The 57,671-nt window shown below is 59.7% G+C and carries 51 protein-coding genes and 1 tRNA gene (2 of these 52 running past the window's edge); 28 read left to right on the plus strand and 24 right to left on the minus strand.

Annotation, left to right across the window (positions count from 1 at the left end; translation table 11 throughout):
• A protein-coding gene (locus ACN5AZ_RS09435) for an ATP-binding cassette domain-containing protein (protein WP_419428623.1) crosses the window boundary here: on the minus strand, positions 1-803 show its 5' portion. 598 nt of this gene lie to the left of the window's left edge; 803 of the gene's 1,401 nt are visible here — the first part of the coding sequence; it begins with the start codon at positions 801-803; the stop codon falls past the left edge of the window.
• A gap of 211 nt (positions 804-1,014) precedes the next feature.
• Between ACN5AZ_RS09435 and ACN5AZ_RS09440 the strand changes: the two genes are divergently transcribed.
• The gene (locus ACN5AZ_RS09440) at positions 1,015-2,619 is read left to right on the plus strand and encodes a BCCT family transporter (RefSeq protein ID WP_419428624.1); all 1,605 of its coding nucleotides are present in this window, start codon (positions 1,015-1,017) and stop codon (positions 2,617-2,619) included.
• 103 nt (positions 2,620-2,722) lie between these two features.
• Here ACN5AZ_RS09440 and ACN5AZ_RS09445 read toward each other — a convergent pair whose 3' ends face one another.
• Positions 2,723-3,175, minus strand: a complete 453-nt coding sequence (locus ACN5AZ_RS09445; RefSeq protein ID WP_419428625.1) for a hypothetical protein — start codon at positions 3,173-3,175, stop codon at positions 2,723-2,725.
• Between the two features lie 223 nt (positions 3,176-3,398).
• Entirely contained in the window at positions 3,399-3,815 is a 417-nt protein-coding gene (locus ACN5AZ_RS09450; RefSeq protein ID WP_419428626.1) for a hypothetical protein, read from the minus strand.
• A gap of 348 nt (positions 3,816-4,163) precedes the next feature.
• Between ACN5AZ_RS09450 and secE the strand changes: the two genes are divergently transcribed.
• From secE to rpoC, 9 genes are all read left to right on the plus strand, one after another.
• On the plus strand, positions 4,164-4,367 hold the full coding sequence (gene secE, locus ACN5AZ_RS09455; RefSeq protein WP_419428627.1) for a preprotein translocase subunit SecE: 204 nt from the start codon (positions 4,164-4,166) through the stop codon (positions 4,365-4,367).
• 188 nt (positions 4,368-4,555) lie between these two features.
• Positions 4,556-5,089: a transcription termination/antitermination protein NusG gene (nusG, locus tag ACN5AZ_RS09460; RefSeq protein ID WP_419428628.1), complete on the plus strand. Its 534-nt coding sequence runs from the start codon at positions 4,556-4,558 to the stop codon at positions 5,087-5,089.
• Positions 5,090-5,203: 114 nt separating this feature from the next.
• Complete coding sequence (locus tag ACN5AZ_RS09465) at positions 5,204-6,343, plus strand: winged helix-turn-helix domain-containing protein (RefSeq protein ID WP_419428629.1); 1,140 nt, start codon at positions 5,204-5,206, stop codon at positions 6,341-6,343.
• A gap of 168 nt (positions 6,344-6,511) precedes the next feature.
• Positions 6,512-6,964 (plus strand): 50S ribosomal protein L11, encoded by a 453-nt coding sequence (gene rplK / locus ACN5AZ_RS09470; protein ID WP_419428630.1) that lies wholly within the window; start codon positions 6,512-6,514, stop codon positions 6,962-6,964.
• Positions 6,965-6,969: 5 nt separating this feature from the next.
• On the plus strand, positions 6,970-7,668 hold the full coding sequence (gene rplA / locus ACN5AZ_RS09475; RefSeq protein ID WP_419428631.1) for a 50S ribosomal protein L1: 699 nt from the start codon (positions 6,970-6,972) through the stop codon (positions 7,666-7,668).
• A 365-nt stretch (positions 7,669-8,033) separates the two neighbouring features.
• Positions 8,034-8,552 carry a 50S ribosomal protein L10 gene (rplJ, locus tag ACN5AZ_RS09480; RefSeq protein ID WP_419428632.1) on the plus strand — a complete coding sequence of 173 codons (519 nt, stop codon included), beginning with the start codon at positions 8,034-8,036 and terminating at the stop codon, positions 8,550-8,552.
• A 72-nt stretch (positions 8,553-8,624) separates the two neighbouring features.
• Complete coding sequence (rplL, locus tag ACN5AZ_RS09485; protein ID WP_058247707.1) at positions 8,625-9,005, plus strand: 50S ribosomal protein L7/L12; 381 nt, start codon at positions 8,625-8,627, stop codon at positions 9,003-9,005.
• Between the two features lie 542 nt (positions 9,006-9,547).
• Entirely contained in the window at positions 9,548-13,690 is a 4,143-nt protein-coding gene (rpoB, locus tag ACN5AZ_RS09490; RefSeq protein ID WP_419428633.1) for a DNA-directed RNA polymerase subunit beta, read from the plus strand.
• 78 nt (positions 13,691-13,768) lie between these two features.
• Entirely contained in the window at positions 13,769-18,016 is a 4,248-nt protein-coding gene (gene rpoC, locus ACN5AZ_RS09495) for a DNA-directed RNA polymerase subunit beta' (RefSeq protein ID WP_419428634.1), read from the plus strand.
• 72 nt (positions 18,017-18,088) lie between these two features.
• On the opposite strand, the gene ACN5AZ_RS09500 is transcribed toward rpoC, so the two are convergent.
• A complete protein-coding gene (locus tag ACN5AZ_RS09500; RefSeq protein ID WP_419428635.1) occupies positions 18,089-18,895 on the minus strand; it encodes a putative rhamnosyl transferase in 807 nt (268 codons plus the stop codon).
• Positions 18,896-19,281: 386 nt separating this feature from the next.
• Here ACN5AZ_RS09500 and rpsL point away from each other — a divergent pair, with 386 nt between their 5' ends.
• From rpsL to tuf, 4 genes are all read left to right on the plus strand, one after another.
• Positions 19,282-19,653: a 30S ribosomal protein S12 gene (rpsL, locus tag ACN5AZ_RS09505; protein ID WP_008883423.1), complete on the plus strand. Its 372-nt coding sequence runs from the start codon at positions 19,282-19,284 to the stop codon at positions 19,651-19,653.
• A gap of 24 nt (positions 19,654-19,677) precedes the next feature.
• On the plus strand, positions 19,678-20,148 hold the full coding sequence (gene rpsG / locus ACN5AZ_RS09510) for a 30S ribosomal protein S7 (protein ID WP_419428636.1): 471 nt from the start codon (positions 19,678-19,680) through the stop codon (positions 20,146-20,148).
• A gap of 161 nt (positions 20,149-20,309) precedes the next feature.
• Complete coding sequence (gene fusA, locus ACN5AZ_RS09515) at positions 20,310-22,427, plus strand: elongation factor G (protein WP_419428637.1); 2,118 nt, start codon at positions 20,310-20,312, stop codon at positions 22,425-22,427.
• Between the two features lie 57 nt (positions 22,428-22,484).
• Positions 22,485-23,660: an elongation factor Tu gene (tuf, locus tag ACN5AZ_RS09520; RefSeq protein ID WP_419428638.1), complete on the plus strand. Its 1,176-nt coding sequence runs from the start codon at positions 22,485-22,487 to the stop codon at positions 23,658-23,660.
• Between the two features lie 293 nt (positions 23,661-23,953).
• Here the strand turns inward: tuf and ACN5AZ_RS09525 are convergent, their stop codons facing one another.
• From ACN5AZ_RS09525 to ACN5AZ_RS09535, 3 genes are all read right to left on the minus strand, one after another.
• On the minus strand, positions 23,954-24,166 hold the full coding sequence (locus tag ACN5AZ_RS09525) for a hypothetical protein (protein ID WP_419428639.1): 213 nt from the start codon (positions 24,164-24,166) through the stop codon (positions 23,954-23,956).
• A 77-nt stretch (positions 24,167-24,243) separates the two neighbouring features.
• Positions 24,244-24,456 carry a hypothetical protein gene (locus ACN5AZ_RS09530; RefSeq protein ID WP_419428639.1) on the minus strand — a complete coding sequence of 71 codons (213 nt, stop codon included), beginning with the start codon at positions 24,454-24,456 and terminating at the stop codon, positions 24,244-24,246.
• A 77-nt stretch (positions 24,457-24,533) separates the two neighbouring features.
• On the minus strand, positions 24,534-24,746 hold the full coding sequence (locus ACN5AZ_RS09535; RefSeq protein ID WP_419428639.1) for a hypothetical protein: 213 nt from the start codon (positions 24,744-24,746) through the stop codon (positions 24,534-24,536).
• 440 nt (positions 24,747-25,186) lie between these two features.
• On the opposite strand from ACN5AZ_RS09535, the gene ACN5AZ_RS09540 reads away from it, so the two are divergent.
• Positions 25,187-25,262, plus strand: a tRNA-Trp gene (locus tag ACN5AZ_RS09540).
• 122 nt (positions 25,263-25,384) lie between these two features.
• Here the strand turns inward: ACN5AZ_RS09540 and ACN5AZ_RS09545 are convergent.
• The gene (locus ACN5AZ_RS09545) at positions 25,385-26,074 is read right to left on the minus strand and encodes a sugar transferase (protein ID WP_419428640.1); all 690 of its coding nucleotides are present in this window, start codon (positions 26,072-26,074) and stop codon (positions 25,385-25,387) included.
• 505 nt (positions 26,075-26,579) lie between these two features.
• Entirely contained in the window at positions 26,580-26,909 is a 330-nt protein-coding gene (locus ACN5AZ_RS09550) for a hypothetical protein (protein ID WP_419428641.1), read from the minus strand.
• Between ACN5AZ_RS09550 and ACN5AZ_RS09555 the strand changes: the two genes are divergently transcribed.
• The 6 genes from ACN5AZ_RS09555 to ptsN all read left to right on the plus strand — a co-directional run bounded on the left by ACN5AZ_RS09555 (position 26,908) and on the right by ptsN (position 30,787).
• The gene (locus ACN5AZ_RS09555) at positions 26,908-27,522 is read left to right on the plus strand and encodes a ribonuclease D (RefSeq protein WP_419428642.1); all 615 of its coding nucleotides are present in this window, start codon (positions 26,908-26,910) and stop codon (positions 27,520-27,522) included. The two genes, ACN5AZ_RS09550 and ACN5AZ_RS09555, sit on opposite strands and share 2 nt — an antisense overlap.
• A 10-nt stretch (positions 27,523-27,532) precedes the next feature.
• On the plus strand, positions 27,533-28,147 hold the full coding sequence (locus tag ACN5AZ_RS09560) for a hypothetical protein (protein WP_419428643.1): 615 nt from the start codon (positions 27,533-27,535) through the stop codon (positions 28,145-28,147).
• Entirely contained in the window at positions 28,144-28,656 is a 513-nt protein-coding gene (locus tag ACN5AZ_RS09565; protein WP_419428644.1) for an LptA/OstA family protein, read from the plus strand. Before ACN5AZ_RS09560 ends, ACN5AZ_RS09565 begins: the two co-directional genes overlap by 4 nt.
• Positions 28,656-29,414: an LPS export ABC transporter ATP-binding protein gene (gene lptB / locus ACN5AZ_RS09570; RefSeq protein WP_419428645.1), complete on the plus strand. Its 759-nt coding sequence runs from the start codon at positions 28,656-28,658 to the stop codon at positions 29,412-29,414. Before ACN5AZ_RS09565 ends, lptB begins: the two co-directional genes overlap by 1 nt.
• 287 nt (positions 29,415-29,701) lie before the next feature.
• Positions 29,702-30,268 (plus strand): ribosome hibernation-promoting factor, HPF/YfiA family, encoded by a 567-nt coding sequence (gene hpf / locus ACN5AZ_RS09575; protein WP_419428646.1) that lies wholly within the window; start codon positions 29,702-29,704, stop codon positions 30,266-30,268.
• Positions 30,269-30,322: 54 nt separating this feature from the next.
• Positions 30,323-30,787: a PTS IIA-like nitrogen regulatory protein PtsN gene (gene ptsN, locus ACN5AZ_RS09580; protein WP_419428647.1), complete on the plus strand. Its 465-nt coding sequence runs from the start codon at positions 30,323-30,325 to the stop codon at positions 30,785-30,787.
• A gap of 47 nt (positions 30,788-30,834) precedes the next feature.
• Here ptsN and ACN5AZ_RS09585 read toward each other — a convergent pair whose 3' ends face one another.
• From ACN5AZ_RS09585 to cysQ, 7 genes are all read right to left on the minus strand, one after another.
• A complete protein-coding gene (locus tag ACN5AZ_RS09585; RefSeq protein ID WP_419428648.1) occupies positions 30,835-32,262 on the minus strand; it encodes a sulfotransferase family 2 domain-containing protein in 1,428 nt (475 codons plus the stop codon).
• Positions 32,263-32,266: 4 nt separating this feature from the next.
• Positions 32,267-33,967: a beta-1,6-N-acetylglucosaminyltransferase gene (locus ACN5AZ_RS09590; protein WP_419428649.1), complete on the minus strand. Its 1,701-nt coding sequence runs from the start codon at positions 33,965-33,967 to the stop codon at positions 32,267-32,269.
• The gene (locus ACN5AZ_RS09595; RefSeq protein WP_419428650.1) at positions 33,964-34,974 is read right to left on the minus strand and encodes a glycosyltransferase family 2 protein; all 1,011 of its coding nucleotides are present in this window, start codon (positions 34,972-34,974) and stop codon (positions 33,964-33,966) included. Before ACN5AZ_RS09595 ends, ACN5AZ_RS09590 begins: the two co-directional genes overlap by 4 nt.
• 48 nt (positions 34,975-35,022) lie before the next feature.
• Positions 35,023-36,186, minus strand: a complete 1,164-nt coding sequence (locus ACN5AZ_RS09600; RefSeq protein ID WP_419428651.1) for a glycosyltransferase family 4 protein — start codon at positions 36,184-36,186, stop codon at positions 35,023-35,025.
• A 91-nt stretch (positions 36,187-36,277) separates the two neighbouring features.
• A complete protein-coding gene (galU, locus tag ACN5AZ_RS09605) occupies positions 36,278-37,174 on the minus strand; it encodes a UTP--glucose-1-phosphate uridylyltransferase GalU (protein WP_419428652.1) in 897 nt (298 codons plus the stop codon).
• Positions 37,175-37,335: 161 nt separating this feature from the next.
• Positions 37,336-38,580, minus strand: coding sequence for a glycosyltransferase family 2 protein (locus ACN5AZ_RS09610; protein WP_419428653.1), 1,245 nt, complete (start codon positions 38,578-38,580; stop codon positions 37,336-37,338).
• Positions 38,580-39,377: a 3'(2'),5'-bisphosphate nucleotidase CysQ gene (cysQ, locus tag ACN5AZ_RS09615; RefSeq protein WP_419428654.1), complete on the minus strand. Its 798-nt coding sequence runs from the start codon at positions 39,375-39,377 to the stop codon at positions 38,580-38,582. The genes ACN5AZ_RS09610 and cysQ overlap by 1 nt, the downstream gene beginning before the upstream one ends.
• 147 nt (positions 39,378-39,524) lie before the next feature.
• Here cysQ and ACN5AZ_RS09620 point away from each other — a divergent pair, with 147 nt between their 5' ends.
• Together ACN5AZ_RS09620 and ACN5AZ_RS09625 are read left to right on the plus strand one after the other, a co-directional pair.
• A complete protein-coding gene (locus tag ACN5AZ_RS09620) occupies positions 39,525-40,355 on the plus strand; it encodes an ABC transporter permease (RefSeq protein WP_419428655.1) in 831 nt (276 codons plus the stop codon).
• 33 nt (positions 40,356-40,388) lie between these two features.
• Positions 40,389-40,994 carry an SH3 domain-containing protein gene (locus ACN5AZ_RS09625; protein ID WP_419428656.1) on the plus strand — a complete coding sequence of 202 codons (606 nt, stop codon included), beginning with the start codon at positions 40,389-40,391 and terminating at the stop codon, positions 40,992-40,994.
• Here ACN5AZ_RS09625 and ACN5AZ_RS09630 read toward each other — a convergent pair.
• Positions 40,991-41,590, minus strand: coding sequence for an alpha-ketoglutarate-dependent dioxygenase AlkB family protein (locus ACN5AZ_RS09630; protein WP_419428657.1), 600 nt, complete (start codon positions 41,588-41,590; stop codon positions 40,991-40,993). The genes ACN5AZ_RS09625 and ACN5AZ_RS09630 overlap by 4 nt on opposite strands.
• A gap of 288 nt (positions 41,591-41,878) precedes the next feature.
• On the opposite strand from ACN5AZ_RS09630, the gene dnaK reads away from it, so the two are divergent.
• The 4 genes from dnaK to radC all read left to right on the plus strand — a co-directional run bounded on the left by dnaK (position 41,879) and on the right by radC (position 46,578).
• Positions 41,879-43,804 carry a molecular chaperone DnaK gene (gene dnaK, locus ACN5AZ_RS09635; protein WP_419428658.1) on the plus strand — a complete coding sequence of 642 codons (1,926 nt, stop codon included), beginning with the start codon at positions 41,879-41,881 and terminating at the stop codon, positions 43,802-43,804.
• Between the two features lie 102 nt (positions 43,805-43,906).
• Positions 43,907-45,052, plus strand: coding sequence for a molecular chaperone DnaJ (gene dnaJ / locus ACN5AZ_RS09640; RefSeq protein ID WP_419428659.1), 1,146 nt, complete (start codon positions 43,907-43,909; stop codon positions 45,050-45,052).
• 120 nt (positions 45,053-45,172) lie between these two features.
• On the plus strand, positions 45,173-45,778 hold the full coding sequence (locus ACN5AZ_RS09645) for a DedA family protein (protein ID WP_419428660.1): 606 nt from the start codon (positions 45,173-45,175) through the stop codon (positions 45,776-45,778).
• Positions 45,779-45,813: 35 nt separating this feature from the next.
• Positions 45,814-46,578 carry a RadC family protein gene (gene radC, locus ACN5AZ_RS09650; RefSeq protein ID WP_419428661.1) on the plus strand — a complete coding sequence of 255 codons (765 nt, stop codon included), beginning with the start codon at positions 45,814-45,816 and terminating at the stop codon, positions 46,576-46,578.
• Here the strand turns inward: radC and ACN5AZ_RS09655 are convergent.
• From ACN5AZ_RS09655 to ACN5AZ_RS09675, 5 genes are all read right to left on the minus strand, one after another.
• Positions 46,575-48,140 carry a substrate-binding domain-containing protein gene (locus tag ACN5AZ_RS09655; protein WP_419428662.1) on the minus strand — a complete coding sequence of 522 codons (1,566 nt, stop codon included), beginning with the start codon at positions 48,138-48,140 and terminating at the stop codon, positions 46,575-46,577. The genes radC and ACN5AZ_RS09655 overlap by 4 nt on opposite strands.
• Before the next feature lie 24 nt (positions 48,141-48,164).
• Complete coding sequence (locus ACN5AZ_RS09660; RefSeq protein WP_419428663.1) at positions 48,165-49,127, minus strand: translocase; 963 nt, start codon at positions 49,125-49,127, stop codon at positions 48,165-48,167.
• A 123-nt stretch (positions 49,128-49,250) separates the two neighbouring features.
• On the minus strand, positions 49,251-49,649 hold the full coding sequence (gene mutT, locus ACN5AZ_RS09665) for an 8-oxo-dGTP diphosphatase MutT (protein WP_419428664.1): 399 nt from the start codon (positions 49,647-49,649) through the stop codon (positions 49,251-49,253).
• 88 nt (positions 49,650-49,737) lie between these two features.
• On the minus strand, positions 49,738-50,952 hold the full coding sequence (argJ, locus tag ACN5AZ_RS09670; RefSeq protein ID WP_419428665.1) for a bifunctional glutamate N-acetyltransferase/amino-acid acetyltransferase ArgJ: 1,215 nt from the start codon (positions 50,950-50,952) through the stop codon (positions 49,738-49,740).
• A 3-nt stretch (positions 50,953-50,955) separates the two neighbouring features.
• On the minus strand, positions 50,956-51,837 hold the full coding sequence (locus ACN5AZ_RS09675; protein WP_419428666.1) for a peptidylprolyl isomerase: 882 nt from the start codon (positions 51,835-51,837) through the stop codon (positions 50,956-50,958).
• A gap of 171 nt (positions 51,838-52,008) precedes the next feature.
• Here ACN5AZ_RS09675 and secA point away from each other — a divergent pair, with 171 nt between their 5' ends.
• Positions 52,009-54,768: a preprotein translocase subunit SecA gene (gene secA / locus ACN5AZ_RS09680; RefSeq protein ID WP_419428667.1), complete on the plus strand. Its 2,760-nt coding sequence runs from the start codon at positions 52,009-52,011 to the stop codon at positions 54,766-54,768.
• 724 nt (positions 54,769-55,492) lie between these two features.
• On the opposite strand, the gene ACN5AZ_RS09685 is transcribed toward secA, so the two are convergent.
• Together ACN5AZ_RS09685 and ACN5AZ_RS09690 are read right to left on the minus strand one after the other, a co-directional pair.
• Positions 55,493-55,789 carry a hypothetical protein gene (locus ACN5AZ_RS09685; protein WP_419428668.1) on the minus strand — a complete coding sequence of 99 codons (297 nt, stop codon included), beginning with the start codon at positions 55,787-55,789 and terminating at the stop codon, positions 55,493-55,495.
• Positions 55,770-57,671, minus strand: partial view of a PHP domain-containing protein gene (locus ACN5AZ_RS09690; protein WP_419428669.1) — the 3' portion only. The gene runs 132 nt beyond the window's last position; 1,902 of the gene's 2,034 nt are visible here — the last part of the coding sequence; its start codon lies beyond the right edge, outside the window — the gene reads right to left on this strand; its stop codon occupies positions 55,770-55,772. Before ACN5AZ_RS09690 ends, ACN5AZ_RS09685 begins: the two co-directional genes overlap by 20 nt.

Consider the following 57,671-nt stretch of genomic DNA (forward strand, 5'->3'; position numbering starts at 1 on the left):
AGCGCGGGCACCGATGTTTCGCGCAGCTGCGCCGTGCCGCGGAACAGGTTCACGTCCCCGATGAAGTCCGCCACATAGACACTGTTGGGCGCTTCGTAGATGCGGTCTGGCGTGTCGACCTGCATGATCTTGCCGTTGTCCATGACCGCCACGCGGGAGGCCACGGTCATGGCTTCCTCTTGGTCGTGGGTCACGATGATAAAGGTGGTCCCGGTCTTTTCCTGAATATCCATCAGCTCGAACTGGGTTTCCTCGCGCAGCTTCTTGTCTAGCGCGCCCAAGGGTTCGTCCAGCAGCAACAGTTTCGGCGCCCGCGCCAGGGAACGGGCCAGCGCCACACGCTGCCGTTGCCCGCCAGAGATCTGGTGCGGTTTGCGCTGGGCGAATTTTTCCAGACGGGTCAGGCGCAGCATTTCCCGCACGCGCTGTTCGATCTCGTCCTTGGGCTTTTTCGCGCGGCGCAGACCAAAGGCGATGTTTTCCCAGACCGACAGATGCGGGAACAGCGCGTAGCTTTGGAACATCATGTTGACGCTGCGCTGGTTGGCGGGAATGTCGGTCAGGTCATAGCCGCCCAACAGGATCTGCCCCGAGGTGGGTTGTTCAAACCCCGCAAGCATCCGCATCAGGGTGGTCTTGCCACAGCCGGACGGGCCGAGCAGGGCAAAGAATTCCCGCGCGTAGATGTCTTGGGTCAGGTCGTCGATGGCGACAAAATCGCCAAAGCGTTTGGTCACGCCCTTGAACTGGATCAGGGGCTTTTCGGCGGGATCATCCCAGGGGGCGAATACGGTCTGGCTCATGCGGCCCATCGTCAACAGCGCGCGGCAAAAGGCAAGACGCCCCGCGCGCGGAATGCCGGATTTTTTGCCCCGTCGCGCTGTCTTTTTGGTTGTGGGTTCGGTTTGGGGCGGATGGGTGCGACAAATTTGACCACCGCAGGAATGAGCCTAATTTCAGCACATTAGATGCAGGTTCCCCTGACCGGCATGCCATCCATAGGAGAGTTTTCGCATGGCTTCCAGCGATACAGAGGATTCGGATGACGCCAATCCCAACGTGCTTGATTTCGATACAGAGTATGAGATCGGACAGGACAACATCCAGCCGATGGGGCTGGACATCCACAACCCAGTCTTTGTGATATCCGGCGCGCTTGTCGTGGCCTTTGTGGCGGCGTCGCTGTTCAACCAAGAGGCCTCTGCCGCTTTTTTCGGCTGGCTGCGGCCCTTTCTGACGTCAAAGTTTGACTGGTTCCTGATGCTGTCGGTCAATCTGATGGTGGTGTTCTGTCTGGCGCTGGTGTTTTTGCCGGTGGGCAAGGTGCGGCTGGGCGGCGCGGACGCCAAACCGGAATACAGCTACGCCGGTTGGATCGCGATGCTGTTCTCCGCCGGCATCGGGATTGGTCTGCTGTTCTTCTCGGTGCTTGAGCCGATGTATTACACGCTGCCGGAGCTGGACTCCTGGCCTTTGGGACGCGATCCGTCGCTGCCGGGGAACGAGAACCTCGCCCTTGTCGGCACCTTCTTTCACTGGGGGATCAGCGGGTGGGCGATCTATGTGCTGGTTGCGTTGTCCTTGGCGGTGTTCAGCTTTAACCTTGGTCTGCCGCTGACATTGCGCAGCGCCTTTTATCCGCTGCTGGGCGAGCGGGTCTGGGGGTGGTGGGGCCATGTCATTGACATCCTCGCGGTCTTTGCCACGCTGTTTGGCCTGACGACCTCGCTGGGTCTTGGGGCGCAACAGGTGGCGGCCGGGCTGAACGATGTCTTTGGCATTCCGCTGTCGGACATGCTGACCGTCGGTCTGATCCTCGGGATCACGGCAATTGCGCTGGTATCGGTGCTGTTGGGCATGGATGCGGGGGTGAAACGGCTTTCCGAGATCAACATGCTGATGGCGCTGGGGCTGTTCATCTTCGTCCTGATCGTGGGGCCGACGCTGGGTCTGCTGGAACGCTTTGGCGCGGCGATGGCGGATTACGTGGTGAATTTTGCCGCACTGTCCAATCCCTTTGGCCGCGAGGACACTGGCTATATGCACGGTTGGACGACATTCTACTGGGCGTGGTGGATCGCATGGTCGCCGTTTGTGGGCATGTTCATCGCGCGCATCTCATATGGTCGTACCGTGCGCGAGTTTATCATTTGTGTGCTGATTGCGCCGACCTTGGTGTGCTGCCTGTGGATGTCGGTCTTTGGCACGATGGCGTTGGATCAACTGGCCGCCGGGTATGAGGGGGCAAAGGATGTGGTCATCGCCTACCAGCCCGAGCTGTCGTTTTTCCGCATGATCGACCAGTTGCCGCTGTACAATCTTATCGCGCCGATCTGTCTGGTTTTGATCGTGGTCTTCTTTGTCACATCGTCTGACAGCGGCTCGCTTGTGATCGATACCATCACGGCGGGTGGCAAGCTGGATGCGCCGGTGGCGCAGCGCGTGTTCTGGTGCACATTCGAGGGGCTTGTTGCCATTGCGCTGCTTTTGGGTGGCGGGCTGAACGCGCTGCAAGGCGCCGCGGTCAGCATGGGCATTCCCTTCACGGTGGTTTTGCTGGGAATGATGTATTGCCTGTGGGTGGCCCTACGGTCCGAGCGGGCAAAGCTGCTGGGTTAGACAAACATATGCCCCCGCCCCTGATGTGGGCGGGGCATAACGCAGGCGCAAAATAAAAGGGCCGCCCGAAGGCGACCCCTTAAAGTCCAGACCTAAGCCTGAATTAGTTCATCAGGTAAGCGCGCATTTCACGCTCTTTGTCGTTTTCCGAAGCGGATTCGGTCGCGATGGAGATCAGGGCGGCCTTCTGCTGGTCGGACAGGCTGTCCACGTCAACGTTCGGCAGGTAGGACGCGATCACGTTGTCGTAGTATTCGCCCTGCTCGGTTTCGACCTTCTCGACGACAACAACTTCGTCAGCCGGAACAACGGTGACCGACTTGGTCACAGCGGGCGAACGGTAGGTGTCAATGTAGGCGCGCATCTCACGCTCTTTGTCTGCTTCGTCTTCCGACGTTGCGATGCTCACCAGTGCGGCAACCTGCTGGTCGGACAGAGTGGAGACGTCAACCTCGGGGATGTACTGGTGGATGGTGTTGGTGTCGAACTGGTTGGCAGCAAATGCGCCGGTTGCGATCACGGTGGTCAGAGCGGTAGCAGTAATAAAGCGTTTCATCGTGTATCTCCTCAGAGAATTTCGTATCATCGACGAGAGCGTGTCCCCCGTCCTTCTGAGTGCTCAACACCCGCTTGACCCAGTTCGTTCCCTGTGATTTACTTTTTATCTTCAAGTAATTGTGAGGTCTTGGGTATCTTTGATCACGGGTGCGTGATCGGTGATCCGGACAATAAAAAAGGCCGCCCGAAGGCGACCTTTTGTCCGTGAGTGTGCGGCGATTTTAGTTCTTCAGATAGGCGCGCATGCGCTGCTCTTTGTCGGCGTCATCGCCCGAGCTTGCCATGCCGACCAGCGCGGCTTTCTGCTCGTCCGACAGGGTCGCGGGGTCAACGTCCGGCAGGTATTCGGTGATCACGCTGTCGTAGTTCGACATGTCGCTCATGTGGGTCGGGGTCTCGCCAGTGGTGGTCATGGTCGAGGACTCGGCACCGATATAGGCGCGCATTTCCTGTTCCTTGTCCGCTTCGTCTGCGGAGGTGGCGATGCCCACCAGTGCGGCAACCTGTTGGTCGCTCAGAGTCGAGACGTCGACGTCCGGCAGGTACTGGTTGATGGTGGAAGTTTCGTAATCAGTTGCGGCCAGTGCGCCAGTCGTCAGTGCGGCGGTCAGTGCGGCGGCAGAAATAATGCGGTTCATGATGTGTCTCCTAAGATCCAATCTGGCAGGCGTTTGAACCTGCCTGCTGGGTGAACAACACGCCCCCGCCGAGTTCGTTCCGGGATATTTTATATTTATCATATGGTTAGGCGTATATGCGCAGCGCAAAAGCCGCCTTGCAGAGCGAAAACTGCAAAACGGCCCGACCGGTTCGGGGATAGCTGGTAGGTCGCGACCCGTCTGGATTGCCTGATCAACCGTCACGGCGGCAATTGGTTCCACATGTGCCTGATGACCTGCGGGACCTTGCGTTTTGGGCGCGGCTTGCGTACATGCCCTTGACCGCAGACCCGTGCTGCGCCCAGCACAGCAAACAGGAATTTCGACATGGCGACGACGAACCCGCTTCAGTTTATCCAGCAGGTCCGCGCAGAAGCGTCCAAAATCGTATGGCCGACCCGCCGCGAAGTGACCCTGACCACGATAATGGTCTTTATCATGGCGTCGCTGGTCGCGATCTTCTTTTCGATTGTCGATATCGCGATCCGGTCCGGCATGACCGGCATCCTGACGTATTTCGGCACCAACTGACCGACAGCGCGTGTGACGGGGCTGGGGCCTTGTCAATCGTGACGCTGTGGTATATCGGACAGGCTCAGAATTCCGGCGCGCGGCTGTAACAGGCTCGCGCGCCGATTTATTTCCAGAGGGCGCCTCGGACGTTTCGGGGCATTTCGCGAAAGGCCCGTCTGACGGGCAAGCATGAACAGAGGTCGGACATGGCAAAGCGGTGGTATTCGGTGAGCGTTCTCTCGAACTTCGAGAAGAAAATTGCCGAGCAGATCCGGACAGCGGTCGAAGAGCAGGGGCTCGAGGACCAAATCGACGAGGTTCTGGTGCCGACCGAAGAGGTCATCGAAGTGCGCCGTGGCAAGAAGGTGACGACAGAACGTCGCTTTATGCCGGGGTATGTGCTGGTTCACATGGAAATGTCGGACCGGGGCTTTCACCTTGTGAACAACATCAACCGCGTCACCGGCTTCCTTGGCCCGCAGGGGCGTCCGATGCCCATGCGCGACGCCGAGGTTGAGGCGATCCTTGGTCGCGTTCAGGAGGGCGAGGAGACCCCGCGTCTCGAGATCCGCTTCGAGATCGGTGAAAAGGTCAAGGTCAACGACGGCCCGTTCGAGGGTTTCGACGGCATGGTCGAAGGTGTCGACGACGAAAACCAGCGCCTGCGTGTGGCCGTGTCCATCTTTGGCCGCGAAACACCGGTCGAGCTGGAATTCGGTCAGGTGACCAAGCAGGGCTAAGCCCGGCTTTCACGAGATTATAAAGGGCGCGCCGCTTTCTGCGGGGCGCCTTTTTTCTTTCCGGCTTTCCCTTTTGGCTGATCGCTGGTTCTCTGGGGGAAACGGGGGGCGGCTTTGGCGGAACTGACACTGACAAATCGGCAGGCGCGCGGGCTGTGGTTGCAGACGCATGGCTTGGCGGGGCAGGGGCGTGCCCCCGACGCGATGGGGGTGATCTGCGATCTGGGCTTTGTGCAGCTTGATACCATTCAGGTGATCAGCCGCGCCCATCACCATATTCTGTGGTCCCGCCAGCAGCGCTACCGCGAACCCGTGCTGGACAAGCTGCTGCGCCAGCGGGCGGTGTTTGAGCATTTCACCCATGACGCCTCTGTTTTGCCGATGGAGATGCTGCCGCTGTGGCAGCGCCAGTTCCGGCGCATGCAGCACAAGGTCGGGCGGTCGTGGTATGTTGGCACCGCCGCAGAAGAACTGGCCGCCGAGATCCTCAATCGTATCCGTGACGAGGGGCCGCTGTGCACCCGCGATTTCGACACCGTGCGCGAAAGCGATGCTATGTGGCAGCGGCCTCCGCATAAGAAGGCGCTGGATTATCTGTGGTACGCGGGCCGTCTGGGCACTTGCCATCGTGACGGGGTGATCAAATACTATGATCTGGCAGAGCGTATCTTTCCCGAGGTTGCGCCCCTGTCGGATCAGGAGCAGATCGATGGCCTGTCACAGGCCGCCCTGTCGCGGATCGGCTTTGGCAACCTGACCGAGATCCGCAAGTTCTGGGACGCGACCGAGGCCGCCGAGACTGCCGAATGGGCCGAGCGTACCAAGCCGCGCCAGATCCGGGTCGAGGCGGCGGATGGCACCGTGATGCCCATGTATGCCGCCGAGGATATCGAGGCGCGGCTTGATGCCCTGCCCACACCGGGGCAGCGGTTGCGTATCCTGAACCCGTTTGATCCGGCGATCCGGGACCGGGTACGGCTCAAGCGGTTGTTCGGTTTCGACTACACGGTCGAGATGTTCGTACCAGCGGCGAAGCGGCAGTGGGGCTATTACGTCTACCCCCTGCTGGAAGGTGACCGATTCGTCGGGCGGCTGGATGCCAAGGGGGATCGCCGCACCGGCACCCTGACCGTCAGCCAGCTTTGGTGGGAACCGGGCGTTCGGAAATCTGCGGCGCGGGACAACAGGTTACAGGCGGAACTGACGCGGCTGGCACGTCTGGCGGGGCTGCAGCAGGTTGTCCGCGCCGACTGACCCCTTGTCAAACCGGATGGCGCGGGGTACACGGCGCGCTCATGCCGCAGGGGATCCCCCGTGCGGTGTGCTTTTCGTGGGAGGCGAGGGTCACGCGTGATCCGGACCAGACCACGCCACTTAGAGTTCCGGCGACGCGTCGTCGGACATGGAACAGGAGATTAGCCGATGGCAAAGAAGCTCGCCGGCACGATGAAGCTGCAGATCCCTGCAGGCAAAGCCAACCCCTCCCCGCCCGTTGGTCCGGCGCTGGGTCAGCGCGGCATCAACATCATGGAATTCTGCAAGGCGTTCAACGCCAAGACGCAGGAAATGGAGCCCGGCGCGCCGTGCCCGACCGTGATCACCTACTATCAGGACAAGTCCTTCACCATGGACATCAAGACGCCGCCCGCGTCTTACTACCTGAAGAAAGCTGCTGGCCTGAAGCCCGTCGGCAAGCGTAACCGCCCCCGTGGTGCCGAAGCACCCGGCCGCGAGACCGTCGCATCCGTGACCGTCAAGCAGGTTCGCGAGATCGCCGAAGCCAAGATGAAAGACCTCTCGGCAAACGACGTCGAAGCGGCAATGAAGATCATCGTTGGCTCCGCCAACTCGATGGGTATCGAGGTGAAGGGGTAATCGTTATGGCAAAACTCGGTAAACGTACCCGCGCAGCGCGCGAAGCATTCGCTGGCAAGGAAAACCTGTCGGTCGAAGAAGCGGTTTCCCTGATCAAGGGCAACTCCAACACCAAGTTCGACGAGACGGTGGAAATCGCTCTGAACCTTGGCGTTGACCCGCGTCACGCAGACCAGATGGTCCGCGGCGTTGTCGGCCTGCCCAACGGCACCGGCAAAACCGTGCGCGTTGCTGTCTTTGCCCGCGGCCCCAAGGCTGATGAAGCAAAAGAAGCTGGCGCAGACATCGTTGGCGCAGAAGACCTGATGGAAACCATTCAGGGCGGCACCATTGATTTCGACCGTTGCATCGCAACCCCGGACATGATGCCGATCGTCGGCCGTCTGGGTAAGGTGCTTGGCCCGCGCAACCTGATGCCGAACCCCAAAGTCGGCACCGTGACCATGGATGTCGCTCAGGCTGTCAAGGACGCGAAGGGCGGTCAGGTCCAGTTCAAGGCCGAGAAGGCCGGTGTTGTGCACGCAGGCGTGGGCAAGGTGTCCTTCGACGAAGCCAAGCTGGTCGAAAACATCCGTGCTTTCGTGAACGCGGTTTCCGCAGCGAAGCCCACAGGCGCCAAGGGTGCCTACATGAAGAAGATCTCGCTGTCTTCCTCCATGGGCCCGGGCGTTTCCGTGTCGGTTGACGACGCGAACGCACAGTAAATTCCGTTTCGTTCGAAACGATGGGGCGCCTTTCGGGGCGCCCTTTTTCATTGGGGGCTGTCGTTTTCCGGGGTGGGGCAGAAAATTGCCGCAACCCGTGACAAAGGGGCTTCCCAAACTAAGGCCGAGGATGTAAACGGCCAACTCCGGCGGGGAACATGTTCTTCGTCGATTCGTCCGAGACGGTGGGTTGGTCGCCCGAGGCTGCCAATAATTCCTGCCTGAGACGGGAAGAGACATTCTTTTCTCCTCGATGTTCGCATCGGGAAGCACAGGATGCGTCGACCCTTATCGGACTTTGTCGTTCGGGCTCGCCCGAACAAAGAGAGCCGGAGGGTCCGCCCTCCAACAATTGGAGTGAAACTGTGGATAGAGCCCAGAAAGAAAAATTGGTCGAGGAACTCGGCCAGATCTTCGAAAGCTCTGGCGTCGTAGTGGTTGCCCGCTACGAGGGACTCACGGTTGCAGAGATGACGGACCTGCGTAACCGCGCTCGCGGTGCAGAAGCGACGGTCCGTGTCGCCAAGAACAAGCTCGCCAAGATTGCTGTCCAAGGGACGCCCGCTGAGGGCATCACCGACTATCTGGACGGCATGACGGTACTGACCTTCTCCGAGGACCCCGTGGCTGCGGCCAAGGTCGTCGAAGACTTCGCCAAGGACAACAAGAAGATTGAAATCCTTGGTGGTGCGATGGGTGGTACCACATTGGACCGTGCCGGTGTCGAGGCCGTGTCGAAAATGCCGTCGCGCGAGGAGCTTATCGCTTCCATCGTGGGCTGCATCGGCGCACCCGCTTCGAACATCGCTGGTGCAATCGGCGCGCCTGCTTCGAACATCGCGTCTATCCTTTCCACGATCGAGGAAAAGGCAGAGGCGGCGTAAGCAACCTTTTGACCCGCGTAGGGAATACCCCCTGACGTTGGAACACATATCTAAATCGGAAAGAGTCTCAAAATGGCAGATCTCAAAGCACTGGCCGAACAAATCGTTGGCCTGACCCTCCTGGAAGCCCAGGAACTGAAAACCATCCTCAAGGATGAGTACGGCATCGAGCCCGCAGCTGGCGGCGCAGTCATGATGGCTGGCCCCGCAGGCGACGCTGGCGGCGCAGCCGAAGAAGAAAAGTCCGAGTTCGACGTGATCCTGAAGTCCGCTGGCGACAAAAAGATCAACGTGATCAAAGAAGTTCGCGGCATCACCGGTCTTGGCCTGAAAGAAGCCAAAGAGCTGGTCGAAGCTGGCGGCAAAGCGGTCAAAGAAGGCGTGTCCAAGGACGAAGCCGAAGAAATCAAGAAAAAGCTCGAAGAAGCAGGCGCGGAAATCGAGCTCAAGTAATTCGGTCTTACGACTGTTTTACAGCAAGGCGCTCCTTTCGGGGCGCCTTGTTTTTTGCGCTTTAGCATTGCGGGCTAACGGGCCTCGGTTGCGTTAGGGAAATGTTAACCAAGACCCCCTCTCAACTTGACCACCTGTCATGTTTTTGTCATTGTGACCCAAGGCCGGTCTTTGCAAAGCACCCGATATGGGGGCTTGCGTTCGGCGCGTTCACCGAATATTCGGAAGTCTCTTGCGGGGTCGAGCGATTCGAGCCCGCGATTTTACGTTCCGGAAAAGAGGTGGCCACCCAGCACATATCCCAACACCAGCCCCTGCATCCGGTTCCAGACAAACGCACCGGACATTGGCAATTCCCAACCCCGTCTTGGTAAGCCCCGCAGTCGCGGAGTTTTCCAAGGCAGGAAACACAGGTCGAGTGGCATGCGGTGGGACGCATGCCGAGAATGGACCAGTTTCATGCCGTCACTGACGTGAACCAGCGCTGTGCCCCCGGCAGCGTTCAGGTTCGGGCAGAGAAAAATCGAAAGGGTGCTCCCCTCATGGCGCAAAGTTTCCTCGGTCAGAAACGCCTCCGCCGCTATTACGGCAAAATCCGCGAAGTCCTAGAGATGCCGAACCTCATCGAGGTTCAGAAATCTAGCTACAAGCTGTTCCTTGACAGTGGCGACCAGCCGCAGCCGCTCGACGGCGAAGGCATCAAGGGTGTTTTCCAGTCGGTCTTCCCGATCAAGGATTTCAACGAAACCGCGATCCTCGAATTCGTCGACTACGAGCTGGAGAAGCCGAAGTACGACGTCGAGGAATGTATGCAGCGCGACATGACCTACAGCGCTCCGCTGAAGGTCACTCTGCGTCTGATCGTGTTCGATATCGACGAAGACACCGGCGCCAAGTCCGTGAAGGACATCAAGGAACAGGACGTTTTCATGGGCGACATGCCCCTGATGACGCACAACGGCACCTTTATCGTGAACGGCACCGAGCGGGTCATCGTTTCCCAGATGCACCGCTCGCCGGGTGTGTTCTTTGACCACGACAAGGGCAAGACGCACAGCTCGGGTAAGCTGCTGTTCGCCTGCCGTATCATTCCCTACCGTGGCTCGTGGCTCGACTTTGAATTCGACGCCAAGGACATCGTGTTTGCGCGCATCGACCGTCGCCGCAAGCTGCCGGTGACCACGCTGCTTTACGCGCTGGGTCTGGATCAGGAATCCATCTGTGACGCCTATTACGACACGGTTGATTTCGAATTCCGCCGTGGCGAAGGCTGGGCGACCAAGTTCTTCCCCGAGCGTGTGCGCGGCACCCGCCCGACCTATGACCTTGTGGATGCGGACTCGGGCGAGATCATCGCCGAAGCCGGCAAGAAGGTCACGCCCCGCGCGGTCAAGAAGCTGATCGACGAAGGCGAAGTCAGCAAGCTGCTGGTGCCGTTCGAGCACATCATCGGCAAGTTTGTCGCCAAGGACATCATCAACGAAGACACCGGCGCGATCTATGTCGAAGCCGGTGACGAGCTGACCTGGACCGTCGACAAAGACGGTGAAGTGTCCGGCGGTACGTTGAAAGAGCTACTGGACGCGGGCATCACCGAGATCCCCGTTCTGGACATCGACAACATCAACGTCGGCCCCTACATCCGCAACACCATGGCGCAGGACAAGAACATGTCCCGCGAGACCGCGTTGCTGGACATCTACCGCGTCATGCGTCCGGGCGAGCCGCCCACCGTCGAAGCGGCTTCGGCTCTGTTCGACACGCTGTTCTTCGACAGCGAGCGCTATGACCTGTCCGCCGTTGGCCGCGTGAAGATGAACATGCGTCTGGCACTGGACAAAGAAGACACCCAGCGCACGTTGGACCGTGACGATATCGTCAAGTGCATCAAGGCGCTGGTCGATCTGCGTGACGGCAAGGGCGACATCGACGACATCGACCACCTCGGCAACCGTCGTGTGCGTTCTGTCGGCGAGCTGATGGAAAACCAGTACCGCGTCGGCCTGCTCCGCATGGAGCGCGCGATCAAGGAACGCATGTCGTCGGTCGAAATCGACACGGTGATGCCGCAGGATCTGATCAACGCGAAACCGGCGGCTGCGGCTGTTCGCGAATTCTTCGGCTCCTCGCAGCTGTCGCAGTTCATGGACCAGACCAACCCGCTGTCTGAAGTGACGCACAAGCGTCGTCTTTCGGCGCTTGGCCCGGGCGGTCTGACGCGCGAGCGTGCAGGCTTTGAGGTGCGCGACGTGCACCCGACGCACTACGGCCGTATGTGTCCGATTGAAACGCCGGAAGGTCCGAACATCGGTCTGATCAACTCGCTGGCCACCTTTGCCCGCGTGAACAAATACGGCTTCATCGAGACCCCGTATCGCGTGGTCAAAGAGGGTCAGGTCACGGACGAAGTGCACTACATGTCCGCGACCGAGGAAATGCGTCACACCGTTGCGCAGGCGAACGCCTCGCTGGACGAGGATGGCCGTTTCACGATGGACCTCGTGTCGACCCGGAAATCCGGTGACTACACGCTGGCCCCGTCCGAGACTGTGGACCTGATCGACGTCTCGCCCAAGCAGTTGGTGTCGGTTGCGGCCTCGCTGATCCCCTTCCTTGAAAACGACGACGCCAACCGCGCTCTGATGGGCTCGAACATGCAACGTCAGGCGGTTCCGACCCTGCGCGCCGAGGCGCCGCTGATCGGTACCGGCATCGAAGAGGTTGTGGCCCGTGACTCCGGTGCGGCGGTCATGGCGAAACGTGCCGGTGTGATCGACCAGGTCGACGCCGAACGTATCGTTATCCGCGCCACCGAAGATCTGGAGCTGGGTGACGCGGGTGTGGACATCTACCGCATGCGCAAGTTCCAGCGGTCCAACCAGAACACCTGTATCAACCAGAAGCCTCTGGTGAAGGTGGGTGACACCGTCCGCAAGGGCGAGGTTATCGCGGATGGTCCGTCGACCGACATGGGGGAACTGGCGCTCGGCAAGAACGTCATCGTCGCCTTCATGCCGTGGAACGGTTACAACTACGAAGACTCGATCCTGATCTCCGAGCGGATCGCCAAGGATGACGTGTTCACCTCTGTCCACATCGAGGAATTCGAAGTGGCGGCGCGTGACACCAAGCTTGGGCCTGAGGAAATCACCCGCGACATCCCCAACGTCGGTGAAGAAGCGCTGCGCAACCTCGATGAGGCTGGCATCGTCTACATCGGTGCGGACGTGGAACCGGGCGATATTCTCGTCGGTAAGATCACGCCCAAGGGCGAAAGCCCGATGACCCCGGAAGAAAAGCTGCTGCGCGCCATCTTTGGTGAAAAAGCATCTGACGTGCGCGACACCTCGCTGCGCGTGAAGCCGGGCGATTACGGGACCGTGGTCGAGGTGCGCGTGTTCAACCGTCACGGCGTCGAAAAGGACGAACGCGCGCTGCAGATCGAGCGTGAGGAAATCGAGGCGTTGGCGCGTGACCGCGACGACGAACTTGCGATCCTTGACCGCAACATCTACGCACGTCTGCGCACGATGGTCGAAGGCAAAACTGCCGTCAAAGGCCCGCGTGGCGTAAAGCCCAACTCCGAGGTCAACGCAGAGCTTCTCGAAAGCCTGCCGCGCAGCCAGTGGTGGCAGCTTGCCTTGGCCGAGGAAGACGACGCCAAGCACGTCGAAGCCCTGCACGAGCAGTACGAGATCCAGAAGCGTACGCTTGACGCCCGCTTCGAGGACAAGGTCGAGAAGGTCCGCCGCGGCGACGATCTGCCCCCGGGCGTGATGAAGATGGTCAAGGTGTTCATCGCGGTGAAGCGCAAGCTGCAGCCGGGTGACAAAATGGCCGGTCGTCACGGCAACAAAGGTGTTGTGTCTCGCGTGGTCCCCGAAGAGGACATGCCGTTCCTTGCGGATGGTACGCCGGTCGACTTCTGTCTGAACCCGCTGGGTGTTCCGTCGCGCATGAACGTCGGTCAGATCCTTGAAACCCACATGGGCTGGGCGTCGCGTGCGCTGGGTATCCAGGTGGACGAGGCTCTGCGCGAATACAAACGTTCGGGTGACATGACTCCGGTGCGTGACGCGCTCAAGATCGTCTACGGTGACGAGGTCTACAACGAAGGCTTTGCCGACGCAGAGCAGGACGAGCTGTTGGAAATGGCGGGCAACGTGACCCGTGGTGTTCCGATCGCAACGCCTGTTTTCGACGGCGCGAAAGAAGCCGACGTGAACGACGCACTGACCCGTGCGGGCTTTGACACAAGCGGCCAGTCCCGCCTGTTCGATGGCCGCACCGGCGAAGAGTTCTCGCGTCAGGTGACGGTGGGTGTGAAATACCTGCTGAAACTGCACCACCTTGTTGACGACAAGATCCACGCCCGTTCGACCGGCCCGTACTCGCTTGTCACGCAGCAGCCGCTGGGTGGTAAGGCGCAGTTCGGTGGTCAGCGCTTCGGTGAGATGGAAGTCTGGGCTCTCGAAGCTTACGGCGCCGCCTACACCCTGCAGGAAATGCTGACGGTGAAATCGGATGACGTGGCAGGCCGGACCAAGGTCTACGAGTCGATCGTCAAGGGCGAGGACAACTTCGAGGCCGGCGTGCCGGAATCGTTCAACGTTCTCGTCAAGGAAGTGCGCGGCCTCGGCCTCAACATGGAACTCCTGGATGCGGAGGAGGAAGACGCAGAGTGACACCGGTCACTGCCGTTTTCAGCGGGGCGCGTTCTGCGCCCCCTCCCAACCGCTTCCCTCTGAATTTGTGAGGAACACATGAACCAGGAACTGACCAACAACCCGTTCAACCCGCTGACGCCGCCCAAGGTCTTTGACGAGATCAAGGTCTCGCTGGCGTCGCCGGAACGGATCCTTTCGTGGTCCTTCGGTGAAATCAAAAAGCCGGAAACCATCAACTACCGCACGTTCAAGCCCGAGCGTGACGGCCTGTTCTGCGCGCGTATCTTTGGCCCGATCAAAGACTACGAATGCCTGTGCGGCAAATATAAGCGTATGAAATATCGCGGCGTTGTCTGCGAAAAATGCGGTGTCGAAGTCACGCTGCAAAAGGTCCGCCGCGAGCGTATGGGCCATATCGAGCTGGCCGCACCCTGCGCGCACATCTGGTTCCTCAAGTCGCTGCCTTCGCGCATCGGCCTGATGCTGGACATGACGCTGCGCGATCTCGAGCGCGTTTTGTACTTTGAAAACTACGTCGTGATCGAACCCGGTCTGACCGATCTGACCTATGGCCAGATGCTGACCGAAGAGGAATACCTCGACGCGCAGGACCAATACGGCATGGACGCCTTCACCGCCAACATCGGTGCCGAAGCGATCCGCGAAATGCTGGCGGCGATCGATCTGGAATCCGAGGCCGAGAACCTGCGTGCCGACCTCAAAGAGGCGACCGGCGAGCTCAAGCCCAAGAAGATCATCAAGCGCCTCAAGGTGGTTGAATCCTTCCTGGAATCCGGCAACCGCCCGGAGTGGATGGTTCTGACCGTGATCCCCGTGATCCCGCCGGAACTGCGTCCGCTGGTGCCGCTGGACGGTGGCCGCTTTGCGACCTCCGATCTCAACGACCTGTACCGCCGCGTGATCAACCGGAACAACCGTCTGAAGCGTCTGATCGAACTGCGCGCGCCTGACATCATCGTCCGCAACGAAAAGCGGATGCTGCAGGAATCCGTTGACGCTCTGTTCGACAACGGCCGCCGTGGCCGCGTCATCACCGGTGCCAACAAGCGCCCGCTGAAGTCGCTGTCCGACATGCTGAAAGGCAAGCAGGGTCGCTTCCGTCAGAACCTTTTGGGGAAACGGGTCGACTTCTCGGGTCGTTCGGTCATTGTGACCGGCCCCGAGCTGAAGCTGCACCAGTGTGGTCTGCCCAAGAAGATGGCGCTCGAACTGTTCAAGCCCTTCATCTACTCGCGGCTGGAGGCCAAGGGCCTGTCCAGCACCGTGAAGCAGGCGAAGAAGCTGGTCGAAAAAGAGCGTCCCGAAGTCTGGGATATCCTCGACGAGGTGATCCGCGAGCACCCGGTTCTGCTGAACCGTGCGCCGACGTTGCACCGTCTGGGCATTCAGGCGTTCGAACCCACGCTGATCGAAGGGAAGGCCATCCAGCTGCACCCGCTGGTCTGCTCGGCGTTTAACGCTGACTTCGACGGCGACCAGATGGCTGTGCACGTTCCGCTGTCCCTCGAGGCACAGCTGGAAGCGCGCGTGCTGATGATGTCGACGAACAACGTTCTGTCGCCCGCCAACGGCGCGCCGATCATCGTTCCGTCGCAGGATATGATCCTTGGCCTCTACTACACCTCCATTGCCCGCGAAGGCATGAAGGGTGAGGGCATGGTCTTTGCCTCGCCGGAAGAGGTGGAACACGCGCTGACCGCTGGCGAAGTGCACCTGCACGCCAACATCCAGTGCCGTGTGAAGCAGATCGACGACGAGGGCCAAGAGGTTTGGAAACGGTTTGAAACCACCCCCGGTCGCGTGCGTCTGGGCCAGCTTCTGCCGTTGAATGCCAAGGCACCGTTCGATCTGGTGAACCGTCTCCTGCGTAAGGGCGACGTGCAGACCGTCATCGACACCGTCTACCGTTATTGCGGTCAGAAAGAGTCGGTTATCTTCTGTGACCAGATCATGCGCATGGGCTTTGTCGAAGCGTTCAAGGCCGGTATCTCCTTTGGTAAGGATGACATGGTCATCCCCGACAACAAATGGGATCTGGTCGAAGAAACACGCGATCAGGTGAAAGACTTTGAACAGCAGTACATGGACGGCCTGATCACTCAGGGCGAAAAGTACAACAAAGTTGTCGATGCATGGTCGAAGTGTAACGACAAGGTCACCGAGGCGATGATGAACACCATCTCCGCCAAGCGTGTTGACGACGAAGGCCGCGAACTGGAACCGAACTCGGTTTACATGATGGCCCACTCCAAGGCCCGTGGCTCGGTCACGCAGATGAAACAGCTGGGCGCGATGCGCGGCCTGATGGCGAAGCCGAACGGCGACATCATCGAAACGCCGATCATCTCGAACTTTAAAGAAGGCCTGACCGTTCTGGAGTACTTCAACTCCACCCACGGTGCTCGTAAGGGTCTGTCGGATACGGCTCTGAAGACGGCGAACTCGGGTTACCTGACCCGTCGTCTGGTCGACGTGGCGCAGGACTGCATCATCCGTATGGATGACTGTGGCACCGACATGGCGATCACCGCAGAGGCCGCTGTCAACGACGGTGAAGTTGTCGCAACGCTGGGCGAGCGCATTCTGGGCCGTACCGCGGCAGAGGATCTCAAGCACCCGGTCACCGGTGACTTGATCGTCCGCCACGGCGAGCTGATCGACGAACGTATGGCCGATGCGGTCGAGGAGTCCGGTCTGCAGACTGCGCGTATCCGCAGCCCGCTGACCTGTGAGGCCGAAGAGGGCGTTTGTGCCACTTGCTATGGTCGTGACCTCGCACGCGGCACCAAGGTGAACACCGGTGAAGCGGTCGGCATCATCGCCGCGCAGTCGATCGGTGAACCGGGCACGCAGCTGACCATGCGGACCTTCCACATGGGCGGTGTTGCTCAGGGTTCCTCGCGTTCGTTCCTTGAGGCATCGCAGAACGGTAAGATCCAGTTCGTGACCCCCAGCGTTCTGGAGAACGCGGCGGGTGAATCGATTGTCATGAACCGCAACATGCAGATCATGATCGTCAACGACCAAGGTGAAGAGATCGCATCCCACAAGGTGGGCTACGGCTCCAAGCTGTTCGTCAAGGACGGTCAGGACATCGGTCGCGGTGACAAGCTGTTCGAATGGGACCCCTACACCCTGCCGATCATCGCCGAGAAAGACGGTGTGGCCAAGCATCTCGACCTCGTGAACGGCCTTGCCGTACGTGAGGAAACCGACGATGCGACCGGCATGACGCAGAAGATCGTGGTCGACTGGCGCGCTGCGCCGAAAGGCAATGATCTGAAGCCGGAAATCGTCCTTCTGGACGAGAACGGCGAACCGCTGCGCAACGATCAGGGCAACCCGATCACCTACCCGATGTCCGTTGACGCGATCCTGTCGTGTGAAGACGGCCAAAAGGTGCAGGCCGGTGACGTTGTGGCGCGTATTCCGCGCGAAGGCGCAAAGACGAAGGACATTACCGGTGGTCTGCCGCGTGTGGCCGAACTCTTTGAAGCACGCCGCCCGAAAGATCACGCGATCATCGCGGAGATCGACGGCTACGTGCGCTTTGGCAAGGACTACAAGAACAAGCGCCGCATCTCGATCGAACCGACGGACGAGAGCCTCGAGCCGCGGGAATACATGGTCCCGAAAGGCAAGCACATCCCTGTGGTCGAAGGCGACTTCGTCCAGAAGGGTGACTACATCATGGACGGTAACCCCGCGCCGCACGACATCCTCTCCATCATGGGGATCGAGGCGCTGGCAAACTACATGATTGACGAGGTGCAGGACGTCTACCGACTGCAGGGCGTGAAGATCAACGACAAGCACGTCGAGGTCATCGTTCGCCAGATGCTGCAGAAGTGGGAGATCCTCGAAAGCGGCGACACCACGCTGCTGAAGGGCGAGCACGTCGACAAGATGGAGTTCGACGAAGCCAACGCGAAGGCCGAGAAAAAGGGCGGTCGTCCCGCAAAGGGCGAGCCGATCCTGCTGGGCATCACGAAGGCGTCGTTGCAGACCCGTTCGTTCATCTCTGCCGCGTCGTTCCAGGAAACGACACGCGTGCTGACCGAAGCCTCGGTTCAGGGCAAGAAGGACACGCTGATCGGTCTCAAAGAGAACGTGATCGTGGGTCGTCTGATCCCCGCCGGGACCGGTGGTGCGACACAGAAGATGCGCAAGATCGCTCAGGACCGCGACAACGTGGTCGTCGAAGCACGCCGCGACGAAGCCGAAGCGGCTGCTGCTCTGGCGGCACCCTCTGCCTCGGCCGAGGACGCCACCGGCGGCGAGTTCGACACGCTGATCGTGGACACTCCGGAGAGCCGCGAATAATCGCGCCTCTTCACGGCACAAGACACGAAAGGCCCCCGCGTGAAGCGGGGGCCTTTTGCGTTTGGGGCGCGGTCAGTGATGGACGAACACCCGCCGCACGTGATCCGTATCAATCCCGAACAGGTCTTTGACTTCGGTTTCCTGTTCGGCCGTCAGGCGGGGTAGGGGCTGCGGTTTGATATGCTTCTTTTGGCGGGAATCGTTGAAATCATTATGCCCGCGCAGGTACATCACCTCGTCTGTGAAGGTGAGGCAGGGCATGAAGTTCATCAGCTTCTGGTGGCCGAAATTCATGATGGACTGCCGTGTGCCGGCCCGAACATACATGGCCTGTGCCACGCCCCAAAACGGGGTAACCTGCACCTCGCCATAAAGGCCATCGGCGTCGGCGCGGGCGATGTATCCCCGGTTCCAGTCAAAGCCGACCGAACGATGCTTTTCCAGAAAGGGGGCCGTGTCGCGAGCGGCTTGGCGCAGCCGCTCGACAAACACGCGGGCAATGGCGTCGTCGTCGTCATGGCGGAATTGCAGGCACGGCTGTCCCAGATCCCGCGCCTGATTGATGGTCTGTTGGCAGACCTTGCGATGCGGGCCGGGTGGTTTCGCGATGATCTGGGCTTGCGGCACTGTCTTGGTCAAATCGCGTAAATGACTGGCCCATGGCTCGGGCAGGTCATCGCCGGTCAGAATCACAAAGGTGAAATTCGGATCGGTCTGGGCGGCGATGGACGGCAGGCAGATCGCTTCGAAATTGCGCATCCGCTGGTTCAGCCGCTCGGGCGCATAAAGATAGGCGCGCCGTTCGGCCAAGCTGTCATGACCGACCTGAAATCCCCCCTCAGCGGGGTAGGAAAAGCGGCAAAAACCGATCACTTGCATGGGCATGCCCCGTTGACGAAACCGGTGTCAGACTGGCAGGCGTTCGGGGTGCTGTCCAGCGTGGCAGGCGCACCGGGCCGCCACTGTTGACAAGGCCAGCGACTCTCCGTATACGCGCGCTAATCCGTTGCGCCCGGGTCGATCCGGGCGTTTCGTTTTCATGTACGAGATTGCGCTCAAGACCGTGGGCGATGCAAGCCCCGGTCCTCTGGAACGCCCCCGCGTAGGCCCTCCGGTAAGGGGTCTGATGCGGAACAAAAGTCGTTTGTGCCCACGGTTTTGGCGCGCAGATGCACCCATCACCGGCCGCCCTGCGGGGATCCGGCCAGACCTGAACCGCCGGGACACCCCGGCACGATTGAGAGAAGCACGGGGAAACCGTCCACATGCCCACGATTCAGCAGCTGATCCGCAAGCCGCGTCAGCCCAAAGTCAAACGTTCCAAGTCCCAGCACCTGGAGCAGTGCCCCCAAAAGCGCGGCGTCTGCACCCGCGTGTACACCACCACTCCGAAAAAACCGAACTCCGCTATGCGGAAGGTTGCAAAGGTTCGCCTGACCAACGGTTTCGAAGTGATCTCCTACATCCCCGGTGAAAGCCACAACCTTCAGGAGCACTCTGTGGTTCTGATCCGTGGCGGTCGTGTAAAAGACCTTCCCGGTGTGCGTTACCACATCCTGCGCGGTGTTCTGGATACCCAGGGCGTCAAGGACCGTAAACAGCGTCGCTCCAAGTACGGCGCGAAGCGTCCCAAGTAAGCACACCAAGAAGAGGATACAGATATGTCCCGCCGTCACGCCGCTGAAAAACGCGAAGTCCTGCCCGACGCCAAGTATGGCGATCGTGTGCTGACAAAGTTCATGAACAACCTGATGATCGATGGTAAGAAATCGGTCGCAGAGCGCATCGTCTACAACGCACTCGACCGCGTTGAAGCAAAGGTGAAGCGCGCGCCCGTGGAAATCTTCCACGAAGCGCTGGACAACATCAAACCGTCCGTCGAAGTGCGTTCGCGCCGCGTCGGTGGTGCCACCTATCAGGTGCCCGTTGAAGTCCGCCCGGAGCGCCGCGAAGCTCTGGCGATCCGCTGGTTGATCACCGCTTCCCGCGCCCGTAACGAGAACACCATGGAAGAGCGTCTGGCCGGTGAGCTGATCGACGCCGTTCAATCCCGTGGTTCCGCCGTCAAGAAGCGTGAAGACACGCACAAGATGGCAGACGCCAACAAGGCGTTCTCGCACTACCGCTGGTAAGATCCAGTCGGGCGGCCGGTTTGCTGGCCGCCTGATCGCATTATGGCCACAGTTTCGGCGTGATTACGTATCACGCGGGGCCTGTGGCAATGCACCGCTTGAACATATCCCGCGCGCAGGGTAACCGCCCGCGCAGAGATTACCCCTAGAGGACCAGACCCATGGCACGCGACTACCCTCTCGATCGCTACCGCAACTTCGGGATCATGGCGCACATCGACGCAGGTAAGACCACCTGCTCCGAGCGCATCCTGTTTTACACCGGCAAATCCCACAACATCGGTGAGGTGCACGATGGTGCGGCCACCATGGACTGGATGGAGCAGGAGCAGGAACGCGGTATCACCATTACTTCCGCTGCGACCACCACCTTCTGGGAACGCACCGAAAACGGTACCGAGCCGCAGACCGCGAAGCACCGCTTTAACATCATCGACACCCCCGGACACGTGGACTTCACCATCGAAGTCGAACGTTCGCTGGCCGTTCTCGACGGCGCGGTTTGCGTTCTTGACGCGAACGCCGGTGTTGAGCCCCAGACCGAAACCGTGTGGCGTCAGGCTGACCGCTACAAGGTTCCGCGTATCGTGTTCGTCAACAAGATGGACAAGATCGGCGCAGACTTCTTCAACTGCCACAAGATGGTCGAAGAGCGCACCGGCGCCCGCGCCGTTCCTGTTGCGATTCCGATCGGTGCCGAGAACGAGCTGGAAGGCCTGCTTGACCTCGTCATCATGAAAGAATGGCTGTGGAAGGGTGACGACCTTGGCGCGTCCTGGGTTCTCGAGGACATCCGCCCCGAGCTGCAGGACCAGGCCGACGAATGGCGTGGCAAGATGGTCGAAGCGGCCGTCGAAATGGACGACGACGCGATGGAAGCCTACCTCGAAGGCGAAGAGCCCGACGTGGAAACCCTGCGCAAGCTGCTGCGCAAGGGCTGCCTCGACATGGCATTCGTTCCGATGCTGGGTGGGTCCGCGTTCAAAAACAAGGGCGTGCAGCCCCTGCTGAACGCCGTCATCGACTACCTACCGTCCCCGCTGGACGTTGTTGACTACATGGGCTTCAAACCCGGCGACGAAGAAGAAGTTCGTAACATCGCACGTCGTGCGGATGACGACATGGCCTTCTCCGGTCTGGCGTTCAAAATCATGAACGACCCCTTCGTGGGCTCGCTGACCTTCGTGCGCATCTACTCCGGTAAGCTCGCCAAGGGTGACACCATGCTCAACTCCACCAAGGAGAAGAAAGAGCGTGTGGGTCGTATGATGATGATGCACTCCAACAACCGCGAAGAGATCGAAGAGGCATTTGCCGGCGACATCATCGCGTTGGGTGGTCTGAAAGACACCACAACCGGTGACACCCTGTGTGACGCCAAGGATCCGGTGGTTCTGGAAACCATGAACTTCCCCGATCCGGTGATCGAGATCGCGGTCGAGCCCAAGACCAAGGGCGACCAGGAAAAGATGTCCGCAGGTCTGGCCCGTCTGGCCGCCGAGGACCCCTCCTTCCGCGTCGAAACCGATCTCGAATCCGGTCAGACCATCATGAAGGGCATGGGCGAACTTCACCTCGACATTCTGGTGGATCGTCTTAAGCGCGAATTCAAGGTCGAAGCCAACATCGGTGCACCGCAGGTGGCTTACCGCGAGACCATCTCGCACGAGGTCGAGCACTCCTACACCCACAAGAAACAGTCGGGTGGTTCGGGTCAGTTCGGTGAGGTCAAGCTGGTCATCACCCCGACAGAGCCTGGCGAAGGTTTCTCCTTCGAATCCAAGATCGTCGGTGGTTCGGTTCCCAAGGAATACATTCCGGGCGTCGAAAAAGGCATCAAGTCGGTTATGGACTCCGGCCCGCTGGCTGGCTTCCCCGTGATCGACTTCAAGGTGTCGCTGATCGACGGTAAGTTCCACGACGTGGACTCCAGCGTTCTGGCGTTCGAGATCGCAGCCCGTATGTGTATGCGTGAGGGCATGCGCAAAGCTGGCGCGAAGCTGCTGGAACCGATGATGAAGGTCGAAGTGATCACCCCGGAAGAATACACCGGCGGTATCATCGGCGACCTGACATCGCGTCGCGGTCAGGTGTCCGGCCAGGAGCCGCGCGGCAACGCCGTTGCGATCAACGCATTCGTGCCGCTGGCCAACATGTTCGGCTACATCAACACCCTGCGCTCGATGTCCTCGGGCCGCGCGCAGTTTACCATGCAGTTCGACCACTACGATCCGGTTCCGCAGAACATCTCGGACGAGATCCAGGCGAAGTACGCGTAATTTATCGAATTTCCGGGGGCGGATAACCGCCCTCGGGTCCAAGACAAGGAGGCCATCATGGCAAAGGAAAAGTTTGAACGCGGCAAGCCGCACTGCAACATCGGCACCATCGGTCACGTTGACCACGGTAAGACCACGCTGACGGCGGCGATCACGAAGTACTTCGGTGACTTCAAAGCCTACGACCAGATCGACGGCGCGCCCGAAGAGAAAGCCCGCGGGATCACCATCTCGACCGCGCACGTGGAATACGAGACGGAAAACCGTCACTACGCGCACGTCGACTGCCCCGGCCACGCCGACTACGTCAAGAACATGATCACCGGTGCGGCGCAGATGGACGGCGCGATCCTGGTTGTGAACGCAGCTGACGGCCCCATGCCGCAGACCCGCGAGCACATCCTGCTGGGCCGCCAGGTTGGCATCCCCGCAATGGTCGTGTTCATGAACAAGGTTGACCAGGTCGACGACGAAGAGCTGCTCGAGCTCGTCGAAATGGAAATCCGTGAACTGCTGTCCGAATACGACTTCCCGGGCGACGACATTCCGATCATCGCGGGTTCCGCGCTGGCGGCGATGGAAGGCCGTGACGCCAACATCGGCGAAGACAAGATCAAGGAACTGATGGCCGCAGTGGATGAGTACATCCCGCAGCCCGAGCGCGCTGTTGACCAGCCGTTCCTGATGCCGATCGAAGACGTGTTCTCGATCTCCGGTCGTGGTACCGTTGTTACGGGTCGTGTCGAGCGTGGCGTGATCAACGTGGGTGACGAAATCGAGATCGTGGGCATCCGCGACACCTCGAAAACCACCTGCACCGGTGTTGAAATGTTCCGCAAGCTGCTGGATCGCGGTGAAGCCGGCGACAACATCGGCGCCCTGCTGCGCGGTGTTGACCGTGAAGGCGTCGAGCGTGGCCAGGTTCTGTGTAAGCCGGGTTCGGTGAAGCCGCACACCAAGTTCGAGTGTGAGGTCTACATCCTGACCAAGGAAGAAGGCGGCCGTCACACCCCGTTCTTCAAGAACTACCGTCCGCAGTTCTACTTCCGCACCACCGACGTGACCGGCACCGTTGAGCTGCCCGAGGGCACCGAGATGGTGATGCCGGGCGACAACCTGAAGTTCAACGTTGAACTGATCGCGCCGATCGCGATGGAAGACGGTCTCCGCTTCGCCATCCGCGAAGGCGGCCGCACCGTTGGTTCCGGCGTTGTGTCCAAAATCATCGCGTAATCAGCTACCGCTGATCACTATCGGAAAGGGCGCCCCATGGGCGCCCTTTTTGTTTGCCAGCTTCGGTCCCGTCTAAGTGCTTAGATCGGTCGGGGAGCGGCTGCAGATACAGAGCCAGAACAAACGGGTCTGTGTTTTATACCGCGCAGGTCGGGCAAGCCGGGTCGCGGCCCGTGGGGTTCGCTAAGCCGTACAGTCACTCAACGGCTTGATGGGGATCGAGCACAGAAAAAGGCCGCGCCCGGGGAGGAGCGCGGCCTTCATGATGTCCAGCGGATGAGCGCCGGATATGCTTACTTCAGGATGGAGCGGATAACGCTGCGTGTGGTGTTGTAATCGTCGCCAGCGTGGACTGCGGCGTTGATTGCGTTGACCTGCACGTCGGAGAGGTTGGAGTAGTCGGCGTTCGGCAGGAAGTTGGTCACTTCGTTGTCGAGCGATGCGGCGTTTGCAGCACCGGTGAACAGAGCGGCTGCGGTCAGGGCGGATGCGATGATGGTTTTCATGTCTTTGGTCCTTTGGTTAGCCTGTGAAGGCCCGGAATTGGGGGAGCGAAGGAGGGGGGGCCTGTGCGGCCGCGCCCTTACTTCAGGATGGAGCGGATGACGCTGCGTGTGGTGTTGTAATCGTCGCCAGCGTGGACAGCGGCGTTGATTGCGTTGACCTGCACGTCGGAGAGATTGGAGTAGTCCGCGTTCGGCAGGAAGTTGGTGACTTCGTTGTCGAGCGATGCGGCGTTTGCAGCACCGGTGAACAGAGCGGCTGCGGTCAGGGCGGATGCGATGATGGTTTTCATGTCTTTGGTCCTTTGGTTGGCCTGCGAGGGCCGGAGAATGGGGGAGCGAAGGGAGGGGGGCCTGTGCGGCCGCGCCTTTACTTCAGGATGGAGCGGATGACGCTGCGGGTGGTGTTGTAATCGTCGCCAGCGTGGACAGCGGCGTTGATTGCGTTGACCTGCACGTCGGAGAGGTTGGAGTAGTCGGCGTTCGGCAGGAAGTTGGTGACTTCGTTGTCGAGCGATGCGGCGTTTGCAGCACCGGTGAACAGAGCGGCTGCGGTCAGGGCGGATGCGATGATGGTTTTCATAGTATTTCCTTTCAAAGTCGGTCGGGGCGTTTGCGGCCCAGTTTGTGGTGTGCCGTGCTGTTCGCTGCGGCTGACAAACAGATAGGGCCGCCGGCTTGGACTTTGAAATCACGGAATAATCTCGCGTGGCTCTCGGAAATGTGTGCTTGAAATAATCTAAACTGATCAGTTTAGTTTGGAGCCCTTATTTCATTGAGAAATTGGGCGTCTGTGATTGTTACAACGACGTCATAAACCCTTTGGTTCCGGCCTTTTTTATAAAGTGCACAACGCTTTTGCATTTTCGCACAGGCGGAAGCGAAACTCCCCAACGTAGGGGACCTGAGGCATTTTTCACTTGGTCCAGAAGGTTAGGGGCCTCGGGCATTTTATGGCAGAAACGCTCTTGATTCCAACCACGTGGCCGTGTAGGTGACAGCACGGCCAGACAACGGCCCGATAGGGGTATAGCTCAGCTGGTAGAGCGACGGTCTCCAAAACCGTAGGTCGCGGGTTCGAACCCTGCTGCCCCTGCCATTTCCCAAAATCTTCCGAATGTTACAGCCCTGACGCTGTCGATTTGCGTGCAAATGCAAAAAACCGCCCCGATTTGGGACGGTTTTGATTCTGCACACTTGGATATTTGGGGGTTTGCCGGCTCAGTAGCCGGTGCCATGCGCCACAACGCGGACGGTTTTCAGAAGCACACGCAGATCCGTGGCCAGCGATACCTGGCGCAGATAGGCGGTGTCGAAATCCGCGCGCTCGGCAAAGCTGCTCTCGTTGCGCACGGATGTCTGCCAGAATCCGGTGATACCGGGGCGCAGCGCGTAGTATGCGGTGCCGGGGTAGATCTCTTTTTGGTTCAGCATCATCGGACGCGGCCCGACGAGCGACATGTCACCGGTCAGAACGTTCAGCAGTTGCGGCAGCTCATCCAGTGAGGATTTGCGGATGAAATGTCCGATGGGCGTGATGCGCGGGTCGTGACGTAGTTTCTGGGCGTGATCCCATTCCGCCCGGGCCACAGGGTCCGCTGCAAGGTAGTCGGCCAACAAGGCATCGGCGTTCGGCACCATGGAGCGCAGCTTCCACATGCGGAAGGTGCGGTCGTTCTGACCAACGCGCAGTTGGCTGTAGAACGGGTTGTGCCCGTCCATTGCGATCAATAACGCGCAAATGGCAATCAATAGCAGAACAGCGGGCAGGGCGATCAGCACAATGGCAATGTCCAAGGCGCGCTTGAGCCCATTGCGGTAAGGGGTGAAGCGCGGCGCCGGAAACAGCGTCTCTTCTATCAGTGTTTCGATCGCGGCTTGCGGCAGCGGCTGTCGGACGTGCAGTGTCAAAATGACCTCCCTCAGTCATAACGACGGAGCGGTGGCGCTGTACGGTGCAGACATAAGGCAAGGCTTCGCCGGGGCGTGGAAGGCTCCACACCGGATGCGGAACATCGTCCCGCACCAATTTACCATTTAATATGTCCGAGCAGCCGCAGCAGACGTACCCGTTAACTCCCTAGTGGAAGCACCAACCCCCCGGTGCAAAACAAACGATTCTGGGCAAAACTGTGTCAGAACCGGTACAAGCCTGTTATCGCGGTTTGCCACATTTCCGTCAATGTTCGTCGCGAGTGACACTTTTTGGTTGAGTTTCCAGATAGAGACTTTGCTGAACATTGGACGTTTTTTGTGCCGTTCCCACGCTGCCCATTCATCATTCACATGTGCTTTTGTGAATTCGCGGGGGCGTATTGACCACGCAGGGGGGAACACGCGCATTGTTTTCCCTGCGGTTTTTGTTTCGTTAACGTCACCAAAGCGAAGGCGGTTTGGGCATAGTTGCGATATCTAGCTAAAGTTGCTGCGCTGCAGCACCTTTCTTGCCATAATCTCCTTTTGATTGTGTCACGCCCTGCGGCTGACGGACGTAGGGCGTGGCGACAAATAGCTCAATTTTCTCGACAATTGAGAGCAGAGCAAAACCGCTCTCTTTTTGTTTCAATCTGAAATATTGCGTGATAGCGGCGTCCGAATCGCATCCAAAATGCGCCCCATTCAGGCCGCAATTTGACCCGCCAATGCCATATTTCGCCACTTTGGCTCGGCAGACGTGACCCGAGTTGAAAGCATGGCCAGCGGCGGATATGTCATCGAGGTCATATGATGTGAAGGATGATCCCATGGCCAACCACCTGTACAAAGGCGACCTGCCCGACGGATTGGTGATGGGGCCAGTGGTGGCCATTGATTGCGAGACCATGGGCCTGCATCCGCATCGCGACCGCTTGTGCGTCGTGCAACTGTCCAGCGGTGACGGAAATGCCCATCTTGTGCAGGTGGCACCGGACCAGACAGAGGCGCCAAACCTTGCGGCTCTACTGACCGACCCGAACATTCTGAAACTGTTTCACTATGGCCGGTTTGATATCGCAGCGATGTTCCACCGCTTTGGCGCGCTGGCGGCCCCGGTCTATTGCACCAAGATCGCCAGCCGTCTGGTGCGCACCTACACCGACCGTCACGGGCTGAAATCCCTGACGCAGGAACTGCTCAGCGTCGATATCTCCAAACAGCAGCAAAGCAGCGATTGGGGGGCAGAGAGTCTCACCCCTGCGCAGCTAGAATATGCGGCCTCGGATGTGCTGTACCTGCATCGCCTGCGCGAAAAGCTGGACGCGATGCTGGAGCGCGAGGGGCGCGCCGACATTGCGCAGGCGTGTTTCGATTTCCTGCCGACGCGGGCGCGTCTGGATCTGGCGGGGTGGCCGGACACGGACATCTTCGCCCACGCATAAGGAGGTCGGCGTGGCGCGCAGAAGCGGTGGTTCCCCGACATTCATCTATTGGCTGAAGATTATCCTGCCGCTGGTCGCGCTGGCCATGTTGTCGACGCTGTTTCTTTTGTCCGACAGCCGGGAGCCTTTGCAGGAAATCCCCTTTCTGGATGGAACACTGGCGGATGACGCGATCCGCCCCGGCGTGACAGAGCCCTTCTATTCCGGTGTGACCGACAAGGGAGAGCTGGTGACGATCACCGCGCAGCGCGCGCGCCCCTTGGGGGATGGTCAAATAGAGGCGGACGTTGTGAACGCGCATCTGCGTCTTGAGGACGGCGGGGCGTTGACGGTGACATCACCTTTAGCCCTGTCAGCCGAGGGCGAGCATACGCTGGACCTTAGCGGCGGTGTCACGATCACCAGTACGCAAGGCTATGTCATGCAGACCGAAGAGCTTGCCACACGGATCGACCGGATCGAGGCGCGCAGTGCCGGACGTGTTGTCGCCGACGGGCCACTTGGCGATCTCGACGCCGGACAGATGGAGATCTTACCCGCCGATGAAGACGGCGCTGTGCGATTGCTCTTCACCAAGGGTGTAAAGGTGATATACCGACCGGCAGAAAAGGACGCCGATCAATGACCAACGCTTTTGCCGCCAGCACTTTGGCGCTGATTACGATGTTTGCCCCGATGTGCGCTGCCGCTCAGGGGACGCAGGTCAATTTTGGCGGCTTCCAACAGGACACTGACGCCCCGGTCGAGGTGACCGCCGACGCGCTGTCCGTGGATCAAACCGATGGCACTGCGCTGTATCAGGGCAACGTCATTATCATTCAGGGTGAAATGCGGCTTGCCGCACCGCGCGTTCTGGTCGTCTACGCCGAAAGCGCAGGCCGGATCGAGCGGATGGAGGCCACGGGCGGTGTCTTGCTTGTCAGCGGGACCGAGGCCGCCGAGGCCGAGCGCGCCGATTACCACATCGATTCCGGCACCGTCGACATGGCGGGGAACGTGCTTGTGACCCAAGGCGCAAACGCCATGACGTCGGAGTTCATGACGGTCTATCTGGACAGCGGCACAGCCGAGATGTCGGGGCGTGTCAAAACCGTTCTGCAATCGTCGGACGGCGACGCTTCCGGAGATCCGTAATGGCCAAGCCCGAATTGAGCGTGACCGAGGGCGACAGCGGCCTGCGCGTGTCGCATCTGCGCAAAAGCTATCGCAAGCGCGTCGTCATCCGCGATGTGACCATGCGCCTTGGCCGTGGAGAGGTGGTGGCCCTGCTGGGGCCGAACGGTTCGGGCAAGACAACCTCGTTCTATGCCATTGCCGGTCTGGTCAATCCCGACGCGGGCGAGGTGCTGATTGACGGTCAGGATGCCACTTATCTGCCGATGTATCGCCGCGCGCGCATGGGCATCGGATACCTGCCCCAAGAGATGAGCATCTTTCGCGGCCTGTCGGTGGAGGATAACATCGGCGCGGTTCTGGACATCTCTGAGGCGGACAGCACGCGGCGGCGTGAACGGCTCGAAGAGCTGCTGGGCGAATTTTCCATCGAACATCTGCGCCGTGCTCCGGCCCTGGCCTTGTCCGGGGGGGAGCGGCGACGGGTGGAAATCGCACGCTGTCTGGCCGCCGATCCAAAATACCTGCTGCTGGACGAACCCTTTGCCGGTGTTGATCCGATCAGCGTGGGCGATATCCGCCATCTCGTCGCGGATCTGAAGACGCGCGGTCTGGGTGTTTTGATCACCGACCACAATGTGGCGGAAACGCTGGCTTTGGTGGATCGCGCTTATATTTTGCACGATGGCAAGGTGCTGATGTCCGGCACACCCGAAGAAGTCGTGCAGAATGACAACGTCCGCAGGGTCTATCTGGGCGATAACTTTCGTCTGGCTTAACCGCCGTTTGCACCCTTAGGAACCTGTTCACCAGGCGTTCAAATCAAGGGCGGAAATCCCGCCGACAGCTGAAAAATGCTGATCGGTTTCGATTGACAGCCATGGGCATTTCGCACTCAAATGGTCTTATGATGCTTTGTATTACGGCATGGCGGACCGGCATGGCCCCCGATTTTCGGGAGCACGTCGCTCTGGCCGGGGCGGAGCATCTTTCCTGAACCGATATATGCGTTGCCGTGGCATGTCGCCGCGGCCAGCGTTTCGGTGCCATTAGAGAAGGACGGACCATGCGTTACCAGATCACGGGAAAACACATCGATATCGGCGAAGCGCTGCAAACCCACGTCAAGAGCGAGCTGGGCTCGATTCTGGACAAGTATTCGCAGCGACCGACCGACGCGACGGTGGTTTTTTCCAAGTCAGCGCATGAATATGTGTGCGAAACCATCGTCCACCTGTCCAGCGGGCTGAACGCTGCGGCCAAGGGGCATGCGACCGAGATCTACGCCGCATTCGAGGCCTGCGGCGAGAAGATGGACAAGCAATTGCGTCGCTACAAACGCCGGTTGAAGGACCATCACAAGGATCGCACGGAACCCGTTGAATTTATCGGAGGGGCCTCGTATATCCTCGCCAACCAAGAAGATGGCGCGGATGATTCCGAGCCGGAGTCGCTTCAGCCGATCATCGTCGCAGAGATGGAGACCAAGATCCCGTCCTTGTCGGTTGGTGAAGCCGTGATGCAGATGGAACTGGCCGGCGCCCCTGTGCTGGTGTTCCGGAATGAGAAAAAGGATGGGGTGAACGTCGTCTATCGGCGTGAAGATGGCAACATCGGCTGGATCGATCCGTGATCGCGGAGCGTTTGGGTCGAACCTAGATCGTGGCATCGCCCCAAGGGTCATAGCATGAAATTTGTCGATCTGTTGAAACCGGAGGCCGTGAAGGTCATGGTGTCGTGTTCCTCCAAGAAACGGCTGATGCATGACATCGCCGATCTTGCGGAAACGGCGCATGGGCTGAATGCTCCGGCGATCGTCGAAGCCTTGCTGGAACGCGAGACGCTGGGCCCGACGGGTGTCGGCCACGGTGTCGCGCTGCCGCACGCGCGGATTTCTGGACTGGACGAGGTGCGCGGCCTGTTTCTGCTGCTGGAAAAGCCCATCGATTTTGATGCGGTGGATCGCCAGCCTGTGGATGTGGTCTTTGCCCTTCTGGCGCCGGAAGAAGCGGGTGTGGAACATCTAAAGGCGCTGGCCCTTGTGTCACGCACTTTGCGTGATGCCAATCTGTGCACCAAGCTGCGCGCAAACCACGATGCAGCCACGCTCTACACCATCCTGACAGAGGCCGAGGCCGTCAAAGCCGCCTAAGGCACCATTAACGATAGAAAAAGGCGCGGTCTTTGCCGCGCCCTTTTTTATGACCAGTTGTCAAAACCAAACATGATGTAATCCCGCTGATAGGCGTCGCGGGCCAATTGCTCGATCTCGTTATCATAGATCTGGGACAGGGCGAACGGGGTATCCGTCGTCTCTGGCTGTGGCTCGCCGGGGCTGTCGTGGCCCACCTGCATGGCAAGCGCGGGCAGATAATTCGCTGCTTCGGCTTCGCGGATTACCATATCGGGCAGGGTGAATTCGCTCATCCCTTGCAGGCATTGCGCCTGTGTCGCCCAATGCCCGTCCACGCGCACCGACGTCTGACCGGACAGGTTCGCCTTCACCCACTGCAACCACGCGACAAAGGCCGTGCGGTGTGCGGCGAGATCATAGCTTTCGTCGATCTCTGTCTCGGGGATCGGAAAGCTGTGCGCCCGCCGCAGGGTTTGGCGAATGCCTTTGAAGCTGCCTTTGCCCGTCTGCAGGATCTTGGTGCAAAAGGCATCATGGGCGCGGTCCAGCGGGTGCCGGATCACGGTAAAGCTGCGATGACCGGGGCGGTCGCGTTTCCACGCCCGCAGGCTGCCCTGATTGAAATCGTCCGTCAGCTGGTTGGCCTTGATCCCGTCCAGATCGGCCATCCATTGTTTGACCATCGCCTCCGGTCCCGACCGGATCGGCATGAACAGCAAAGGCGTGTTCCGACAGGCCAGATAGCTGGGCACGACCGGCCCGCGCCGCGGTTCGAAATTGGGCGTGCGGGTCATGTTAAAGCTGTCGATGCGGGCCAATGCGGCCTGCATGACTTCGGGGTTTTCGACCTTTTGCGTGATCGGTTCAGGGTTTTGCCGCTTGAGCGAGGAATTCAGGCTGTCCTTTTGATCGCTCGCGCCCAGCCAACGGGCCAGCCCGTTCATCACGTCGAGATCCTGAAGATCCTCGTAGGCCACGTAAAACGCGGTTTGCGCGGTCGATTGCAACGTGTTCAGGATGTGCACCTGAAAGCTTTGGAGCGCGGCCACATGTTCCTCGAACTCGCGAGCATCGAAATGGGCCTGCGCCTCCTTGCGGCGTTTGACGTTGGTCAGTTTCCACTGGCCGGTGGCACGCGCGATTTTCCAGCTGACATAGCTGTCCAGCGGGTTCCGCGTCAGCACGATCTTGGCGATCTTCGGATCGGTCAGGATGGTGTCCAGCACCCGTGCATCATGATCGTGGAAATACCGAAATCCCCCCAGCGCGCCGGGTGTCGCCATACGGATCTGGTTCAGCAGGCGCATCGGATCGCGGTCGCGCATGTCTTGGGTGATGCCAAGGATATCGGCTGTTTGCGGGTAGCCGATGAAATGCGGGTTAAAGGCCTCGCCAAAGCAGGACAGCCCGTCAAACCCGTTGATATTGGCCTCAAGGAAATTCGATCCGGTGCGCATTTCGGCCAGAACAACAAAGCTATCAAATTGGGGCATGGCGTCACTTCTTGACAAGGTAGGGCTTGCGTCCGCTGCTGCGCGCGTTGCGCGGTGCAGGATCGACGGGGAAATCCCCCATCAGATACGGGTGCATGCCCTGATTTTTCAGGTTTTGCAAAAACTGGCCAAAGCCGGTCAGATCTTCAAGACGGGGCGCCTCGGCGAGGCGGCGCATGCTTTTCTGGCCGATCTCGTCGATCAGCACCTGCAAGGGCTCCATCGGGCTTTCGATGAACTCGGCCATGGTCCAGATGCGAATGCGCGCCTTCGCGTCGGGGCTGCGCAGAATATCAAGCATGCGGCTTTCGATCTTTTGCAGGCCTGCGGCTTCGGCGCGGATGTCCGCGAAATTGGCGTTCGATTTGAACAGGGGCACAGCCCAAGCGCCGGAAATCACGCTGATCTGTGCGTTGGGGTCACGCGACATCGGCCACAGAATATCGGGGTTGTCGTGCGGCCCGTATTGAAAGCACTGCCGCTCCCCGCGGGTGTTCCAGATCAGGTTGGTCAGAAACGCCTTCGGGTTGGCATCGCGCAGGGTGGCATTGTCCGACAGCGCCCCGTTGATCTGGATCTGCCCGCCGGTGAATTCCGCCCGCTCGGGGCCGAACAGATGGCCATGCACCTGCGTGCCGGTGGCGCGCGCCAGCCAGGGTTCAAAATCGATAAACAGGTCCGTGAACCCCTGAAACACGGAATACTTGCCAGCGGTGACCCCGTTTTCCCATCCGTAGTTGGGGAAACGCGACTGCATGTACAGCCCCGGACGGCCACGGGTCCGGCGGTCCACGGCCTTGGCAAAAATGCGGTCGATCTTGCCGGGATTGGGTTCCTGACGCGACATGGCGCGGTTTGGATCCGTCAGAAAGGCATCATACAGGCGATCCGCATGAGGCCAGATTTTGCGCGCGACAAAGCAGTCAGAGCGCCGCAAAAGCTGCATGTGATCGTCGTAAAAGATGTGCGGCTTGCCCTGAAAGTCGAACTTTGACAGCGTCAGCGACCGGCTTTCGATCTGGGTGGAATACAGACGCGCGAGTGTCTGAAAGTAGCTCTCGTCCGGAATCCACACATGTTTGAAGTAGGAATCATACGTGGGCCGTTCCGGGTCTTCGAGGATCGCGGACAGGGTCTGGCGCGTCAGGCACCACCACTGGCTGCCCATATGCGGCACGATGCCGTTGGGAATGCGACGTTTGTAGCCGGTGCGGCGTTGCAGCTCGACGAACTTGTCGAACAAAAACCGGTTGCGCCGCCAGCTGAACGGGAAATGCAGGGTGAAGCGTTCGTGATCCAGACCACCCACCGTCCAAGGCACATCAGAGGTGGTCGCGCTTTCGATAAAATCCGTGCGCGGACGATCGGCGAGATACTGCACCAGCTCCTCGACCGGGCGCAGCGGCAGACAGGACCCGGAGGCGAGGTAGACATGCCGCACCTCGGGGAAGCTTTTCAACATCAGCTCGCCTGCATCCTGCGACGCGGCGACCAGCCCCCATGTCCCCCATTCACAACGATGGCGTTTGGAAAACAGGATGCCGGGTTGCTTGGCCAGCTTCAGCCGGAAATCTTCGTATTTGCCGCGCGGCACGGCGCTGTCCACATGGATCACCACCGGGCAGCCGCCACGCGCCCAATGCCGCGCCACCTGTTCGGCGCGGTCAAAGGCGGTGTGCACCAGCATGATGATCCCGACGCTCATGCCCAGTTCCCCTTGGACATCAGGCCAAGAATTTCGAGCTGCCGCCAGTTGATGTATTTTTCAGACCACCGGCACCACAGGTCGGGGTTTTCCTTGATCGCATCGGCATAGGCTATGTATTCCCGCGACGCGCCATAATGCTGGCGACGCTCCAGCTCCTCCTCGGCCTTGGCCGAAAACGTATCGAGGAATTTGGTATGCAGCAGCGCGCCAGAGGCCTTCTCCCCGCCCCATTCATCGTAGACCTGATTAAGCCCGCGCGGCAGCAGGTTGTGGGTCGAGGACACATAGGCATAGCGCCGGTCCCACCGCACCAGCGGGATCTTGTTCAGCGCGGGGGCCAGATCGGGCGTATCGGCAAAGAACATGCGTGCTCGCGGCCCGCCCTGAATCCACAGATTGCCGAACTTCGGGTTTTTCTGGATCGTGTAATTGCCCGCGTCAAACCATGACGCGATTTCCAGCGGGTCCTGACCGGCCACATAGGGCTGCTGGTCCAACGGCCCCTTGGGGTACATGTCCAGAAGCATCGCACTGAACGACCGGATGGAGGACGCATCCAGCCAGTCGGTCAGCGCACGTAAGGGGCGTGTGTCGCAAAACGGGTAAAGGAACAGCTCGTCAGGATCGACAGTCAGACACCAATGGCCATGGCCGTATTTCATCAGCAGCCAATTCATCCAGTCCACGCCAAAACGCGACCGTTTGTAGCTGGCGCGGGTGGTCCAGACCGAGACATCGGGCTGTTTTGCGAGGTAATCGAGCGACCCATCCGTGCTGTCGTTGTCGACAATAAAGAAATGGTTCACGCCCATGTCGCGGTAATAATTCAGGAAATAGGGCAGGCGCACGCCTTCGTTGCGCTGGGTCGAAAAGACGAACAGATCCGTGGGACGCAGTTTGTCGGTGCGGTTGGACACAGGCCGCAGGTCACGCCGCTTGCGGAAGGCGCGAATCCGCCAGCGTCTGCGCTGAAGCCTCAGCCGGTATGACTGCCATGCACCCAAGTGTCTGCCCTTTCACCGGACAACCGCCCGGCGCGTTTTGTTCGGCTATCAGATGCGGGTTAAGGCTATCTCAAAGTGCGCGTCCCATGATGGGGCGGCATACTCATAAGATTGTTTCCTGTTTTCCCTGCAATCCTGCGCCATTGCCTGAATTGTCTTTTGCCACAGTGTGACATCCTTTACATCAGCGTAAACGGATATAGGCCCCAACGTTTCCCCGTAAATGTTTAAATCGTTGCATAAAATCGGCACTTGTAGGCAGGCGGCCTCGATCGGGGGCAGGCCGTAGCCCTCTGCGAGGGAGGGAAACAGAAAACCCGCAGCGCCCTGCATCAGGGCTGCGATTTCTCCATCGGTCAGGTTGGGCAGTTCGTGCACCCGCGACGGCTGGGCGTCGAGACGGGCGAAGGTGTCGTGGTTTTCCCAGCCCCGCCCGCCGATGATGAGCAAATCGGCGTCGATGTTTCCCGTCTCCCACAGGTCGAGTAGGAGGGCATGGTTCTTGCGCGGCTCAATAGTCCCCAGCGTGACGAAATAGGGGCTGTCCCACGACCCTTTTGGCAGGCGGGTCGGTCGCGGCGGCACTACGCCCAAGGGGGCCACCAGCATCTGGTGATCGGCACCGATATGGCGTGTCACGTCAGCTTGGGTTTGCTGCGAATTGCACAGAATCAGATCGGCGCTATCGGCCACATGCGCCAGAAAACCGGCAAATCGGTCAACGCTGCCAGGGCGTTGAAATTGTGGATAATCCAACGGGATGGTGTCATGGACCAGCACGGCTTTGCGCGCATCAATCCGGTCCAGCGCATCGATCACGCGGCGGGTAAAGTTCGTGTGCCCGACATTGACGTAGTGGACACCGCGCGGAAGGTGTTTGCGCAACATCCGCGCTAATCCCACGGTCAGCGTGCGCGCTACGGCCAGATCACGCAGTTCGGTTTCAGCCCCGGCGCGTTGGGGATTATTCTTGCGGGCGAGCCGTCCCAGACGATCCGGCGCGGGCCAGCTGTTTTCCCGAATGCGCAAGTGCAGCCGCGCGCAGCCCGCCCGATCCAGCAGCACATACCCCAAAGAGGTGCGCAACAGGCCAAAGACCGGCGTGTCCAGTTGCAACAGGTGATCAAGCCACGCAAATTCCACCCGGTCGACCCCAGTCAGGGGCCGGCCAGCGCGGCTGACCAGTCGTGTTACATCCAATAGGCGCGTCATGGCCAAAGGTTAACGGCGCATCTTTCTGTTTTGCAACGAAAAACGGCCACCCGCTTTGGGTGGCCGTTTTCAGATCGTTCCGTCGCAGCGCTTACTGCGCGGCTTTGCGCGACGCCATCAGCTCTTCGAGGTAGGCCTCAAGGTCGTCGCGCAGTTCGTCGCGTGCCAGACCAAAGGCAACGGTCGCCTGCAGGAAGCCGGACTTCGACCCGCAGTCAAAACGCTGGCCACGGAAGCGGTAGCCGTAGACGCCGCCATCTTCCTTGCCGATTTCCTCGGCGATGGCGTCGGTCAGCTGGATTTCACCACCGGCACCGGTTTTCTTCTGGTTGAGGTTTTTGAAGATCTGCGGGGACAGGATGTAGCGACCAATCACGGCGAGGTTGGATGGGGCCTTGTCCGCGTCGGGCTTTTCGACCATGCCCTTGACTTTAACCATGCTGCCCATGTCTTCCTCGACGTCGAGAACACCGTAGGACTTGGTCTTTTCCTGCGGGACTTCCATCGCTGCAACCATGTTGCCGCCGGTTTCCTCGTAGGCTTCGACCATCTGCTGGAGACAGGGCTTTTCAGCGGCGATCACGTCATCGGGCAGAACTACCGCAAAGGGTTCGTTGCCCACCAGACGGCGCGCGCACCAGATGGCGTGGCCGAGGCCAAGCGCCTTGTGCTGGCGGATATAGGCGATCTCACCGGAATCCATGTTGGTGGATTTCAGGATCTCGAGCAGGTCGTTCTTTTCTTTCTTGCGCAGCTCCTGTTCCAAGGTCGGGGCCACGTCGAAATAATCTTCCAGCGCGCCTTTGCCGCGCGAGGTTACAAAAATGAATTCCTTGATCCCTGCCGCGCGACATTCGTCGATGGCGTATTGCACCAACGGCCGGTCAACGAGGGTCATAATCTCTTTCGGGACCGATTTGGTCGCCGGAAGAAAGCGGGTTCCAAGGCCTGCGACCGGGAAGATCGCCTTTGTGACCTTTTTACGCATCCGCTTGCTCCTTTTCTTTGTTCGATTTCAAAATGCCGAATGTGGCGTGTTTCACGAGACTATCAGACAACGGCTGTGTCGGTAGTGTTACCGTCGCCATAATTTCCCCTGTACCAACGAGGAACACCAGCTTTGGGTTGCTCGCCGTGCACAATTTATCATTATTTGCCCAATGTAACGTCAAATTGACCACGTGCGTAGGTGACGCGGGCGGTCTCGGCGTCAATTCGCCGAGCGAAGCGCCATGGTCGGAACAACGGCTGGTCGCGCAGGCTGCGCCCCCAAAGCCCGCCGGATTGCTCCCAGTACCCATCGTCTGTGAAGCGGACATGGTGGTAGCGCGTAGACGGTCCCAGCAAAATCAACGTGGTGATGTTGCCCTGTGCTGCGGATTCCGCGGCCTGTTTGCGCAGACGCGCGGCATTCCAGATCCGGCCTGCAATCAGGCGACGTGGCGCATTGGTGCGCGCGGGGTAGGGTAGGAAGGGGGCCGATACCGGCAGGAGAGGCATCGCATGAGGCGTGCGTTCCCGCCCTTCGCGGCGTCCCTTATCCAACCCGCGCATCAGGCGAATTACATCTGTGGGGTCCAGTGCACCGCTTTGCATCGCGCGGATCAGACGCAGGCGCTGCGCCTGTCGGAATGCGGTCCATGCCCTGTCCTGCTCTGCCACCGGACAGTGTTTTTGTAGGAAAATTTGTTGAGAGGCCGCGATATCGCGCAGGTCACGCGGGGTGCGATCCTGACGACGCCGGGCAGAGGCTGCAACCCCATGATGCACCAACGCGCGGGGCACGATGGCGGTGCGGCCCCCCGTCGCGGCAAGGCGCATGTTCAGGTCGGTTTCATCAAGGTAGAACCGGAATGCGGGATCGAATCCGCCTAGCTCGGCCAGCGCGCTGCGGCGAACAGCCATGTTGGTGCCTTCGGTCTTTACAGCATGTCCGGGGGGCGGGGTCGGGACAGTCAGCGCATCGCCCGAGATCTCCAGCGGTGTGGCATGTCCCGTGGCATCAACGCTGCGGGCGCGCCATTGGTAGGACAAGCCATTGCGCCCCAGCACATAGCCCCCTGCCGTAGCGATGGTGGGATCCGCAAAGGGGGCCGTGAGATGGCGCAGCCATAACGGCTCTGGCACCGCGTCGTCATCGATAAAGGCGACCAGATCACCGGCGGCCTGCGCGATCCCCAGATTGCGCGCGGCAGAGATATTGGGCACGTCAAAGGCGACCGTCTTGATCGCCTGTCGGTCGGGGCGATCCGCGATGGCCGCCAGCCCTTGCGGGCAGGCGACCACGATGATTTCGAATTTGGCGTAGTCCAGCTGCGACAGGCCGGTCAGGCATCGCATCAAATCAGCCGGACGGTGACGGCTGACCACAACGATGCTGACCGTCGGGCCCATCAGCCCTGTTTCAGATCGACGCCCGGTGCGTAGGCGATAAAGAACGGGTTGGCGAATTCAGCCTTGCCGTAGGTCAGCGGGGTATGGTCGTCAAAGCGGACAACGTGACCGCCTGCGCCGGACAGAACCGCATGACCTGCGGCGGTGTCCCATTCCATCGTGCGGCCAAGGCGCGGGTAGATGTCGGCCTCTCCGGTGGCGACCAGGCAGAACTTCAGCGACGACCCGGCAGAGCGCATGTCCTTGACGTTGTATTTGTTGATGTAGTCATCGGTCGCCTGATCGCGGTGCGATTTCGAGGCGACGACCATCAGCGCGCTGTTGTCGGGGGAGGTGACGCGGATGTCTTTTGTGTCGCCCACGGTGGCCGCATCAAAGGGGCCGGTTTCCTCGACCGAGTGCCCGACCGAAGTGGTGTAGAACATCCGCTCGCGCGCGGGGGCATAAACCACGCCACGGGTCGGAACGCCGTCTTCGACCAATGCGATGTTCACGGTGAAATCGCCACGGCGGTTGATGAATTCCTTTGTGCCGTCCAGCGGATCAACGATCAGGAAGGTTTTTGCCTCGACCGAATGGGAGGCCGCCTGTTCCTCGGTCACCAGTGCCACGTCGGGGAAAGCCTTGCGCAGACCTGCCGAAATCAGGGCATCTGCGGCCTCGTCCGCCTCTGTCACGGGGGAGGCATCGGATTTGGTTTTCACCTCGAAGTCATCCGCATTGTAGATTTCCATGATCTTGTCGCCGGCTTCGATGGCAAGGCTGCGCAATACGGTCATCAAATCGGAATAGTTCATCAAATGCTCCTTGGCGGGCGCAGGGCACGCTTTATTGAATTGATACGGTCTTCGGCTTATGCTGTGAACAAAGATAAGGGGCAAGTCAACGAACCTGCCCGACCTGAGGTGCAGCGCGGCGCAAAAAGCGTCGCATCGGAGACAGCCATGTTCCAGACATACCGGCCCAAATCCAAGCTGGAGTCAGCCCTGAACATCATGGAGCTGATCTATCACAACTCGGTGCGGGCTGTGCGCAAGACGCATGAAAACGCCTTTATGGCGATTTTCATGAACGTTCTCCAGACGGTGATCTTTGTTCTGGCGTTCTACTTCATGTTCTCGATCATGGGGCTTCGCTCGGCTGCGTTGCGGGGCGATTTCATGGTCTACATCATGACCGGCATTTTCCTGTATATGACGCATGTGAAAACCATGGGCGCGGTGTCCGGATCCGAAGGACCGGCCAGTCCGATGATGCAGCATGCGCCCATGAACACGGCCATCGCGATTTTGTCGGGGATGCTGTCGTCGCTGTATATTCAGGTGCTGTCGCTGTTTCTGGTGTTGTTTGTCTATGATGTCGCGTTCAACCCCTTTGTGATGCAGGAAATTCACGACCCGATCGGATGTCTGGGCATGTTGCTTCTGGCGTGGTTTTCGGGCGCCGCCATCGGGATGGTGTTCCTTGCGCTGAAGCCGTGGTTTCCCACGCCGGTCTCCATCATCTCGACCGTCTACCAGCGCGCGAATATGATCGCCTCGGGCAAGATGTTCGTGGCCAATTCGCTTCCGGGGTACATGCTGGTGATGTTCGACTGGAACCCGTTGTTCCACACCATCGACCAGTCACGCGGCTATGCGTTCAAGGATTACAATCCGCATAATTCAAACTGGGAATATGCGCTGTACCTGTCTATCGTTCTGATCATGATCGGCCTGATGGGTGAATTTTACACCCGCAAACATGCCTCTGCCTCGTGGAGCGCGCGACGCTAGGATCAGGCCACCCGTTTTTATTGAGGTGTTCTGATGCGATGTCTGGCTTTGATTTTGATGGTTCTCGGGTTCGGGCAGGGGGCCATGGCCCAGACCTACCCCGCGTTGCATGATGTGTCCGGCGTGGGCGCTGGTGATATGCTGAATGTGCGCGCAGGCCCCGGTGTGGGCAACCCGGTCATCGGGCGGCTGGCCCCCGATCAAACAGGGGTGGAGGTCTTAGGGACCGAAGGCAACTGGGCGCTGATCAACATCGACGAGCGCACCGGCTGGACCTCTCTGCGGTTCCTGAACCGCCGTGCGGACGGCGATCTGCCCAACACCCAGCGCGCGATCTGTTCGGGGACAGAGCCCTTCTGGAGCCTTGATATCCGTCAGGGGCAAACGGCCGAGCTACGCACACCGGACACCGCGATTGTGGACACCTACACGGTGGGGCTGTTCCAGGGTGCGCATATGGGGGCTGGCAAATACGTTTTGCGTGGCGTGGGTGGCGCGCGGGAGATCGCCGTGGTTGTCACCCATGCCGCCTGCACCGATGGCATGTCGGATCGCGCCTACGGGTTGGATGCCACGGTGATTGTCACCGGCCGTCAGGGGCCAAGCTATTCGGGATGCTGCAGCCTGACAGAGTTCTAGGTCACAACCCGTAAGGTCAGGTTCAGCCGTCCGCCGTCGGGAAACAGGGTGGAGGATCCATCACGGACCCGATCAATCCCGTGGAAGGCGCGGCGCGACGGGCCGGTCAACAGCACCACGTCCCCCGATGACAGCCAATGCGATGTGGTGGGGGCCTTGCGCTCGGTCCCGCCCATGCGAAACAGCGCGTCATCGCCCAATGAGACAGACAACACAGGGCAGTTATAATCCTGTTCGTCCATATCCTGATGCAGCCCCATCCGTGCGCCCTTGGCATACCAGTTGATCAGGCAGCATTCGGGGGTCCGGGGGCTGTTGGCGTATCTGTCCCACAGCGCCATGACGCTGGCCGGGATCTCGGGCCAAGGCTGGCCGCCGGGGTGGCGCGCGTCATAGCGATATCCTGAGCTGTCACTGATCCAGCCGAACTGTCCCGCAGCGGACATGCGCACCGACATCGGCCCACGCCGCGTGCGCGGCTGGAACAGCGGTGCTGCGCGCAGCACGCCCCGAATGTCATCAACCACCGCCATCTGCGCCGCGCGATCCAGTGCGCCGGGGTGGATTTCAAAGCCGTTTACAATCACAGGTGTCATGAGCCCAAAGGTGGGGTTCGGAAACGCTTTGCCAAGGATTTCCTGCGAAACCCGCCGCGCAGGGGTGATTTGCACGCCCGTTGCAGGGAATCGCAGCATAGACAGGCTTCCGTCACGGGAAATGAAATTTGCGTGGCCTCGGGCGCTTGGCAAAGCAGGAGGGCCTCCTTATATACCCTCCGAACGCGCGAAACGGGTATCCGGTCGCGTTACAAAATACGGGGTACGGGCGCCGGTACGGGCCTTTCGCCTCGTTGTATCGCCTTGAGACAGAAAGGGATCGAAAACATGGGTAAAGTGATTGGCATCGACCTCGGGACCACAAACTCCTGCGTCGCCATCATGGATGGTTCGCAGGCACGTGTGATCGAGAACGCCGAAGGCGCGCGGACGACACCGTCCATCGTCGGTTTCACCGAAGACGAGCGTCTTGTGGGTCAGCCGGCCAAGCGTCAGGCTGTGACCAACCCCGAAAACACAGTATTTGCTGTCAAGCGTCTGATCGGCCGTCGCACCACCGACGCCGAAGTGACCAAGGACAAGGACATCGTCCCCTACAAAATCGTGGACGGTGGCAACGGCGACGCATGGGTCGAGATCCGTGGCGAGAAATTCTCGCCCTCGCAGATCTCCGCATTCACCCTGCAGAAGATGAAAGAGACCGCCGAGTCCTACCTTGGCGAAGAAGTCACGCAGGCGGTTATCACCGTCCCCGCGTACTTCAACGACGCCCAGCGTCAGGCCACCAAAGACGCGGGCAAGATTGCCGGCCTTGAGGTGCTGCGCATCATCAACGAACCGACTGCAGCCGCACTGGCCTATGGTCTGGACAAGAAAGAAACCCGCACCATCGCGGTCTATGACCTTGGTGGCGGTACGTTCGACGTGACCATCCTCGAAATCGACGATGGCCTGTTCGAAGTGAAATCCACCAACGGTGATACCTTCCTTGGTGGTGAAGACTTCGACATGCGGATCGTCAACTATCTGGCGGACCAGTTCAAGAAAGAGCACTCGGTCGATCTGACCAAGGACAAGATGGCCCTGCAGCGTCTGAAAGAGGCGGCAGAAAAGGCCAAGATCGAGCTGTCCTCGGCCACACAGACAGAAATCAACCAGCCGTTCATCTCGATGGGCGCTGGCGGCACACCGCTGCACCTTGTCATGAAGCTGACCCGCGCCAAGCTGGAAAGCCTCGTTGGTGATCTGATCAAGAACTCGATCAAGCCCTGTCAGGCGGCCCTGAAGGACGCAGGTCTCACCACCTCCGACATCGACGAGGTCGTTCTGGTCGGTGGTCAGACACGTATGCCCAAGGTCATCGAAGAGGTGACCAAGTTCTTTGGCAAGGAGCCGCACAAGGGTGTGAACCCGGATGAAGTCGTCGCCATGGGCGCGGCCATTCAGGCCGGTGTTCTGCAAGGCGACGTCAAGGACGTGGTGCTGCTGGACGTGACCCCGCTGTCGCTGGGGATCGAGACGCTGGGTGGCGTGTTCACCCGTCTGATCGACCGCAACACCACCATCCCGACGAAGAAGTCGCAGGTGTTCTCGACCGCGGAAGACAACCAGAACGCCGTGACGATCCGTGTGTTCCAGGGTGAGCGCGAGATGGCGGCCGACAACAAGATGCTCGGCCAGTTCAACCTCGAGGACATCCCGCCCGCACCGCGCGGCATGCCGCAGATCGAAGTGACCTTTGACATCGACGCCAACGGCATCGTGTCCGTGGGTGCCAAGGACAAAGGCACCAACAAAGAGCAGAAGATCACGATCCAGGCATCCGGTGGTCTGTCCGACGAGGACATCGAACGCATGGTCCGCGAGGCGGAGGAAAATGCCGACGCCGACAAAGAGCGTAAGGAACTGGTCGAGGCCCGCAACCAAGCGGAAAGCCTGATCCACCAGACCGAAAAGCACGTCGAGGAACATGGCGACAAGGTCGATCCGTCGACCGTCGAAGCCATCGAACTGGCCGTGGCTGCGCTGAAGGACGATCTGGAAAAGGACGACGTGTCCGCAGAGAAGCTGAAGTCCGGCATTCAGAACGTGACCGAAGCCTCCATGCGTCTTGGTGAGGCCATCTATAAGGCCCAAGCCGAAGACGGTGGCGCGGATGAGCCGCAGGCGGCCGATGATGCTTCGGGCGCGGCAGACGACGACACCATCGTCGATGCCGACTTCGAAGATCTGGACGACAACAAGCGCGGCTAACGCCGGGCGCCCGGAAACATGAATGGGGCCGGTCCGGACGCCGGACCGGCCCTTTCTGCTGATCCAGCGGGATCGGAAATCTGGGCCGAGAGGAGGGCATGAATGTCCAAGCGTGATTATTACGATGTGCTCGGCGTGGCGAAGGGCGCTTCGGCGGATGAGATCAAGAAAGCCTATCGCAAGAAGGCCAAGGAACTGCATCCCGACCGCAACGCGGACAACCCCGACGCCGAGAACCAATTCAAAGAAGCCAACGAGGCTTACGACGTCCTGAAAGACGCCGAGAAAAAGGCATCTTACGACCGGTTCGGTCACGCGGCCTTTGAAGGCGGCATGGGCGGTGGCGGCGGTCGACCCGGTGGGCCGGGCGGCAATCCTGACTTTGCCAGCGCGTTCTCTGACGTGTTCGACGATCTGTTCGGCGACATGATGGGGGGCCGCCAAGGCGGACGCCAGCGCGCCACGCGCGGGGCCGATCTGCGCTATAACCTGCGGATCACTCTCGAAGATGCCTTCAACGGGATGGCCAAGACAATCAATGTGCCGACCTCGGTGCAATGTAATGTCTGCGATGGCTCCGGCTCGGAAGGGGGCTCTGAACCCACGACTTGTCCGACCTGTTCCGGTATGGGCAAGGTGCGCGCGACCCAAGGGTTCTTTACGGTTGAACGGACCTGCCCGACCTGTTCGGGCATGGGCCAGATCATCAAGAACCCCTGCAACAACTGTGGCGGCGCGGGCCGTGTTCAAAAGGAACGCGCCCTGTCGGTGAACATCCCCGCAGGTGTGGAAACCGGCACCCGTATTCGCCTTGCAGGCGAGGGCGAGGCCGGCATGCGCGGTGGTCCTCCGGGGGATCTGTACATCTTCATCGAGGTGGAACCGCACAAGATTTTCGAACGCGAAGCCTCTGAGCTGCACTGCCGCGTGCCTGTGTCCATGGCGACCGCAGCGCTGGGCGGTGATATCGAGGTGCCCACCATTGATGGCGGCCGCTCGCGGGTGAAAATCCCCGCCGGGTCGCAATCGGGACGCCAGATGCGTCTGCGCGGCAAGGGGATGCCTGCCCTGCGTGGTGGTGCCTCGGGCGATATGTTCATCGAGCTGGCGGTCGAGACGCCGGTGAACCTGACATCGCGCCAGAAAGAGCTGCTGCAGGAGTTCGAAGACCTCTCCGAGGACAACAACCCTGAGAGCAAAAGCTTTTTCAGCTCCGTCCGCAACTTCTGGGATTCCATGAAGGGGTGACGCAGCCCTGTCTGCGGCGGGCGGCATCGCCCGGTGCCGACCTTCGGAACTCATGACCATATCATTGGTTTGATAAAGGCCCGCGTGAGACACGCGGGCCTTTTGCATGGAGGTATGGCGGTGTTTGACTGGATTTCGGGTCTTGTGGATCAGATGGGGGCCTTCGGGGTCGCCCTGCTTATGTTCCTTGAGAATGTCTTTCCGCCGATCCCGTCCGAACTGATCATGCCGCTTGCGGGATTTAACGCCGCGCGGGGGGATATGTCGCTGATCTGGGTGATCCTGTCGGGCAGCGCGGGATCCTTGGCCGGTGTGTACTTGTGGTATTGGCTGGCGCGTCGGGTCGGCTTTGATCGTCTGTGCCGCCTGACACACAGGCACGGGCGCTGGCTGTCGATCTCTCCTGACGAGCTGGACCGCGCCGACGCGTGGTTCGACCGGCATGGTGGGGCGGCTGTGCTGATCGGGCGCCTTATCCCCACGGTGCGGACATTGATTTCCGTCCCTGCCGGTGTGCGCCGCATGCCACGCCTTTGGTTTCTGGGTCTCAGCGCGGTGGGCACATTGGCCTGGACCTCGGCGCTGACCCTCGCAGGCTATTGGCTGGAGGGTGGATATGACAAGGTGCAGGCGTGGCTTAATCCTGTCAGTACCGCGGTCGTGGTTGGGCTGGTTGCTGTCTACCTGTGGCGTGTGGCGACTTATAATAAGCGGCAACAGGGTTAACCCGATATTCAGCTTTGCGGCCCAACCCTAAGCCCATGACAGGGCCCCGACAGTTTTCCGATTCCCAAGCGGCGCTTTTCGCCCATGACGAGGTGCCGGTCGATCCGGCACCGGCGAAACAGACGCAGCCGTCCTATATCCGCGACCATCGTGCCCGATTGCGTGAACGGTTTCTAACGGGCGGGGCGGATGCCATGCCGGATTACGAAATGCTGGAATTGGTGCTGTTTCGGGCCATTCCGCGCCGTGATGTGAAACCTTTGGCCCGTGCTTTGCTGGACGCGTTTGGTGATTTCAATGGGGTGCTGTCCGCCCCGCGCAACCGCTTGGCCGAGCTGAACGGCGTTGGCGATGCGGTCATTTGCGAATTGAAGATCGTCGAGGCTGCGGCCCACCGGCTTGCCCGTTCCCGTGTGATCCAGAAGCCTGTCCTTAGCAGTTGGAACGCGCTATTGGATTATTGCCAGACCGCCATGGCCCATGGCGACATCGAACAGTTCCGCGTTCTGTATCTGGATCGTAAAAACGTCCTGATCGCCGATGAACAGCAGGCGCGTGGCACGGTGGATCATGTGCCCGTCTACCCGCGCGAGGTGGTCAAACGCGCGCTTGAATTGAACGCCACGGCGATGATTTTGGTACACAATCATCCCTCTGGCGATCCCACCCCGTCGGAGGCCGACATCGTGGTGACCGAACAAATCCAATCCGCAGCGGATGCGCTGGGGATCGTCCTGCACGATCACCTTGTCATCGGAAAATCCCGCGAATTAAGCTTTCGGTCAGAGGGGCTGCTTTAGCGCACCCAGACTTCGACGCGGCGGTTGGCCTCGCGCCCCCAAACGGTATCGTCGCAGGCCATGGGCATGGCCTCGCCAAAGGCGTCGGATGCCAGCTTCGTTCGGTCAAAATCAGCGGTTTCCGCAGCCAGCTCTACCGCGATCCTTACCGCTTCGGCCCGTTTGCGGGCGATGTTCAGATTGGCACTGGCCGGGCCTTGGCCATCGGAAAAGCCAACGAACAAAAGCGTCTGCCCGTCATAGTCTCCGGCCTCCAACGCTTGCGCCAGTTGCAGCACGTTAGATCGCGATTGCGCATCTAGTCGGGAGGAGCCCGGCTCGAACCGGAAGGAGGTCGTCAGCCGTTGCATGGGCATCATGCGGGTTACCAGCCGTTGCAGCTCGCCCAAGCCATCCGCCCCTTCGGCCACGGTGATGGCATTGGCAAGACGGTTGCCCTGGATCTCTGTCGGCACGCGTTCGGGTGATTGATCGACAAAGCCCGCGCGGCGAATGACGATCTGCGCCGCCTCACTGCGGGTGTAGCGCAGAAAATCGCGCGCCAAGGCGGGCAGCCTGCGCGCCGGAATGTACAAAAACGCCTGCGTGGTCAGCGGGTAATCTTCGGTCTTGATGCTACGGCGGGCCGCCGTCAGGGCAAAGCCGCAGCGCCCCGCCAGCGGCAGCGGTTTGGCGTCGCCAACCTCGGCAAAGCTTGCAACCCCAAGGCCAAAGGGATCGCGCGCCACTGCCGTGGCCAAAGCATCGTTTGACGTATGCCGCACCGCAGGGCCGATTTGCGCGTCGACAGGGGCAAGCAGCTTGTCCTCCATCCCCTGAGCCAGCCCTGACCCGGCATCGCGCAGATGCACGGTGATCGGCGCATCGGGGCCGCCAAAGGCCGCCCAGTTGGTTTCCCGCCCTGTCAGGATCGAAAGAAGGTCGGACAGGGTGATCTGATCGACCGGATTGCCCGGTGAGACCACAGGCACCAGCGCATCCAGCGCCAGCACGGTGGACCGGTTGGAGAGGGTCAGATCGCCCAGACCGGCCTCGCGTGCGCGGGTCGCTTCGGTCTTGCGCACCGCGCGCAGGGCCATGACCATGTCGGCCTCGCCCGCCAGAAGATCGGCAAACCCTTCGTCGGTATTGGTGACACGGAAATGGAACCGTCCCACGTCGCGGCCGGTGTCGGCGTTGCGCAGGGTGTAGATGAAATGTGTGTCGTCCTGCGTCGTGCGGGTGGCGGTCAGGCCGTTGCGCCGGGCGAAAGCCTCGACCAAGGCGGGCATCATCACGCGGCCCAACGTCGACGATCCCGAAATGCGCATCTCTGCCACGTAATCGGTCAACGACGGGCAGCCGACCCCGTCGCAATTCACGCCAGAGCCATCGACGGTGAGCTCCCCGAATTCGGTGTCGACGCGGTAGAATTCGCCATCAAAGCCCAACAGGGTGCCGGTGATCTCGATACTGCCATCACGCGATTGCAGAGTGATGTCCTGAGCATTGGCGGGGCTGGCAGCCCAAACGGCATGCAGACAGATAAGCGCGGCGCAACACGCCGCACGCCAGATTGTCATGATGCCCCTCGTAGATCGCCTGTTTTACTTGGCGGCGATTGTCAGGTCTTCGACGAGGTTTTTCAACACCAGAAAGTCACCCGTGCCGCCGCATTCCGGCATATCCAGCGTTACACTGCGGGTCCGCAGGATGTGATCGGTGCGCAGTTGTAGGGTTTGCGCCTCTATTTGGCGGTTGCAATTGGCGGGTGTGATTTCCGCCTCCACTGTCAGGTGGATATCGCCGGAGCGGGTCGCGGCCCCGATGGGAAAGGAATAGACCTGCGCCTGCTGTGCGTCGGGCATATCGGGGCGGCCAAGTGTCTGCATAAAGCCACCGATGCCGCGTGCGGCATCCGCCAGATCGCCACGCGCCTTTGCGTGGATGTGGCCGGTGGCGAAATAGTCCGACCCGAATTCCCGGGCGTGGAGCCCCAGACCGGTGGTGCCGGTCCACTGCACCACGATCCGGTCATAGAACTCCAGCGTGGGCACTGCGGCGACGGCGGTGGCGGTCGCGCCAGAGGCAAAAGATGTCATCACCAGTGCGGTCTGCGACAGGGCGGGCAGGGTGACGGTCAGGGGGCCGTCATCTGGCATGCGGTCGGTGAACATCATGCCTTGGTGATGAAAGGTGACCCGCTCTGCCGCATGGCACGGCGCGGTCAGGGTCGCCGCGATCAGCGCACCTGCGCCGGGCGCAAGGTCAAGCGATACGGGGCAATTCGAGGTTACGGGCACATCTTGTGGTGGCAGAGCCGGTTCGTCCAAAGCCACTGGCGTGGGCTGGGGGGCGGTCGGACGGGGCGCGGGGCGCGCACCGACCGAAGAAGTGGGGCTGATGGCCGTCAGTTCCACGGGGCCGGTCACAGGGGGCTGCGCGGGGGCCGTGCCACCGTATTGCATGACATATCCAATGCCCAGAGCCGCGCAGAGGGTGATGCCTGCAATCGCCGCGCGCAGGCGTGTTTCGCGCGCAAATTCCGGCAGTTTAATGTGCAGTGGCATGGCGGGCTCCTGTCCCTTGGGTTCGGGACATAAGTGGAGCGCAACTGTGGCCGAGATTGGGCGGACAGGGGGATTCTTGAAGGCTTTTACACTTTAGACGTGCGTATTGTTTCCGCGTCAGAGTCAAAGCCAGTCGCGCAGAATCGGAATCAGCGGGAGATCCGCAGGCGGCATCGGGTAGTCACGCAGCGCTTGCGGGCGGACCCATTTCAGCGCCTGACCTTCCTTGGACTGCACGGTGCCATTCCATTTGCGACAGGCGAAAAGCGGCATCAGCAGGTGAAAATCATCGTAGCTGTGCGAGGCAAAGGTCAGCGGCGCCAGACAGCTGTCCCATGTTTCGATCCCCAGTTCCTCGTGGAGTTCGCGCACCAAGGCGGCCTCAGGTGTTTCGCCGGGCTCGATCTTGCCGCCGGGAAACTCCCACAGGCCCGCCATGGATTTGCCTTCGGGCCGCTGGGCCAGCAAAACGCGCCCGTCGGTGTCGATCAGCGCGACGGCGGAAACGAGGATGATCTTCATAGTGGGAGGCTCCTGTAGGACGGGGCGGAGGCGGGGCTCTGCCCCGCACCCCGAGGTATTTCGACCAAGAAAAAGCGCGCAGTCGCGATCAGGACCGATAGTCGGCGTTGATCGAGATGTAGCCGTGGGTCAGGTCGCAGGTCCAGACCGTTGCCGCACCCTGACCAAGGCCGATGTCGACATCGATGCTGATTTCCGGCTGCTTCATCACGGCGGCGCCTTGTTCCTCGGCGTAATCCGGAGAAACCCAGCCGTTTTCCGCCACCAGCACATCGCCGAAGCGGATGGTCAGGGCGTCGCGATCGGCGGCGGCGCCGCTTTTGCCGATGGCCATGACGATCCGCCCCCAGTTCGGGTCTTCGCCCGCGATGGCTGTCTTGACCAATGGAGAGTTCGCGATGGCCAGCGCATGGGTGCGAGCGTCGTCACCGGAGGCCGCACCTGTGACGTTGACGGTGACAAATTTGGTGGCACCTTCACCGTCTTTGACCACCAGATGCGCGAGCTCGCGGAAGACATCGTGCACAGCGGTGGCGAAATCGGCGTTGCCTTCGACGTCTACACCTGATGCGCCTGTTGCACCCATCAGCAGCGTGTCCGAGGTGGAGGTGTCGCTGTCGACGGTGATGTTGTTGAAGGTGCGTGCGTTGGCCTCCGAGACGAGCTTTTGCAGTGCGGCGCGGCTGATTTTCGCATCCGTGAAGACATAGACCAGCATCGTCGCCATATCGGGGGCGATCATGCCGGAGCCTTTGGCGATGCCTGCGATCTGCACATCTTTGCCATCTACCGAGACGGTGCGCGTAGCACCCTTGGCAAAGGTGTCGGTCGTCATGATCGCGCGCGCGGCATCGGGGAGGGAATCGGGCGAGAGGGCGCCGGTTGCCTCTGCGAGTTTTGCGATGATGCGGTCATGCGGCAGAGGCTGGCCGATCACACCGGTTGACGAGGTGAATATGCGATCCTCTGGCAGGCCGGTCGCCTGCGCTACAGCGGTGCAAATGGCGGCGACAGATGTTTCCCCGGCGCGGCCTGTGAAGGCGTTGGAGTTGCCGGAGTTCACCAGAATGGCGGCGCCCGCATCGCTGTCGCCGGCAATTTTTGCCTGACAGTCCAATACCGGCGCAGAACGGGTGGCAGAGCGTGTGAACACGCCTGCCACGGAGCTGCCCGGATCCAGCACCGCCAACATCACATCGACGCGGTTTTTGTATTTTACACCGGCCTCGACCGCGGCAAAGCGCACGCCCTGAATGACCGGAAGCGCCGGGAAGGAAGCCGGCGCGAGAGGGGAGATCGCCATGGGTCAGTCTTCCAGCAGCTGGGTGGCCGACAGCAGCGACGGGTCGATTTCGGTCTGGGGCGGCTGCGAGATATCGGCGGCTTCGGTGAGTTCGGTAATATGCGCCTCGACGGCTTCTTGCTGCAGTTGCTGGGTGATCTGGTCGCGCACCTCGTCCAGGGTGGGCGCTTCGAGCGCGCGGGTGTCGTTGAGTTTGATCACATGCCAGCCGAACTGGGTTTCGATCGGGCCGGTGATGTCGCCGGGGTTCAGCGATTCCACAGCGGTCTGGAACTCTGCGACCATGGTGCCCGCACCGAACCAGCCCAGCGAGCCGCCGTTGGGGCCGGAGGGGCCGGTGGATTTCTCCCGCGCGACGTTGGCGAAATCGGCATCTCCCTTGACCTCGGCCAGCACGGCTTTGGCCTCTTCCTCTGTTTCCAGCAGGATGTGCGAGGCGTTGTATTCCTTGCCCTGTTCTGCATCGACGTAGTCGCGTTTGTAGGCCGCTTCAACCATCTCGTCGGTGACGGCGCGGTCTGCCACCTCGGTGATGGCGACGGCTGCGCGCAGGGAGCGGGTTTCGTTTTCCAGCGACAGGCGCACCAGATCCGTGTCGGTGGCGTCCTCAGACTGGGACAGCACCTCTTGCTGGATCAGCTGCCGCAGCAGGCCGTCATAAAGCTGGTCATCGGGGATCTGCTGATACTGTTCGGGCAGCGACGCCTTGGCGATGATCATGTGGCCCATGGTGATCTCGGTTCCGCCCACGGTGGCGACAACCTGATCAAGCGCTTCTTTGCCGACGACGGGCGCGTCGTCCTGTGCCATGGCACCGGCGGGCAGCGCCAGCATCAGCGATACGAGGGCTGCGCCCAGCTTTAGATCACGTGTGGTTTTAGACATACCGTCCTCCTCATCCGCCTGCCGCATCCAGCGGTGGCGTTGACACTTACCAACCTGCCGCTTACATGCCGCAAGGGCCCTGCGTGGCCGGTCTCTCGGGCCTTGTGTATTGGCTTGGGTTCAGGCGGGCAAGCAGATGCCTCACACGAAACCGAGAACAGGTATTCAGGCATGTTGGGAAAAATCGCGCGCAAGGTCTTTGGCACAGCAAATGACCGCAAGATCAAGGCCACCCGCCCGCTGGTGGAAAAGATCAACGCGCTGGAGCCTGACTTTGAAAAGCTCGACGATGCGGGGCTGATCGCCAAGACGGAAGAGTTCAAGGACCGTCTCGCCAAAGGTGAGTCGCTGGACAGCCTGCTGCCCGAGGCCTTTGCCAACTGCCGCGAGGGCGCAAAGCGCGCACTGGGCCTGCGGGCCTATGATGTGCAGCTGATGGGCGGCATCTTTTTGCATCAGGGCAACATCGCCGAGATGAAGACGGGCGAGGGCAAGACGCTGATGTCGACCTTTGCCGCCTATCTCAATGCGCTGACCGGACGCGGCGTGCATGTGGTCACGGTCAACGACTACCTCGCCAAGCGTGACGCCGAATGGATGGCCAAGGTCTATGCCGCCTTGGGTCTGAACACCGGCGTGATCTACCCCCGCCAGCCCGATGATGAAAAGGCGCAGGCCTATGCCTGTGATATCACCTACGCCACCAACAACGAGCTTGGGTTCGATTATCTGCGCGACAATATGAAATCCGACATTGCACAAATCCACCAGCGCGATCACTATTTCGCTATCGTTGACGAGGTCGACAGCATCCTGATCGACGAGGCGCGGACGCCGCTGATCATCTCCGGCCCTGCCGATGACCGGTCCGAGCTGTATGTCTCTGTCGACAAATTCATCCCCGAGCTGGCCGACGACCACTTCAGCGTCGATGAAAAGACCCGCAACGTGACCTTCACCGATGAAGGCAACGAATACCTCGAGGAAAACCTGCAGGCGCGCGGTCTGCTGCCCGAGGGGCAGTCGCTGTACGATCCCGAATCGACCACCGTTGTGCACCACGTCAATCAGGCGATCCGCGCGCATAAGCTGTTCCAGAAGGACAAGGATTACATCGTCCGCGACGGCGAAGTGATGCTGATCGACGAATTCACAGGCCGCATGATGGCCGGGCGCCGTTTGTCCGATGGTCTGCATCAGGCGATCGAGGCCAAAGAGGGTGTCGAGATCAAACCGGAAAACGTCACGCTGGCCTCTGTGACCTTCCAGAATTACTTCCGCCTGTATGACAAGCTGGGTGGCATGACCGGCACCGCCGCCACCGAGGTCGAGGAATTCCGCGAGATCTACGGTCTTGGCGTGGTTGAAGTGCCGACAAACCGGCCCATCGCACGGATCGACGAGGACGACCGCGTCTATCGCACCGCGCAGGAGAAATACGCGGCCATCGTCGAGGAAATCACTAAGGCGCATAAAAAGCAGCAGCCGGTTCTGGTGGGCACGACCTCGATCGAAAAGTCCGAGATGCTCAGCCAGTTGCTGACGCAGGCGCAGTTGCCGCACAACGTTCTGAACGCGCGCCAGCATGAGCAAGAGGCGCAGATCGTCGCCGACGCGGGCAAACTGGGGGCCATCACCATCGCCACCAACATGGCAGGCCGCGGCACCGACATCAAACTGGGCGGCAACGTCGAGTTCAAGATCATGGAAGCCATCGCCGCCAACCCTGACAGCGACCCCGAAGAGCTGCGGACCCGGATCGAAGAGGCCCACAAGGCCGACGAAAAAGCGGTCAAGGAGGCCGGTGGCCTGTTCGTCCTCGCCACAGAGCGTCACGAAAGCCGCCGGATCGACAACCAGCTGCGCGGCCGTTCGGGCCGTCAGGGGGATCCGGGGCGGTCGTCCTTCTTCCTGTCGCTTGACGACGACCTGATGCGCATCTTCGGCTCGGAACGTCTGGACAAGGTTCTGTCCGGTCTTGGCATGAAAGAGGGCGAGGCCATCGTGCACCCTTGGGTCAACAAATCGCTCGAGCGCGCACAGGCCAAGGTCGAAGGCCGCAACTTCGACATTCGTAAACAACTGCTGAAGTTCGATGACGTGATGAACGATCAGCGCAAGGTCATCTTTGGCCAGCGCCGCGAGATCATGGAAAGTGCCGATATCTCGGAGATCGTGACCGAGATGCGCGAAGAGGTGATCGACGAGCTGGTCGACATCTATTGCCCGCCGCGCAGCTATGCCGACCAGTGGGACGTGCAGGGGCTGTACGCCGCGGGCATCCAGAAGCTGGGCGTCGATGCGCCTGTCATCGCATGGGCCGAAGAAGATGGCGTGGATCAGGACGTGATCCGCGAGCGCCTTGAAGAGCTGACCGCCAAGATGATGGCGGAAAAAGAAGCGGCCTTTGGGCCCGACACCATGCGTTCGGTCGAAAAGCAGTTCCTGCTGCAAACCATCGACAAGAAATGGCGCGAACACCTGCTAACGCTGGAGCATCTGCGATCGGTTGTTGGTTTCCGTGGCTATGCCCAGCGTGACCCGCTGAACGAATACAAGAACGAAGCCTTCCAACTGTTCGAGAACCTGCTTGACGGGCTGCGTGAGGACGTGACCGAACAGCTCAGCCAGGTCCGCCCGATGACCGAGGAAGAACGCCAGAAAATGATGGCCGAGTTGCGCGCCCAGCAAGAGGCGATGCAAAAGGCAGCAGCGGCCCAGCAGGCGGGCGCCGCAGGTTCTGCTGCCGCGGCGGCCGGTGTGGCGGCGACCCCCGCTGCGGGCGAAGCACAGGCCGAAGGTTCCGCTCCGGACGGCGCACTGCCCGGTTTCGACGAAACCGACCAATCCACCTGGGGCAACCCCGGCCGCAACGACCCTTGCCCCTGCGGCTCGGGCCTGAAATTCAAACACTGCCACGGCAAACTGTAACGCATCTTCTGTTTGAAGAAGACGGCCAAGTTCGTCCCGAATCCGGGTAAGTTTGTCCCAAGATCTGTATATAGGGGTGCCGAGAGGCGCCCCTACTTCATTTAGAGAGCCGGATACGGAAAATTTATTTTGTTTACCACGTTTCCGGAGGTGCTCGCCCAAGTGCCACGAGAGCGGAACACTGGCACGCGACACGGACTAGCGGTCGACCGACTTCTGACCACGCGCCTCGACGTACCCGTCCAGTCCAGCTGACCGATCGTACGCGGACCGTACACCATTTGTACCGCGGGCTTCAGCGGCGGAGCTTCTGTGCTGCGCGCCGAACATGAAGTATTCGGCACCCAGGGCGGAGAGTTGCCGTTCGCTGCACGTGACTACGCAACCCAGTCCACTGTCAAAGCGGACATCCATTCAAGCATACGCGACCGAGCGCGCGACAATTTGGATTGAGGGCGAATCTCGTTTTCCAATACTGTTTCGTTTAACAGGCCGCTGAAAAATGTCTGAGCCTCCCGCCTATCGCCGCGCTCGTCAGGGTTCGATCCGCCGGGTTGTCACCAGATCGTCGAGAGAGCCCGGAAACTGACGCACTCTGGCGTCGAAAGCGCGATCCTCGGATTTTTCAGCGGCCTGTTAAGATTGCGGCGTCTGTGGACGAAAAAAAGCCGACCAAAGCGGATCTTGACAGAGCCAGGATATCATGACGGATTTTAGCCCGCCATTATGCTGAAGAATACTTATTGATTTCATCAAAATAGAGGCGCTCACTATCATCCTTGAAAGAAGATTTGCTTTCCGTTAACGCCGATAGTTTCTGAAATACGTGCGAGTAAACAATCTTGTGAACCTCGTTCTGAAGATTGTTTCCGTCAGGAGCGTCCATCTCAACATCTTCTTCCAAAAATCTGTTTAGAAGATGTAACAATTCGCCCTTGTCAAGTTCGTCTACTTTGCACCATTCTCCTGAAGAATTCGCCAAAAAATAACCGCATCCACCTTCAATCTTTAAGATCTTCATAAGCCGCGCTCCGCTCTTCATATGCTTTAACTCCAGCCTCCAGGTTTCCAAGGAGCACCTCTCGCGTCGGGATCTCCAATCCATCCACGGACATCAATCGTTTACTCGTTGGCGAGCCAGAGAAAATTCGCCATTTAATCTCAGAATTTGAAACCTCTTTTTTCGTATAAAGGATGAAGTCTGGCCGAATTGACGCGCCGACTGTGTTGTTGTGGGTGACAACAACAACAGGCATCTTTCTCGAAATCTCTTTGATTATCTCATTAACTTCGGCCTTCAGGAAGTGGTTGTCAAAGGACGATTCCGGTTCATCGATGAGAAGTACGTCTGCAGAGCTTGCGCCTTCGATTCTGTCCAGTAAGAAGAACTCCGACCTCTCTCCTCCTGACGCCTCCATTCCATCCCTGTTAAGAATTTTATATTCAACCTTGGTCAAATACTTGCTAAAGTCAGAAGCTTCGACCGGAGCTCCAATTTTCCGAAGCTCTTGAAGATATTCATACGGCTTGTCGTATTTTTCGAACGCAGCGCTGAATCCTCTATTGGATCTTGATATACTTTTTAGTTCTCCGCTTCCCTTGAATGGCCCTACTTGTGCAACAATCTCGAAACTTCCCTTTCTCTTCCGAAGTGCAGTCTTGGGTTTCCGGGCTGCTGTTACCAGGGTTTCAAACCTTTCAACTGCCCTTGCGTTCTTTGCAATCTTAAGGAGGTCGACATCGGCCACACTGGGTGCTGATGACTTTCGTTGAAGTTTTTCTTTGATGTCATGAACTGCCGTGTTAACCCAATCCTTTTTATCGTTTAACTCCTGGTGAGTGCAGTAAACTCTCATGAGTTCCACGTACAACGCTTTGAGCGCGCCCAGATCGAGGTGCTTTTCTATAACATCTCTATACTCTACATTGCTCACAAGCTGCTTGGTTGAGGAGATGAGGCCTTGCAGACCTTTCAAGTCCTTCCGCAAAAATGGCTCCTCATTGTACATCTTAGCCTTAGAAAAAGCGTCATGCCGACTGGTCTCGCGCGCATAACTGAGTAACGATGAAATGTATTGATCAATAGCGAGCATATCTGCCTGAAGGTCGATATCAAGCATGTGCGTTACTGCGTCCTGCAAGTCGGCCAAATAATCTCGTGCGAAGAGGCTGGTTTTTTCACTCAGGAAATCTTTGAAATTCTTCTCGTCCTCCGCCTCATTTCGCGCAACCAAATCAAACTGGCGGATGTATCTTGTGTTCTCCGCACCAAACCAATCACAGATCTTTTCAAGGGTGTGGGATTTCCCGGAGGACCGATCGCCTAAAATTACATTGAGTCCAGTTGAGATTTTTTGCCCATCAGGGAAAATCTGAAAATGGCCAATGCCTCCCTCCTTCGAAATAGACACTTTTCTTTTGTCTTTCAAAACATGACGAAGAGAACCGAATGATAAGTCTTCACAATCGACAAACGTATGCTTGGTTGGCAGTACCGTGAGGGCATCACTTACTCGGCAATCACTGAAAAATACGGGCGTGAGCATTTCGGGATCATTGTGGCACGTTATAAATTTCTTAGGGCTGGTGACTTCACCACAGTGAATGTGCCCTTCAAACTTTTCCAAGGCCTCGGCGCTGATTTTTGGTTCTTTCAAATAGTGAGGGATAAGGATGTACTTCCGGAGGTCTCCAAAAACCTCTTCGAAATCCGCATGCCGAAGCGGTACCCCATTCGCTCGCCACCTTCGTTCAACCTCTTCACACCTTTGAGAAAAGTCATCCAAGTCTCGACCGTCGGCCAAGACGAGCATGTGACACTTTTCAACATCAACCTCAATTCCTGGAAGAACCAGTACTTCCAAGGCGGTTTTGATCTCTATGAATTGATCCTTGTCAAAAAG

The sequence above is a fragment of the Sagittula sp. SSi028 genome (assembly GCF_048553715.1).
GTDB lineage: Bacteria > Pseudomonadota > Alphaproteobacteria > Rhodobacterales > Rhodobacteraceae > Sagittula.

Coding starts and splice junctions, on each gene's coding strand:
- rplL (WP_058247707.1), top strand. CDS start 8,625: ATGGCAGATCTCAAAGCACTGGCCGAACAAATCGTTGGCCTGACCCTC.
- ACN5AZ_RS09535 (WP_419428639.1), bottom strand. CDS start 24,746: ATGAAAACCATCATCGCATCCGCCCTGACCGCAGCCGCTCTGTTCACC.
- ACN5AZ_RS09450 (WP_419428626.1), bottom strand. CDS start 3,815: ATGAACCGCATTATTTCTGCCGCCGCACTGACCGCCGCACTGACGACT.
- ACN5AZ_RS09445 (WP_419428625.1), bottom strand. CDS start 3,175: ATGAAACGCTTTATTACTGCTACCGCTCTGACCACCGTGATCGCAACC.
- dnaK (WP_419428658.1), top strand. CDS start 41,879: ATGGGTAAAGTGATTGGCATCGACCTCGGGACCACAAACTCCTGCGTC.
- ACN5AZ_RS09565 (WP_419428644.1), top strand. CDS start 28,144: ATGACCAACGCTTTTGCCGCCAGCACTTTGGCGCTGATTACGATGTTT.
- secE (WP_419428627.1), top strand. CDS start 4,164: ATGGCGACGACGAACCCGCTTCAGTTTATCCAGCAGGTCCGCGCAGAA.
- rpsG (WP_419428636.1), top strand. CDS start 19,678: ATGTCCCGCCGTCACGCCGCTGAAAAACGCGAAGTCCTGCCCGACGCC.
- ACN5AZ_RS09620 (WP_419428655.1), top strand. CDS start 39,525: ATGTTCCAGACATACCGGCCCAAATCCAAGCTGGAGTCAGCCCTGAAC.
- rplA (WP_419428631.1), top strand. CDS start 6,970: ATGGCAAAACTCGGTAAACGTACCCGCGCAGCGCGCGAAGCATTCGCT.
- radC (WP_419428661.1), top strand. CDS start 45,814: ATGACAGGGCCCCGACAGTTTTCCGATTCCCAAGCGGCGCTTTTCGCC.
- ACN5AZ_RS09585 (WP_419428648.1), bottom strand. CDS start 32,262: ATGCCCCAATTTGATAGCTTTGTTGTTCTGGCCGAAATGCGCACCGGA.
- ACN5AZ_RS09555 (WP_419428642.1), top strand. CDS start 26,908: ATGGCCAACCACCTGTACAAAGGCGACCTGCCCGACGGATTGGTGATG.
- ACN5AZ_RS09685 (WP_419428668.1), bottom strand. CDS start 55,789: ATGAAGATCTTAAAGATTGAAGGTGGATGCGGTTATTTTTTGGCGAAT.
- ACN5AZ_RS09660 (WP_419428663.1), bottom strand. CDS start 49,127: ATGCCACTGCACATTAAACTGCCGGAATTTGCGCGCGAAACACGCCTG.
- ACN5AZ_RS09625 (WP_419428656.1), top strand. CDS start 40,389: ATGCGATGTCTGGCTTTGATTTTGATGGTTCTCGGGTTCGGGCAGGGG.
- rpsL (WP_008883423.1), top strand. CDS start 19,282: ATGCCCACGATTCAGCAGCTGATCCGCAAGCCGCGTCAGCCCAAAGTC.
- nusG (WP_419428628.1), top strand. CDS start 4,556: ATGGCAAAGCGGTGGTATTCGGTGAGCGTTCTCTCGAACTTCGAGAAG.
- ACN5AZ_RS09440 (WP_419428624.1), top strand. CDS start 1,015: ATGGCTTCCAGCGATACAGAGGATTCGGATGACGCCAATCCCAACGTG.
- rpoC (WP_419428634.1), top strand. CDS start 13,769: ATGAACCAGGAACTGACCAACAACCCGTTCAACCCGCTGACGCCGCCC.
- ACN5AZ_RS09525 (WP_419428639.1), bottom strand. CDS start 24,166: ATGAAAACCATCATCGCATCCGCCCTGACCGCAGCCGCTCTGTTCACC.
- ACN5AZ_RS09655 (WP_419428662.1), bottom strand. CDS start 48,140: ATGACAATCTGGCGTGCGGCGTGTTGCGCCGCGCTTATCTGTCTGCAT.
- secA (WP_419428667.1), top strand. CDS start 52,009: ATGTTGGGAAAAATCGCGCGCAAGGTCTTTGGCACAGCAAATGACCGC.
- tuf (WP_419428638.1), top strand. CDS start 22,485: ATGGCAAAGGAAAAGTTTGAACGCGGCAAGCCGCACTGCAACATCGGC.
- dnaJ (WP_419428659.1), top strand. CDS start 43,907: ATGTCCAAGCGTGATTATTACGATGTGCTCGGCGTGGCGAAGGGCGCT.
- cysQ (WP_419428654.1), bottom strand. CDS start 39,377: ATGAACTATTCCGATTTGATGACCGTATTGCGCAGCCTTGCCATCGAA.
- lptB (WP_419428645.1), top strand. CDS start 28,656: ATGGCCAAGCCCGAATTGAGCGTGACCGAGGGCGACAGCGGCCTGCGC.
- ACN5AZ_RS09590 (WP_419428649.1), bottom strand. CDS start 33,967: ATGAGCGTCGGGATCATCATGCTGGTGCACACCGCCTTTGACCGCGCC.
- fusA (WP_419428637.1), top strand. CDS start 20,310: ATGGCACGCGACTACCCTCTCGATCGCTACCGCAACTTCGGGATCATG.
- ptsN (WP_419428647.1), top strand. CDS start 30,323: ATGAAATTTGTCGATCTGTTGAAACCGGAGGCCGTGAAGGTCATGGTG.
- rplK (WP_419428630.1), top strand. CDS start 6,512: ATGGCAAAGAAGCTCGCCGGCACGATGAAGCTGCAGATCCCTGCAGGC.
- ACN5AZ_RS09500 (WP_419428635.1), bottom strand. CDS start 18,895: ATGCAAGTGATCGGTTTTTGCCGCTTTTCCTACCCCGCTGAGGGGGGA.
- ACN5AZ_RS09610 (WP_419428653.1), bottom strand. CDS start 38,580: ATGGGCCCGACGGTCAGCATCGTTGTGGTCAGCCGTCACCGTCCGGCT.
- ACN5AZ_RS09675 (WP_419428666.1), bottom strand. CDS start 51,837: ATGTCTAAAACCACACGTGATCTAAAGCTGGGCGCAGCCCTCGTATCG.
- mutT (WP_419428664.1), bottom strand. CDS start 49,649: ATGAAGATCATCCTCGTTTCCGCCGTCGCGCTGATCGACACCGACGGG.
- ACN5AZ_RS09600 (WP_419428651.1), bottom strand. CDS start 36,186: ATGACGCGCCTATTGGATGTAACACGACTGGTCAGCCGCGCTGGCCGG.
- ACN5AZ_RS09530 (WP_419428639.1), bottom strand. CDS start 24,456: ATGAAAACCATCATCGCATCCGCCCTGACCGCAGCCGCTCTGTTCACC.
- ACN5AZ_RS09550 (WP_419428641.1), bottom strand. CDS start 26,909: ATGGGATCATCCTTCACATCATATGACCTCGATGACATATCCGCCGCT.
- argJ (WP_419428665.1), bottom strand. CDS start 50,952: ATGGCGATCTCCCCTCTCGCGCCGGCTTCCTTCCCGGCGCTTCCGGTC.
- ACN5AZ_RS09630 (WP_419428657.1), bottom strand. CDS start 41,590: ATGACACCTGTGATTGTAAACGGCTTTGAAATCCACCCCGGCGCACTG.
- rpoB (WP_419428633.1), top strand. CDS start 9,548: ATGGCGCAAAGTTTCCTCGGTCAGAAACGCCTCCGCCGCTATTACGGC.
- hpf (WP_419428646.1), top strand. CDS start 29,702: ATGCGTTACCAGATCACGGGAAAACACATCGATATCGGCGAAGCGCTG.
- galU (WP_419428652.1), bottom strand. CDS start 37,174: ATGCGTAAAAAGGTCACAAAGGCGATCTTCCCGGTCGCAGGCCTTGGA.